Source organism: Parasphingorhabdus marina DSM 22363, assembly GCF_900128895.1.
GTDB lineage: Bacteria > Pseudomonadota > Alphaproteobacteria > Sphingomonadales > Sphingomonadaceae > Parasphingorhabdus > Parasphingorhabdus marina.
The window spans coordinates 1,124,919-1,180,707 of record NZ_FSQW01000001.1 but is presented as its reverse complement, the minus strand read 5'-3'; the positions used below and the strand labels follow the sequence as shown (position 1 = coordinate 1,180,707).

The 55,789-nt window shown below is 58.0% G+C and carries 62 protein-coding genes (2 of these 62 only partly in view); 12 read left to right on the top strand and 50 right to left on the bottom strand.

Going from position 1 to position 55,789, the window contains the following annotated elements; translation table 11 throughout:
* From gspD to BUQ90_RS06015, 5 genes are all read right to left on the bottom strand, one after another.
* Positions 1-896, bottom strand: partial view of a type II secretion system secretin GspD gene (gene gspD, locus BUQ90_RS06035; RefSeq protein ID WP_074204926.1) — the 5' portion only. It extends 1,282 nt beyond the left edge of the window; 896 of the gene's 2,178 nt are visible here — the first part of the coding sequence; its start codon is at positions 894-896; the stop codon falls past the left edge of the window.
* Positions 896-1,711: a type II secretion system protein N gene (locus tag BUQ90_RS06030; RefSeq protein WP_159437037.1), complete on the bottom strand. Its 816-nt coding sequence runs from the start codon at positions 1,709-1,711 to the stop codon at positions 896-898. The genes gspD and BUQ90_RS06030 overlap by 1 nt, the downstream gene beginning before the upstream one ends.
* A 143-nt stretch (positions 1,712-1,854) precedes the next feature.
* Entirely contained in the window at positions 1,855-2,502 is a 648-nt protein-coding gene (locus BUQ90_RS06025) for an HAD-IA family hydrolase (protein ID WP_074204156.1), read from the bottom strand.
* Positions 2,499-3,047, bottom strand: coding sequence for a hypothetical protein (locus BUQ90_RS06020; protein ID WP_159437036.1), 549 nt, complete (start codon positions 3,045-3,047; stop codon positions 2,499-2,501). The genes BUQ90_RS06025 and BUQ90_RS06020 overlap by 4 nt, the downstream gene beginning before the upstream one ends.
* Before the next feature lie 113 nt (positions 3,048-3,160).
* Positions 3,161-4,081, bottom strand: coding sequence for an SMP-30/gluconolactonase/LRE family protein (locus BUQ90_RS06015; protein ID WP_074204924.1), 921 nt, complete (start codon positions 4,079-4,081; stop codon positions 3,161-3,163).
* An 83-nt stretch (positions 4,082-4,164) separates the two neighbouring features.
* On the opposite strand from BUQ90_RS06015, the gene BUQ90_RS06010 reads away from it, so the two are divergent.
* The 3 genes from BUQ90_RS06010 (at position 4,165) to BUQ90_RS06000 (ending at position 7,978) form a co-directional block, all read left to right on the top strand.
* A complete protein-coding gene (locus tag BUQ90_RS06010) occupies positions 4,165-5,601 on the top strand; it encodes an NAD-dependent succinate-semialdehyde dehydrogenase (RefSeq protein ID WP_074204154.1) in 1,437 nt (478 codons plus the stop codon).
* A 185-nt stretch (positions 5,602-5,786) separates the two neighbouring features.
* Positions 5,787-7,433 carry a thiamine pyrophosphate-binding protein gene (locus BUQ90_RS06005; protein ID WP_074204153.1) on the top strand — a complete coding sequence of 549 codons (1,647 nt, stop codon included), beginning with the start codon at positions 5,787-5,789 and terminating at the stop codon, positions 7,431-7,433.
* 32 nt (positions 7,434-7,465) lie between these two features.
* A complete protein-coding gene (locus BUQ90_RS06000) occupies positions 7,466-7,978 on the top strand; it encodes a VOC family protein (RefSeq protein WP_239447360.1) in 513 nt (170 codons plus the stop codon).
* 5 nt (positions 7,979-7,983) lie between these two features.
* Here the strand turns inward: BUQ90_RS06000 and BUQ90_RS05995 are convergent, their stop codons facing one another.
* A complete protein-coding gene (locus tag BUQ90_RS05995; RefSeq protein ID WP_074204152.1) occupies positions 7,984-8,712 on the bottom strand; it encodes a winged helix-turn-helix domain-containing protein in 729 nt (242 codons plus the stop codon).
* A 99-nt stretch (positions 8,713-8,811) separates the two neighbouring features.
* Between BUQ90_RS05995 and BUQ90_RS05990 the strand changes: the two genes are divergently transcribed.
* Positions 8,812-9,600: a hypothetical protein gene (locus tag BUQ90_RS05990; protein WP_074204151.1), complete on the top strand. Its 789-nt coding sequence runs from the start codon at positions 8,812-8,814 to the stop codon at positions 9,598-9,600.
* Between the two features lie 93 nt (positions 9,601-9,693).
* Here BUQ90_RS05990 and BUQ90_RS05985 read toward each other — a convergent pair whose 3' ends face one another.
* From BUQ90_RS05985 to BUQ90_RS05950, 8 genes are all read right to left on the bottom strand, one after another.
* Positions 9,694-10,101 carry an EVE domain-containing protein gene (locus tag BUQ90_RS05985; protein ID WP_074204150.1) on the bottom strand — a complete coding sequence of 136 codons (408 nt, stop codon included), beginning with the start codon at positions 10,099-10,101 and terminating at the stop codon, positions 9,694-9,696.
* A gap of 111 nt (positions 10,102-10,212) precedes the next feature.
* On the bottom strand, positions 10,213-10,785 hold the full coding sequence (locus BUQ90_RS05980) for a fasciclin domain-containing protein (RefSeq protein ID WP_074204149.1): 573 nt from the start codon (positions 10,783-10,785) through the stop codon (positions 10,213-10,215).
* Positions 10,786-10,931: 146 nt separating this feature from the next.
* Complete coding sequence (locus BUQ90_RS05975; protein WP_074204148.1) at positions 10,932-11,507, bottom strand: fasciclin domain-containing protein; 576 nt, start codon at positions 11,505-11,507, stop codon at positions 10,932-10,934.
* A 114-nt stretch (positions 11,508-11,621) separates the two neighbouring features.
* Complete coding sequence (locus tag BUQ90_RS05970) at positions 11,622-12,395, bottom strand: SDR family oxidoreductase (protein ID WP_074204147.1); 774 nt, start codon at positions 12,393-12,395, stop codon at positions 11,622-11,624.
* A complete protein-coding gene (locus tag BUQ90_RS05965) occupies positions 12,392-12,763 on the bottom strand; it encodes a dihydroneopterin aldolase (RefSeq protein WP_074204146.1) in 372 nt (123 codons plus the stop codon). Before BUQ90_RS05965 ends, BUQ90_RS05970 begins: the two co-directional genes overlap by 4 nt.
* A gap of 36 nt (positions 12,764-12,799) precedes the next feature.
* Positions 12,800-13,711 carry a class I SAM-dependent methyltransferase gene (locus BUQ90_RS05960; RefSeq protein ID WP_074204145.1) on the bottom strand — a complete coding sequence of 304 codons (912 nt, stop codon included), beginning with the start codon at positions 13,709-13,711 and terminating at the stop codon, positions 12,800-12,802.
* Positions 13,704-15,107 (bottom strand): threonine synthase, encoded by a 1,404-nt coding sequence (thrC, locus tag BUQ90_RS05955; RefSeq protein ID WP_074204144.1) that lies wholly within the window; start codon positions 15,105-15,107, stop codon positions 13,704-13,706. The genes BUQ90_RS05960 and thrC overlap by 8 nt, the downstream gene beginning before the upstream one ends.
* A 42-nt stretch (positions 15,108-15,149) precedes the next feature.
* Positions 15,150-15,500 carry an ArsR/SmtB family transcription factor gene (locus BUQ90_RS05950; protein ID WP_074204143.1) on the bottom strand — a complete coding sequence of 117 codons (351 nt, stop codon included), beginning with the start codon at positions 15,498-15,500 and terminating at the stop codon, positions 15,150-15,152.
* Positions 15,501-15,546: 46 nt separating this feature from the next.
* On the opposite strand from BUQ90_RS05950, the gene BUQ90_RS05945 reads away from it, so the two are divergent.
* Positions 15,547-16,020, top strand: a complete 474-nt coding sequence (locus tag BUQ90_RS05945) for an SRPBCC family protein (RefSeq protein ID WP_074204142.1) — start codon at positions 15,547-15,549, stop codon at positions 16,018-16,020.
* A gap of 8 nt (positions 16,021-16,028) precedes the next feature.
* On the opposite strand, the gene BUQ90_RS05940 is transcribed toward BUQ90_RS05945, so the two are convergent.
* From BUQ90_RS05940 to coxB, 8 genes are all read right to left on the bottom strand, one after another.
* Positions 16,029-16,649: an SURF1 family protein gene (locus tag BUQ90_RS05940; protein ID WP_338044516.1), complete on the bottom strand. Its 621-nt coding sequence runs from the start codon at positions 16,647-16,649 to the stop codon at positions 16,029-16,031.
* On the bottom strand, positions 16,646-17,041 hold the full coding sequence (locus BUQ90_RS05935) for a DUF983 domain-containing protein (RefSeq protein WP_074204141.1): 396 nt from the start codon (positions 17,039-17,041) through the stop codon (positions 16,646-16,648). Before BUQ90_RS05935 ends, BUQ90_RS05940 begins: the two co-directional genes overlap by 4 nt.
* Positions 17,042-17,050: 9 nt before the next feature.
* The gene (locus BUQ90_RS05930) at positions 17,051-17,917 is read right to left on the bottom strand and encodes a cytochrome c oxidase subunit 3 (RefSeq protein WP_074204140.1); all 867 of its coding nucleotides are present in this window, start codon (positions 17,915-17,917) and stop codon (positions 17,051-17,053) included.
* A gap of 32 nt (positions 17,918-17,949) precedes the next feature.
* Positions 17,950-18,540, bottom strand: a complete 591-nt coding sequence (locus BUQ90_RS05925; protein ID WP_074204139.1) for a cytochrome c oxidase assembly protein — start codon at positions 18,538-18,540, stop codon at positions 17,950-17,952.
* On the bottom strand, positions 18,537-18,692 hold the full coding sequence (locus BUQ90_RS17670) for a hypothetical protein (RefSeq protein WP_159437035.1): 156 nt from the start codon (positions 18,690-18,692) through the stop codon (positions 18,537-18,539). Before BUQ90_RS17670 ends, BUQ90_RS05925 begins: the two co-directional genes overlap by 4 nt.
* A 16-nt stretch (positions 18,693-18,708) precedes the next feature.
* Entirely contained in the window at positions 18,709-19,617 is a 909-nt protein-coding gene (locus BUQ90_RS05920) for a heme o synthase (RefSeq protein ID WP_074204921.1), read from the bottom strand.
* Positions 19,618-19,701: 84 nt separating this feature from the next.
* Positions 19,702-21,363 carry a cytochrome c oxidase subunit I gene (ctaD, locus tag BUQ90_RS05915; RefSeq protein ID WP_074204138.1) on the bottom strand — a complete coding sequence of 554 codons (1,662 nt, stop codon included), beginning with the start codon at positions 21,361-21,363 and terminating at the stop codon, positions 19,702-19,704.
* 14 nt (positions 21,364-21,377) lie between these two features.
* Complete coding sequence (coxB, locus tag BUQ90_RS05910; protein WP_074204137.1) at positions 21,378-22,400, bottom strand: cytochrome c oxidase subunit II; 1,023 nt, start codon at positions 22,398-22,400, stop codon at positions 21,378-21,380.
* A 252-nt stretch (positions 22,401-22,652) separates the two neighbouring features.
* On the opposite strand from coxB, the gene pyrE reads away from it, so the two are divergent.
* The 4 genes from pyrE (at position 22,653) to lepB (ending at position 25,551) form a co-directional block, all read left to right on the top strand.
* Positions 22,653-23,246, top strand: a complete 594-nt coding sequence (pyrE, locus tag BUQ90_RS05905; RefSeq protein ID WP_074204136.1) for an orotate phosphoribosyltransferase — start codon at positions 22,653-22,655, stop codon at positions 23,244-23,246.
* Complete coding sequence (locus BUQ90_RS05900; protein WP_204244739.1) at positions 23,243-23,989, top strand: pyridoxine 5'-phosphate synthase; 747 nt, start codon at positions 23,243-23,245, stop codon at positions 23,987-23,989. Before pyrE ends, BUQ90_RS05900 begins: the two co-directional genes overlap by 4 nt.
* A gap of 247 nt (positions 23,990-24,236) precedes the next feature.
* Entirely contained in the window at positions 24,237-24,638 is a 402-nt protein-coding gene (gene acpS / locus BUQ90_RS05890; RefSeq protein ID WP_074204134.1) for a holo-ACP synthase, read from the top strand.
* A gap of 13 nt (positions 24,639-24,651) precedes the next feature.
* Complete coding sequence (gene lepB, locus BUQ90_RS05885) at positions 24,652-25,551, top strand: signal peptidase I (RefSeq protein WP_143182736.1); 900 nt, start codon at positions 24,652-24,654, stop codon at positions 25,549-25,551.
* 6 nt (positions 25,552-25,557) lie between these two features.
* Here the strand turns inward: lepB and argC are convergent, their stop codons facing one another.
* The 5 genes from argC to BUQ90_RS05860 form a co-directional block, all read right to left on the bottom strand.
* Positions 25,558-26,490, bottom strand: coding sequence for an N-acetyl-gamma-glutamyl-phosphate reductase (gene argC / locus BUQ90_RS05880; protein ID WP_074204133.1), 933 nt, complete (start codon positions 26,488-26,490; stop codon positions 25,558-25,560).
* 10 nt (positions 26,491-26,500) lie between these two features.
* Positions 26,501-27,430: a C40 family peptidase gene (locus tag BUQ90_RS05875; protein WP_074204132.1), complete on the bottom strand. Its 930-nt coding sequence runs from the start codon at positions 27,428-27,430 to the stop codon at positions 26,501-26,503.
* Between the two features lie 123 nt (positions 27,431-27,553).
* On the bottom strand, positions 27,554-28,975 hold the full coding sequence (locus BUQ90_RS05870; protein ID WP_074204131.1) for a leucyl aminopeptidase family protein: 1,422 nt from the start codon (positions 28,973-28,975) through the stop codon (positions 27,554-27,556).
* 64 nt (positions 28,976-29,039) lie between these two features.
* Positions 29,040-30,545, bottom strand: coding sequence for a flavin-containing monooxygenase (locus tag BUQ90_RS05865; RefSeq protein ID WP_074204130.1), 1,506 nt, complete (start codon positions 30,543-30,545; stop codon positions 29,040-29,042).
* Positions 30,546-30,598: 53 nt separating this feature from the next.
* Positions 30,599-32,140, bottom strand: a complete 1,542-nt coding sequence (locus BUQ90_RS05860) for a flavin-containing monooxygenase (protein WP_074204129.1) — start codon at positions 32,138-32,140, stop codon at positions 30,599-30,601.
* Between the two features lie 204 nt (positions 32,141-32,344).
* Here BUQ90_RS05860 and BUQ90_RS05855 point away from each other — a divergent pair, with 204 nt between their 5' ends.
* A complete protein-coding gene (locus tag BUQ90_RS05855) occupies positions 32,345-33,067 on the top strand; it encodes a response regulator transcription factor (RefSeq protein WP_143182735.1) in 723 nt (240 codons plus the stop codon).
* Here BUQ90_RS05855 and BUQ90_RS05850 read toward each other — a convergent pair.
* Positions 33,057-33,572: a hypothetical protein gene (locus BUQ90_RS05850; protein WP_074204127.1), complete on the bottom strand. Its 516-nt coding sequence runs from the start codon at positions 33,570-33,572 to the stop codon at positions 33,057-33,059. The genes BUQ90_RS05855 and BUQ90_RS05850 overlap by 11 nt on opposite strands.
* A 150-nt stretch (positions 33,573-33,722) precedes the next feature.
* Entirely contained in the window at positions 33,723-35,840 is a 2,118-nt protein-coding gene (locus BUQ90_RS05845) for an alpha-galactosidase (RefSeq protein WP_074204126.1), read from the bottom strand.
* A gap of 354 nt (positions 35,841-36,194) precedes the next feature.
* Between BUQ90_RS05845 and BUQ90_RS05840 the strand changes: the two genes are divergently transcribed.
* Positions 36,195-36,401, top strand: a complete 207-nt coding sequence (locus BUQ90_RS05840; protein WP_074204125.1) for a hypothetical protein — start codon at positions 36,195-36,197, stop codon at positions 36,399-36,401.
* Between the two features lie 275 nt (positions 36,402-36,676).
* Here BUQ90_RS05840 and BUQ90_RS05835 read toward each other — a convergent pair whose 3' ends face one another.
* On the bottom strand, positions 36,677-37,279 hold the full coding sequence (locus tag BUQ90_RS05835) for a hypothetical protein (RefSeq protein WP_143182733.1): 603 nt from the start codon (positions 37,277-37,279) through the stop codon (positions 36,677-36,679).
* 138 nt (positions 37,280-37,417) lie between these two features.
* Positions 37,418-37,606, bottom strand: a complete 189-nt coding sequence (locus tag BUQ90_RS05830) for a hypothetical protein (RefSeq protein WP_074204123.1) — start codon at positions 37,604-37,606, stop codon at positions 37,418-37,420.
* A gap of 992 nt (positions 37,607-38,598) precedes the next feature.
* Between BUQ90_RS05830 and BUQ90_RS05820 the strand changes: the two genes are divergently transcribed.
* Positions 38,599-39,672, top strand: a complete 1,074-nt coding sequence (locus BUQ90_RS05820; protein ID WP_074204121.1) for a sigma-54 interaction domain-containing protein — start codon at positions 38,599-38,601, stop codon at positions 39,670-39,672.
* On the opposite strand, the gene sthA is transcribed toward BUQ90_RS05820, so the two are convergent.
* The 19 genes from sthA to BUQ90_RS05725 all read right to left on the bottom strand — a co-directional run.
* Positions 39,669-41,132, bottom strand: a complete 1,464-nt coding sequence (gene sthA, locus BUQ90_RS05815) for a Si-specific NAD(P)(+) transhydrogenase (protein WP_074204120.1) — start codon at positions 41,130-41,132, stop codon at positions 39,669-39,671. The genes BUQ90_RS05820 and sthA overlap by 4 nt on opposite strands.
* A gap of 122 nt (positions 41,133-41,254) precedes the next feature.
* Positions 41,255-41,641 (bottom strand): flagellar export chaperone FliS, encoded by a 387-nt coding sequence (locus BUQ90_RS05810; protein ID WP_074204119.1) that lies wholly within the window; start codon positions 41,639-41,641, stop codon positions 41,255-41,257.
* A 24-nt stretch (positions 41,642-41,665) separates the two neighbouring features.
* Entirely contained in the window at positions 41,666-43,057 is a 1,392-nt protein-coding gene (gene fliD / locus BUQ90_RS05805; RefSeq protein ID WP_074204118.1) for a flagellar filament capping protein FliD, read from the bottom strand.
* Positions 43,058-43,136: 79 nt separating this feature from the next.
* Positions 43,137-44,294 (bottom strand): EscU/YscU/HrcU family type III secretion system export apparatus switch protein, encoded by a 1,158-nt coding sequence (locus tag BUQ90_RS05800; RefSeq protein WP_074204117.1) that lies wholly within the window; start codon positions 44,292-44,294, stop codon positions 43,137-43,139.
* Entirely contained in the window at positions 44,294-45,076 is a 783-nt protein-coding gene (fliR, locus tag BUQ90_RS05795) for a flagellar biosynthetic protein FliR (protein WP_074204116.1), read from the bottom strand. Before fliR ends, BUQ90_RS05800 begins: the two co-directional genes overlap by 1 nt.
* A complete protein-coding gene (fliQ, locus tag BUQ90_RS05790) occupies positions 45,073-45,345 on the bottom strand; it encodes a flagellar biosynthesis protein FliQ (RefSeq protein ID WP_074204115.1) in 273 nt (90 codons plus the stop codon). The genes fliR and fliQ overlap by 4 nt, the downstream gene beginning before the upstream one ends.
* 4 nt (positions 45,346-45,349) lie before the next feature.
* Positions 45,350-46,117: a flagellar type III secretion system pore protein FliP gene (fliP, locus tag BUQ90_RS05785; protein ID WP_084192506.1), complete on the bottom strand. Its 768-nt coding sequence runs from the start codon at positions 46,115-46,117 to the stop codon at positions 45,350-45,352.
* Positions 46,104-46,418: a FliO/MopB family protein gene (locus BUQ90_RS05780; protein WP_084192505.1), complete on the bottom strand. Its 315-nt coding sequence runs from the start codon at positions 46,416-46,418 to the stop codon at positions 46,104-46,106. The genes fliP and BUQ90_RS05780 overlap by 14 nt, the downstream gene beginning before the upstream one ends.
* Positions 46,418-46,771, bottom strand: coding sequence for a flagellar motor switch protein FliN (fliN, locus tag BUQ90_RS05775; protein WP_074204114.1), 354 nt, complete (start codon positions 46,769-46,771; stop codon positions 46,418-46,420). Before fliN ends, BUQ90_RS05780 begins: the two co-directional genes overlap by 1 nt.
* A 1-nt stretch (position 46,772) precedes the next feature.
* Positions 46,773-47,699, bottom strand: coding sequence for a FliM/FliN family flagellar motor switch protein (locus BUQ90_RS05770; protein WP_074204113.1), 927 nt, complete (start codon positions 47,697-47,699; stop codon positions 46,773-46,775).
* 19 nt (positions 47,700-47,718) lie between these two features.
* Positions 47,719-48,312, bottom strand: coding sequence for a flagellar basal body-associated FliL family protein (locus BUQ90_RS05765; protein ID WP_074204112.1), 594 nt, complete (start codon positions 48,310-48,312; stop codon positions 47,719-47,721).
* A 31-nt stretch (positions 48,313-48,343) separates the two neighbouring features.
* Entirely contained in the window at positions 48,344-49,882 is a 1,539-nt protein-coding gene (locus tag BUQ90_RS05760; protein ID WP_074204111.1) for a flagellar hook-length control protein FliK, read from the bottom strand.
* Positions 49,883-49,887: 5 nt separating this feature from the next.
* Complete coding sequence (locus BUQ90_RS05755; RefSeq protein ID WP_074204110.1) at positions 49,888-50,307, bottom strand: hypothetical protein; 420 nt, start codon at positions 50,305-50,307, stop codon at positions 49,888-49,890.
* Positions 50,304-51,635, bottom strand: a complete 1,332-nt coding sequence (locus BUQ90_RS05750) for a FliI/YscN family ATPase (RefSeq protein WP_074204109.1) — start codon at positions 51,633-51,635, stop codon at positions 50,304-50,306. Before BUQ90_RS05750 ends, BUQ90_RS05755 begins: the two co-directional genes overlap by 4 nt.
* Complete coding sequence (locus tag BUQ90_RS05745; protein ID WP_074204108.1) at positions 51,632-52,306, bottom strand: FliH/SctL family protein; 675 nt, start codon at positions 52,304-52,306, stop codon at positions 51,632-51,634. The genes BUQ90_RS05750 and BUQ90_RS05745 overlap by 4 nt, the downstream gene beginning before the upstream one ends.
* Entirely contained in the window at positions 52,290-53,327 is a 1,038-nt protein-coding gene (locus BUQ90_RS05740) for a flagellar motor switch protein FliG (protein ID WP_074204107.1), read from the bottom strand. Before BUQ90_RS05740 ends, BUQ90_RS05745 begins: the two co-directional genes overlap by 17 nt.
* On the bottom strand, positions 53,320-55,047 hold the full coding sequence (fliF, locus tag BUQ90_RS05735) for a flagellar basal-body MS-ring/collar protein FliF (RefSeq protein WP_074204106.1): 1,728 nt from the start codon (positions 55,045-55,047) through the stop codon (positions 53,320-53,322). Before fliF ends, BUQ90_RS05740 begins: the two co-directional genes overlap by 8 nt.
* Position 55,048: 1 nt before the next feature.
* Complete coding sequence (gene fliE, locus BUQ90_RS05730) at positions 55,049-55,387, bottom strand: flagellar hook-basal body complex protein FliE (RefSeq protein ID WP_074204105.1); 339 nt, start codon at positions 55,385-55,387, stop codon at positions 55,049-55,051.
* A 16-nt stretch (positions 55,388-55,403) separates the two neighbouring features.
* A protein-coding gene (locus tag BUQ90_RS05725) for a sigma-54 interaction domain-containing protein (RefSeq protein ID WP_074204104.1) crosses the window boundary here: on the bottom strand, positions 55,404-55,789 show its final stretch. The gene runs 886 nt beyond the window's last position; only the last 386 of its 1,272 coding nucleotides appear in the window; the start codon falls outside the window, past its right edge; it ends in the stop codon at positions 55,404-55,406.

Genomic DNA, 55,789 nt, shown 5'->3' with positions numbered 1-55,789 from the left:
GCCGCATCAGAGCCGCCTTCGGGGCTGACCGATGTGGGTACGGTGGACAGGCCCGCCTGCCCCATCAGCTGTTCAATCACCGGCAACAGCTGTTCGGCATTGGCATAGTCCAGACGGTGGACGCGGATTTCGGTGCCCAGTTCAGCCCGCTGGTCCAGCTCCCGCGCCATTTCGGCAAATCGGGCCACGGCACCGGGATCGCCCCGGAAAGCCAGCGAATTGCTGCTGTCAATCGCAACAATATTGACTGGCGAACGGGTGCCTTCTGCGCCCTGGACAAGTGACTGGAGCGAAGACGCGATCTCGCGCGCACCCGCATTGCGTAGATTGACAATGGTACTGGCGGCATTGTCCCGGTCGATTTCCCGAACCAGCGCGCGCACCCGGCGGATGTTGTCGGCATAGTCGACAATCACCAGACTATTGGCATTGCGGTTGGCCGTAATCGCGCCCTGCTTGCTGATCAGCGGACGGAGGGTCTCAATCGCGGCCGCGGCCTCGATCGATTTGAGCCTTACGACTTCCGTCACAAACTGGTTTGCCGGGGACGAACGCGTGCCCAGCCGGGTGGGTTGCGACGCCGCACCATCGGCCGGTTGGATACGATATGCGCCTCGCGTTGTCGGGATCGCGACCAGATTATTGGCGCGCAGGGTCGAAAGAAAAATCTCGAAATATTCGCTGCGGCTGAGCGGGCGGTCGGTGACCACGGACACCTTGCCCTGGACCCGGCTGTCGACGATGAATGTCCGCCCGGTCACCCGTGCAGCATCCTGCACAAAGGCACGAATATCTGCATCACGGACGTTCAGGCTGTGCTGTGCAGCCACCGGCTGCGCCGCCAGGGCACCGAACAGAAAAAGGGCTGAAACCAGCTGAGTCAAAATACGCTGCATCATGGAGATCCCAGATTTACGACGATCGGGACAACTTCTGCGCCACGTTCGACTTCGATTGATAGATTGGTGCCAGGAGCAATCTGGCGTTGAAGAGAAGAAATATCGGTTGCCGAGGTGACCGGCTGGCCGTTGACAGCGACGATAATATCTCCGTCATGCAATCCGGCAGCGCTGAACAGGGCGCCGTCCCCCTTCGGGTTGACCACGATGCCGGTAACCCGGCCATCTTCCATGCGCGGATTGAACGCCATCGCATCGGCCGCCGACAAACCGGCGGTCGCCAGCGTGTCGATTTCACTCGTGCCGATTTCATCAGCGCTGATCGTCTGCGCCGGGATCGACTGGTCAAGATAGAGGCTTTCTCTTGTGCCATTGCGATCAATCACGACATGATCAAATTTGACGGCAGCCAGGGTCACGCTGGACATGATCTCATCACCAACCGCATAACTGTCTTGTACGCCATCAGTCCCGGCGAGAATGGCAGATCCCAGCCCCGAACCTTCGTTCATGCGAATACCGAACAAGGTCAGCTGCAACGACGTCACGACATTGGCGTCATTGGCCGGACCGGTGCGGTAAAAGGGGTCAAAGCTGCGAAAAAGGGCCAGGCGGGATTGCGGCGGAATCACGCGGACTTCGGATGCCTGCCAGCCACCAACCGGGCCAATCGGCGTGACGGCCAGCCAGATCAGACGGATCAGCTGGACAAACAGCAGCAGCGCAAGCAGCACAATCGCCAGGCCATACGGCCTGTTGCCCCGGAAAACCGGGAGCAATCCGCCCGTTTCTTCTGACAGCTGAGTAACCACACATCCCCGCAACTATAACCCACAGGTCGCTATAACCGTTTCGTGACCAATCGACGACCAAAACATGTCAATATGGTTACACGTCACACGCAACCCGGCAACACTATATGCCGCAGTATCACTGGACCCTAATGGTTAATATTTCATGGAAATGATCTGTTCAGAAGCGCGCCAAGCTCGGTCAAAGCCTGTTCTCCGGCGGTCACCTTGATCGCGGCCATGCCCAGCGCTGCTGCCGGTTTGCAGTTGATGCCCAGATCATCGAGATAGATGCACTGTGCCGGTTTTACGGCCAGCGCCTCGCACATCATCTCGTAAATCCGCGGATCCGGTTTGCGAATACCGATCTTGCTGCTTTCGATGACATGATCAAAACGCTGCATGATCGCCGCCACTGCTTCGGCCTTGGCGTCATCCATCGCCATCGAGGAGCCCTTGCCGGCCGGGACATTGTTGGTGATGCAGCCAATCGCAAAACCCTCGGCTTTCAGCCGGTCGAGCGTCGCCACCATGTCCGGCCGGATATCTCCGGCGAGGCAGGCCAGCACGTCTTTTCCCCGCAATTCCACGCCGATGGCCTGCGCTTCTTCGGCAAACAGCTGGTCAAAGCCCGTTGCATCTATTTCCGAACGCTCGAATTTCGCCCAGGCATTGTCATGCGGATTGGCCGAGTTGATCCTGCGGACACTGTCTTTCGGCTGCCCCTGCTCCGCTTCAAGCCGGTTAAATGCATCAAAAGGCGAGCTGGTGATAACGCCGCCAAAGTCCCAGATTACGGTGGTATATGTCATAAAGAATTAGCCTTCTTGCGCTTGTCCAGCCCGACCTGAATCCAGCCGGCAGCACCGGAATGGTTGTCAAAATTCCAGCATTTCCGGGCTACTTGTTCAATTTTCTTCGCCATTTTGTCCGATATCCTTCCGACCGGATGAGCCAGTTTGAAATCCGCAACGTTACCATTTGCATTGACCTTGAGACATGCCGATACTTCTTCGTCTGGCCTATATGAAACAGGAATTGCATCATGTGGCATGCGCGCATCAATTGAAGAGGCTTCTACAAACTTTTCTGTAGCAGGAATCTTGCAAGCAGAAGGCCAGCGGCGGCCGTACTTAAGTGGTTCAGGAGGCATTACAATCGTCATTGCAAGCTGGAAACTACTCCCGGAATCTGCATGTTTCTCTTCACGGCCCAGGAACGAGATGGAGCTTGGATGATCTCTGAATCTCCGAATATCGACTTGCCAGGATCGCGGACGCTTACATATGTCCGGATCCAGTTCGTCTCTAATGGTAGCAGCGAGGAGGCTGTCATTCGCCTTTTCAAGCCAAAACATCGACCCTTCATTCGAAGGAGTGACCCTGTAGATCCTGTCCGGTGCCAATAGCAAACTGCTGAACGCTGACCCGGAAATCAGGGCCGCCAAGCATAAGGCAACCGGAGAGAAAGTCATTTTTGGAGATATTCCAGTTTGAGGCCCGGCCGTTGCCAGCGCATTTTCATCAGTTTGCCGGTTGCGGACAGGCAAATCCATGCATCCATCATGTCGGCGGCGCCGAAGCAGACATTTGTGGTGAAGATGTCGGGCGTCGGAACGAATTCGACCAGTTCGCCTTCAGGTGAAATGACGCTGATGCCGCATTCTCCGATGGTGGCGACGCAGATATTACCGCTTTCCTCGACCGCGAGACTGTCGAAAAACTTGTAGCCCGCCGGACGATAGACCGGAATGCCCGGACCGCCTGGCCCCGCATCCGGCGCCACCTTGCCCGGTGCGGTGATATTGAATTTCATCAGCCGGCAGGTGAAAGTTTCCGCGGCATATAGCGTCTTGCCATCGGGCGAAAGGCCAACTCCATTGGGGTTTTGGGACGGGAAGACCACCTCTTCCAGATGGCTGCCATCCGCTTTCCCGTAGAAGATTCCGACAATGTCATGGATACGGTTCTCATAGTCCGTCTTGCCATGGTCGGTGAACCAGAAGCCGCCCTGATCATCAAACACGATGTCATTCGGCCCGCGCAAGGTGCAGCCGAAATCGCCGCTGTCATAGAGCGTTTCGACCTCACCGGTTTCGGGGTCAATCCGCTCGATCCGGCCGCGATCATAGTGCTTGGCAATACCGGCCGGGGTCAGAAAGCCGTTTTTTTCCTCATATTCAAAGCCGCCATTGTTGCAGACATAGATTTTGCCATCCGGCCCGACCGCAGCCCCATTGGGACCACCGCCTGGATTGGCCACAACTTCCTTGCTGCCATCCGGCAGGATCCGGGTCAGCTGTCCGGCAGCAATTTCGACCAGAATGACGCTTCCGTCGGGCATCGCAATCGGCCCTTCCGGGAAACGCAGGCCTTCGGCAACAATTTCCATAAAATTCCACTCCTTGCTGCGGACAGTCATTGCGGGAAACGGGGGACAAGTCTAGTGCTGACAGACCGGTTACAGGAGCAACCATGTCGAACACTTATCCCCAAAACCTGCAACTCCATATTGATGGCGAATGGATCGATGCCGGGGACCGCGATGTCCATCAGGTCATCAATCCCGCCACCGGTGAGGCGATCAGCGACCTGCCCAAGGCGACAAAATCGGACCTCGACCGGGCGCTGGATGCCGCGGCGCGCGCCTTCCCGGTCTGGCGCGACACGCCGGTTGCCGAGCGCGCGGCGATTCTGCACAAAGCCGCCGACCTGATGCGGGAGCGGGCACCCGAAATCGGTCGTCTGATGACGGCGGAACAGGGCAAGCCGGTCGGGCAAGCGACCGGAGAGGTCACCGCATCCGCCGCGCATTTTGATATCATGGCGGAAGAAGCCAAGCGCTGTTACGGGCGCGTTCTCGTCCGGCCAACAGGCATGAACAGTTTTGTGAAATATCAGCCGGTTGGCCCCGTGGCCGCCTTCAGTCCGTGGAACTTTCCCGTCTTCACGCCGATCCGCAAGCTGGCCCCGGCCCTCGCTGCCGGTTGTTCGATCATCCTCAAACCCGCCGAAGAGACCCCGGCCAGCCCGATCGAAATGATGCGCTGTCTGGTTGATGCCGGTCTGCCTGCCGGAGTCGCCCAGATCGTGTTCGGCGATCCCGGAGAGGTGTCCAGTCACCTGATCGCTTCGGACGTCATTCGCAAAGTCAGCTTCACCGGCTCGGTTCCGGTGGGCAAGCATCTGATGAAACTGGCCGCCGAAGGCATGAAGCGCACGACCATGGAGCTGGGCGGTCATGCGCCGGTTCTGGTCTTTGATGATTGTGACCTGGAACAGACGCTCGATCTCACTGCCATGCAGAAATTTCGCAATGCCGGTCAGGTCTGTGTATCGCCTACGCGTTTCTACGTGCAGTCAGGCATTTATGACCGTTTTGTCGAAGCATTTTCGGAGCGCGCGGCCAAGGTCGCAGTCGGAGACGGCTTCAGCGAGGGTGTCGACATGGGTCCCCTTGCCAATCCGCGCCGCCCCGATGCCATCGGATCGATGGTCGAGGATGCGAAATCACAGGGAGCGGATGTGAAGCTGGGCGGAGAGCGCGGCGACGGAGGCGGATTCTTCTTCTCGCCCACGGTGCTCGCCAATGTCCCGTTGCAGGCGGATATCATGAACAATGAGCCCTTTGGCCCCGTCGCCGTGATGCGATCCTTTGACACGCTGGACGAAGCCATCGAACAGGCCAATCGCCTGCCGCTGGGGCTGGCGGCCTATGCCTTCACCCAGAACCTGCGCACCGCGAACATTGTCGGCGACGCCATCGAGGCCGGCATGGTCGCGATCAACAACCTCACCGTCAGTCCCGGCGACGCACCCTTTGGCGGCGTCAAGGAAAGCGGCCACGGATCGGAAGATGGTCCCGACGGTCTGAAAGCCTATATGGTCACCAAAGCCATCCATCAGACATAAGCGAGGAGGCCGATCAACCTTCCGCGCAAGCGGACCCTACATTTCTTTTTGTTTCACGCTAAGCCGCGAAGGCGCAAAGAATTTGTAGGGGACGCAGAATCTTCGTGCCTTCGCGGCTTCGCGTGATACCTAGATGGCAACTGATTTGAGTTTCCCGCTCACGCGGGAAGAAAGAGGAATGGAACATGAAAAAACGCACCGGCGCGCAGGTTCTTGTGGATCAGCTGGTCATCCAGGGGACCGACCGGATCTTCACGGTTCCGGGAGAGAGTTTTCTCGCCGTGCTCGACGCCCTGCATGACTGCGGCGACATCGAAACCGTCGCCACCCGCCAGGATGGCAGCGCAGCGTTCATGGCGGAGGCCGACGGCAAGATGACGGGTCGTCCCGGCATCGCCTTCGTCACCCGGGGGCCGGGCGCGACCAATGCCAGCATTGGTGTGCACACCGCAATGCAGGACTCGACCCCGATGATCCTGTTTGTCGGAGACGTGGCCCGTGGCGACCGGGACCGGGAGGGGTTTCAGGAAGTCGACCTGACCGCGATGTTTACCCCGCTCGCCAAGTGGGCCGCGCGGATCGACAATGCCGCCCGCATCCCGGAATATATTGCGCGCGCTTTTGATACAGCCAGTTCCGGGCGCCCGGGACCGGTGGTGCTGGCGCTGCCGGAGGACATGCTGTGCGATGTGGTCGAAACGCTCGACCGACCGAAAGTCGTCGCCCCCGCCCAGCCGCTGTGCCCCGATGCCATGACCACGCTGACCGACATGCTCCGCGATGCCACCGATCCGATCGCGATTGTCGGCGGCGCCGGCTGGGATGCGAAGGCGCGTCACTATTTTGCCGAATATGCCGAGCGGCTGGGCCTGCCCGTCGCCTGTGCCTTCCGGCGGCAGGACAATTTCCCGAACAGCAGCCCGGTCTATGCGGGCAATTTGGGATATGGCCCCAATCCCAAACTGGTCGAACGGATCAAGACGGCCGATCTCATTCTCGCGGTGGGTGCCCGGCTGGGAGAAGCGACAACCGACGGCTATACGCTGATCACGCCCGACCATCCCGACCAGATCCTCGTCCATGTCCATCCCGATCCGGACGAACTCAACCATGTCTATCGCATCGACTTGCCGATCTGCGCGGAGATGGACGAATTTGCCGAACAGGTCGCGCTGTGGGAAGATGATCTGCTCAGCTTCGATGCCGGCAAGGCCGCTCATGCCGACTATCTGGAATGGACGACGGTCACGAAAACCGAAGCGAAGCTCGATCTTGGCCCCTGTGTCTCGGCGATGCAGGAGCAGCTGCCCGCCGATACGATTATCTGCAACGGTGCAGGGAATTTTTCCGGCTGGTGGCACCGCTACTGGAACTATGGCGATTTTCCGAGCCAGCTGGCTCCGACCTCCGGGGCAATGGGCTATGGCGTGCCGGCCTCCGTCGCTGCCGCGCTGCGTTATCGCGACCGGACGGTGGCCGTCATCGCCGGAGACGGCGACTTCATGATGAACGGTCAGGAACTGGCCACCGCGGTGCAATATGGCGTTGACCTGCTGGCGCTGGTGATTGACAATGGCAGTTTCGGCACCATCCGCCTGCATCAGGAACGCGAATATCCGGCGCGTTTATCCGCCACATCTCTGGTCAATCCCGATTTCGCTGCGCTGGCCAAGGCCTATGGCGGCTGGAGCGCGACTGTGGAAACCACCGGTGCATTCGCACCGGCGCTGGCCGAAGCCATGCAGCACAAGGGCCTGCGCGTGCTGCATCTGAAAACCGATGTGGAATATCTCACCGCCGCCGGAGCAACGGTAAGCGGTTTTCGCAAATGACCGAGATCTCCCCCGTACAAAGGAACCGCCTCATGAAAATGCCGCCCTTCGTATTTCTGGCCGCACTGGCCGCCTGCTCCCCGGCGCAGGAAACAGCTGGACCGGTTGAAGCCGATCCGCCCGAAGAAGCCGTGACCCTGGGCCTCAACCATATCGGCTTCGCCGTGTCCCGACTGGACGAAAGCGTAGCCTTTTTCGTCGAGACCCTGGGCTGGGAAACGGCGGGCGGAGAACCCGACTATCCGGCGGTCTTTGTCACCAATGGCGAGATGTTTGTCACCCTCTGGCAGGTCACGGATCCCGCCAATGCTGTCGCCTTTGACCGCAAGAACAATGTCGGCCTGCATCATATGGCGATTACCGTGCGCGATCTCGATGCGCTCAATACCCTGCATGAAACATTCGTCGCACATGAGGATGTGACTGTGGAATTCGCGCCGGAATATATGGGCGACGGTCCGACCACCCACATGATGATCCGGGAGCCGTCCGGCCTGCGACTGGAATTTGTTGTTCCGGCGAGCAGAATCACGGTCTCCCAATAGTCACATCAGGTCCCGAAATCGCGCTCCAGCGACCAGCCTGAAGACGGGCAGTCTGAAAATTTGTCGATTCGGCGCGACGTCAGCTCCAGCACGACCATTTCGCACCGTTTGTCATTGATCACCTGGAAAGCGAGTCGGCTCCCGTCCTGCGAAAAACGGGGTGCACCGAAATATTTGTTGCCGGTTGGAGTGAGTATATATCGTACCGCTTGCGGTCGCTCGACAATGATGTCGCGGCCCGAGAACCAGGCGTGTCCGGAACCATTGTCCGCCACAAACCGGTTGGCCCCGGAACCGTGTATCGCCGCCTGACTGGCGGCCAGGGCCAGAAGCAGTGCACTGCCCGCTGCGAGGGAACCGGATAGCCGGAACAGTGATCCATTTTTTTGTTTCGGAATGCCAGCAATGTCCCGTCGCAGCAGGTCCGGTCCGATCCAGCGATAGCCCGCCCGGGGTACAGTTTCGACATAGGCCGGTGCCCGGGCATCATCGCCCAGTGCGTGACGGATTGCCCAGAGCGACTGGTTCAGTCCTTTCTCCCCGGTAAAATCCTGACCGTTCCAGATTTGACGGATCAGTTCCGCACGCGACACAGTCGATAATCGCGCATCCAGCAAATGACACAGTACCTGCCAGGTCTTGAATTGCAGCCTGTGCTGCCGGCCGTCTCGCCAGATCGCGCGTTTGCCAGCATCCAGCCGGACAGAGGCCGATTTCTCGCGCCGCAAAGTCATGCGAAATCTCATGAATAGACAATAATAGATTTTCCCGGCGAAGCGAAGCGCAATAGTTTTCGCCTATCTTTCAAACAGTTCAATCACAAGGAACGACACATGATTCTTTCTCTCGCCTTGCTGGCCATGGCATCCGAAAACACGATCACCCCGATCACCATGGGCGATGGCCAGATCGATGGCCGCAAAATCACCGCCTATGATCATAGCTGGCGCCAGTGCAATCTGCAGGACGGGCAATGGGTTGCAGGGCCTGCGCTGCGCGAACGGGCGACGGTCATCGGCGACAAGCTGCTCCGTATAGACCAGCACGCGACCTTGCCCGGCAATGTGATCAACAACATGCATTTCTATTTTGATCGCGCGACGCTCGCCCCGGTCCGGCTGGAACGGGAATTTCTTGGCCCCGATGGCAGAATGCTGGCCAGTCGAACCTTCGACTTTGATGAACAGGGCTATCGCGCCGAGATTTTCCAGAAGGGTGAAACCACGGTGAAGACAGGCGCACTCACGGCCAGCATGTATTCGGCTGCCACCATGGGCCTGCCGCTCTCTACTCTCGAATTTGGCGACCAGACCGTGGCCTTTACCGCCCTGATGACCAATTTTGATGCCTCCTATGCCATTCAGGCCAGCAAAACCGGCGCAGAGATGCTGGAAACCGAAACCGGCCAGATCCCGGTCGACTGGATTGACGTGACGTGGAAACATAATGAAGCGGGAGATATCTATCCCCCCGGTCCCGATGCCAGCGGTGGGCGATACTGGATCACCCGGACGCCGGTTGAAGGTGTTCCCCGTATTCTGCGCTACAAGACCGACAGCTATGTGGTCGAGTTTGAGCCCCAATATTGCCCGGCACCAGCAAAGGACACAATGAGCGAATAGAGCGATGGCAAGCTGACTCTGAAATACAACCGCTGGAAGCGATTGGTGGCGTGGCTGGAAAGATCGATCCTTACATCGCCAGCCTGCCTCCCGCTAGGCACTCATCGCCAGAATCTCGTCCCATTCCGCCGCGGTAACCGGTGCGACCGACAGCCGGGTCTGGCGGATGATCGCGAGATTTGCGAGCTTCGGATTCTGTTTCATCGCTTTCAGCGGCACCGGATTGTCCAGCTTGCGGACCGGTTTGACCTTCACCGCGATCCAGCGGCCGGTATCGTCGAACGGGTCCGGGAACTGTTCCTCAGTGACTTCCATGATGCCGACAATCTCGAGACCCTGACGGCTGTGATAGAAAAAGACCTGGTCCCCCTTTTTCATCGCTTTCATATTATTGCTCGCCTGCGCGTTTTTGACGCCGTCCCAGGTGCCCTCCTTCTCCGCCACCAGGTCGTCCCAGCCATATTCGTCAGGCTCCGACTTCATCAACCAGCAGTTGGACATGGGCTTTCTCCAGGATTGCTACAGGACTTTCTCCTGCACTAGCATGTGCCGCAGACAAAAAAAGGGGGCCACCTATCGGTCGGCCCCGCTTTTAACATTTTGTCCGGGATATCAGCTCGGCATCAGCACTGTGTCGACGATGTGCATCGTACCATTACTCGACTCAATATCGGGTTCCACAAAGTTCACCTTGTTTCCGGCCCCGTCTTCCAGCACGACCTTGTCGCCGTCCATGCTTGCCTTGATCACGCCGCCCTGAAGCGTTGTCAGTTCCGCTGTACCACCACCGTCGGTGATTGCCTTGGCAATATCGGCTGTTGTCATACTGCCGTTGAGCATTCCATATTTCGCGATTCCCGCCAGCTCATCCTTTTTTTCAGGAGTCATCAGTTCCTCGAGTCGGCCATCTTCCATTTTCTTGAAAGCTTCATTGGGAGCGATGAAGGAGGTAAACGGACCGTCGTCCTTGAGTTCCTGGGCGATGCCGGACTGACCCACGGCGAGAGCGGCTGTCGACAGGTCGGGATTGGCCTGCATCAGCGCGGTCAGATTGGTCGGTTTGGCGGCTTCTTCGGCCAGCCGGGCATCCAGAACCGCCTGCTCACTTTCGCTGAGCTCCGACGAGCAGGCAGACATGGCGGTCAGCGCAGCAGTCGCGAGCAAAATTTTGGACAGCTTCTTCATTATAATCCTTTCGAGATTGGGGAGATTGATCGTTCCATAGCGGCTAAACCCGGATTGGCAAAGTCAGAACAACAAGCCCCCCTTGTTTTTGCACAATAAAAAGGCCCCGCCCGAGAGCGGAGCCTTCTCCGGTTTGCGACCCGAAACTAACCTGGCATGATCACGGTATCGATCGCGTGGATCACGCCGTTGGACGCTTCCACATCAGTCATGATCACAGTCGACTTGCCGCCGGCTGCATCTTCCAGAATGACGCTCTCACCGTCGAGCGTGGCCTTCAGCGGCGCACCCTGTACGGTGGTCAGAGTCGCCGTGCCACCACCGTCGGTAATGGCCTGAACCACATCTGCCGCTTTCAGCTCGCCAGCAACGACGTGATAGGTCAGCAGACCCGTCAGATCATCCTTCATTTCCGGGGTCAGCAAAGCGGACAATGTGTCACCGTCAACCTTTTCAAACGCATCATTGGTGGGTGCAAATACCGTGAACGGACCATCACTGCTCAATGTCTCACCGAGATCAGCAGCGACAACGGCCGTCACCAATGTCGAAAAATTCTCATTGCCCTGGGCCACTTCGACAATGGTAGCCGCGGCCGGGGCTTCCGTCGCCGCTTCCTCGGTTGCCGTGTCATCGACAGCAGCCTCCGGCGCCTCGGAAGAACAGGCAGCCAGGGCGACAATCGCAGCAGACGCGAAAAGCACTTTGGGGGAAAAACGCATGATAGACCTCTCATCTCTTTAAACAGCCGCAATCCCACCACGGAACCGGCCTGGTATAAAGATGGCAAGGAATGCCAAAGGTGCAACGCTGTCCTTTAGGGCGTATGCCCGGGCTCAGTCCTTGCCCAGAAAGACAAAGTCCCGGTCATAGCTTTCCAGATGCGCGCCGCCGTCGACAAAAACTGTCTGACCGGTAATTGCAGGGGCTTCAGCGAGGAACCGAACGGCTTCAGCAATATCTTCAGGATCCGACAACCGGCCGAGCGGCATGGCCTCTGCCAGTCTGGTCATCTGCGCCGGGGCATAGTCTTGCGTAGGCAAGGTCAGACCCGGGGCGACGCCATTGACGCGCAATTGCGGCGCACAGGCCCGGGCCAGTGTGCGGACAGCCTCGGCTAGGGCCTGTTTGGAAATGGTGTAGCTGAGCTGGTCGCCATTGGGATTGCGGACCCGCTGATCGAGAATATGCACGACTGCGGCCCGGTCCCCGGATTTCAGCAGGCCGGACAGGCGTGAGGTGATCAGGGTCGGGACTACCGTATTGATCCGAAAATGATGCTCCATTGTCGGCTGGTTGACCGAACCCAGATCGTCATATTCAAACAGCGAGGCATTGTTGACTACCAGCGTGGGCGCATGGCCAAAATGATCTGCCACATCCTCTACCAGCTGACCGGCGGCACCCTCGGCGGCGAAATCCGCCACGAAACCCTGCCAGCGAACACCGGTTTTTTCCAGCGCCGCCATCAGCTGATCATCCGGTTGTGAATCGCTGTGCCCGTGCAGCGCCAGCTGATAGCCCGATGCCGCCAGCCGTTCCGCAATGCGGGCACCCAGTCGGCGGCAACCGCCGGTGACCAGTGCCAGTTTCGCGAGATCCGCCGTCATTTGCGGGTCCGCGACATGGTGATGCCGATCGCTTCGCCTTTTTCGGAGATGAGCAATTTCACGATCTTCACCGTCACTCGCAAAACGCCCTCGTCCTGCAGGAACAGCGTTTCGATGATGTGATCCGCGACCGCCTCGATCAGCTTGAAGTGGACGCCTTCAGGCAAGGCCTCGGTGGCCGCATGCTTGAGATCCATATAGTTTTTGGATTTCTCCAGCGGCGTGTCCGCCTCATAGCGCTCCTGCATTTTCAGTTCGGCAGCGATCGAGATGCGCAGCGGTTGCGGCAAATGGGTCTCTTCCGAATAAATACCGGTCAAAACATCCACTTCGAGGTCTTTGACCTCCAGTATCAGGCTATCTGTCATGGGAACCTTTCACCATGTTGCATGGTTGTTGACAAGTCAGGCAGAGTCGTTGCCCTGGGACCAGCGCGCATAAATGGCAGTCGGCAGCAACAGGCCGCGGGCTTCTTCCTGCACGGCCAGTTCGCCGACTTCGATCCGGCCACGCAAATGGCCGAGCTTTTCATGAAGCAGCGAACCCAGGGAAAGCGCGGACATGCGCACCGCATAGACGGTCAGGAACAGGCAGCGGCTGTCCTGGTCGAGCAGCTGGCCACAGCTTTCGATCAGCGGCGCGAGATTTTCTTCCAGACGCCAGATCTCGCCATCGGGACCGCGGCCATATTTGGGGGGATCGAGCAGGATCGCGTCATAGCGCTTCTGACGCCGAACTTCGCGCGCCGCAAATTTGGCTGCATCATCAATGATCCAGCGGATCGGACGATCGGACATGCCCGACAGTTCAGCATTGTCCCGCGCTGCACGGACGGATTTCTTCGAGGCATCGACATGGACCAGGCTGGCACCTGCAGCAGACAGGGCCAGGGTACCCACACCGGTATAGCCGAACAGGTTCATCGCCTGCGGGGCCTCGTCAGACGGCGGCTTGCCGGCCAGCTGCGTGCGGATCCAGCGCCAGACCGGGTCCATGTCGGGGAACCAGGCAAGATGGCGGAACGGCGTGCATTGTGCCGTGAAAGTCACTTCTTCCCATGTCAGCGACCAGCCTTCGCGCGGGACCGGTTGATGAAAATGCCAGCGGCCACCGCCGTCATCATCTGACGCGGGGATAAATTCCCCATGCGCCTGCCAGTCATCACGCGCCGGCGCCCACATCGCCTGCGGTTCGGGTCGAATAAACTGAAAGTCACCATAGCGTTCGAGCTTGCGCCCGTGCCCGCTGTCGAGCAACGCATAGTCCGGGCGAGGTCTGCTGACCATGACACCGGGCTGGAAAGCGGCTTCAGCCATGAGCCGGTGTCGCCCGGGCGGTGACATAGTCCTTCACGGCGTCATAGCTGCCCGGCAGTTTGTCACAGGCCTCCTCGCGATCGAACAGATCTCCGACACGCCGCGGCAGGGCTGGCCGGAAACCGGTTGCCCGTTCCACAGCTTCGCGAAATTTGCCCGGATGTGCCGTCGCCAGCGTGACGATCGGCACCGACGGGTCGATATCCGCATTGCGCGCCGCTGACAGGCCAATCGCCGTATGCGGATCGATCACTTGTGCCGATTCTTCATGGGCCCAGCGCATCGCGAGTGACATGTCATTCGCATCCACCCGATGGCTGGTGAAAATGTCGCGGGCCGCAGCCTGCATCTCGGGGGGCAGCGCCATTTTCCGGGTCTGGTCAAAAGCCGCCATCCGCGCCGCGGTTTTCGCTCCGTCCCGGCCTTCCAGATCGAACAGGAGACGCTCGAAATTGCTGCTGACCTGAATGTCCATCGACGGCGCCGCTGTCGGTGTGACGGTTCCGGCGGAATAGTCTCCGGCACTGAGCGCCCGGTGGAGAATGTCATTCACATTTGTGGCGACGATGAGCCGCTCGACTGGCAGTCCCATCTGCGCGGCGACATAGCCGGCAAAAACGTCACCGAAATTCCCTGTCGGGACAGAGAAAGCAACCTTGCGAGCGGGTGATCCAAGCTGGCTGGCGGCATAGAAATAATAGACGATTTGCGCCATCAGCCGCGCCCAGTTGATCGAATTCACAGCAGAAATGGCAAAGCGATCGGTTACTTCGGTATCCGCGAACATGCGCTTCACCATGGCCTGGGCATCATCAAAGCTTCCGTCCAGCGCGATATTGTGGACATTGGGCGCGAGGACGGTGGTCATTTGCCGGCGCTGGACATCGGAAATTCGGCCGTCGGGATGCAGCATGAAGATATCGACCTTCTCGCGACCGGCGAGCGCATCGATCGCTGCCGATCCCGTGTCACCAGATGTCGCACCGACGACCGTCAAATGCTTGTCCTGCCGCGCGAGGAATTTTTCGAACAACAGGCCCAGCAGCTGCAGGGCGACATCCTTGAACGCTAGGGTCGGGCCGTGAAAAAGCTCGAGCAGCCAGTGCTGGCCGTCGAGCTGCGCCAACGGTGTCACGGCGGCATGGGCAAACCGGCCATAGGCCTGCTGGCACAGCTCGCGCAGCTCGTCTTCAACGAGAGTATCCCCGACAAAGGGTTTCATCACCCGAAGCGCGACTTCCGCATAGGGAAGCCCGGCCAGATCGGCGATTTGATCTTGCGAAAATTTCGGCCATTCAGTCGGGACATAGAGCCCGCCATCGCCAGCCAGGCCGGCCAGAGTGACCTGTTCAAAGTTCAATGGCGCAGAACCGCCGCGGGTCGAGATATATTCCATGATGGCCAGCGGGTTAGCGGCCCCTTTTCGCCAGAGCAAGGCCTATGCTTGGACTGGGCCGGAAGCCGGGGTCTTTTCGAGCCGGTTTTTGAGCCGGTCAAGCCGTTCCACCGCCCGCGCAGCATGGGGTCCGATCCAGCGCTCGTGGATCGCGTGAATAGGCAGCGGATTAAGATGATTCCACCGCTCGCGCCCCTTTTTCTCGGGGATGATGAGGTCGGCGCCTTCCAGCACTTTCATATGCTGCATCACGGTACAGCGGTCGAGTTCGGGGAAATGCCGGCACAAGTCTCCGGTTGTCAGTGGCTGATCGCGCAGATCATCGAGAATCTGCCGTCGAACCGGCGATGCCAGGGCCTTGAATATCCGGTCATGTTGCTCGCTTATTGACATGTTATATTTTTATAACATAATAGAGTGGCATTCAAGGAGATTCGTCATGGAGCTGAAATTCAAGGTCGCCGCCCGAATCGCAAAGCCGGTCGAAGAGGTGTTCGAGGCGGTTGTGGACCCGTCCAGTCTGTCCAGTTACTTCACCACCGGGGGCGCAAAAGGAAGGTTGGAGAAGGGAGCGACCGTGACCTGGGAGTTCCACGATTTCCCCGGTCCGGTTCCAGTGGAAGTGGTCGATTTGATCCCCAATTCGAAGATCGTGCTTCGTTGGGAAGCGGTGGACGAATCCGGCGAACACGCGGAAGACGCAGGTGCCGGCTACCAAACCAGTATGACCATGCAATTCAAGGCTCTTGACGATGGCAGAACGCTGGTCACGGTGTCAGAGCAGGGTTGGCGGGACGATGCCGCCGGGCTGGAGGCCTCCTATGGTAATTGCGAAGGCTGGACCCAAATGCTCTGCTCCCTGAAAGCGTGGCTGGAGCACGGGATCAATCTGCGCACCGACTATTACAAATAGGACATGTTTCAGGCTCTGGAGCGCGCCCGAAGAGCAATGCCGTAAATGATCAGCGCGATGACCGCGAACAAAAACCATTGTACGGCATAGGCGAAATGGTTGTTGGGAATGTCATCGACCGACGGACGCGCCGGTTGCTTGAGTCCGGCCAGGGGCTGGTCGGCAACCAGCATGGGACCCCTTGCAGTCGCCCGGCCCATGATCGAATCCACCAGAGTGGATTGTCCTGGCGCCTGGGTGATCCAGCCGCTGACCGGACCGCCTTCCCATTCAACCTCCATATTGGGCCGATTACTCACGCCAACATTGATCAGGGCACCCGGCCCTTCGGCCCCGGTGACACAGCGGGCAAGATGCCGGAAACCTTTGGTCCCGTCGGCTGCCGTGCCTGAATTATCCTGCCATTCCGCAACCCGCAGGCAGGTCACTTCCGACTTGCGGAACATGGCGTCATCCGCAACCGGTCCGAGTTCGGGGAAAGCGATGGCCGGGCGGTCGAAATTGGCGGCATAGGTTGCCAGCAGACTGTTCTTTTCGTCCATCCGGTCCAGCTGCCAGACCCCCAGATAGATCATGGTTCCGACAGCCGCAGCAACGATCAGCGAGGCAATGATCGGAGGCCGCTTCACTGATCTGCCTCGTCGCGGTCAATACTGCCTTCGCCCGCCTGGTTCCGATGCTCGAGGATCAGCAGCATCGCCTTCGAAACGCGCAAGGCACCAACAACCGAAGCCACCGTCAGCGGCACCCAAAGCAGTATATGTACCCAGAGCGGCGGATCGAGATTGAGTTCAACCAGCAAAGCCAGGGCGAGAATTACGCCCCCGACAATCAGCGTCAGAAAGGCCGCCGGACCATCTCCGACATTGAACCGGTCATAATCGAGACCGCAGGCGCGGCACCTGTCGGCAAAGCGGGTCACGCTGGCGAACATTGTTTTCTGGCCACAGCGAGGGCACAGACCAAAAAGGGCAGCGGGAAACAGGTCCGGCTGCCCTTTTGTTTGTTGGGTATCGTTCAAGATCTCGTCCTAGTGGACTGGAGCGCCCCAGCCGCCCCAGACATAGACGACGATGAACAGGAACAGCCACACGACATCGACGAAATGCCAGTACCAGGCAGCGGCTTCAAAACCGAAATGCTGCTTCGGCGTGAAATGTCCCTTGTAGGCCCGGCCCAGACAGACGATCAGGAAGATCGTCCCGACCAGAACATGGAACCCGTGGAAACCGGTCGCCATGTAGAAGGCCGCGCTGTAGTTCAGACCAGCAAACGGGAAAGGAGCAATGCTGTACTCATAAACCTGGATCGCCGTGAAAATCGCACCCAGGATGATGGTCAGCCACAGGCCCTTGATCAGCCCGTCACGGTTGCCGTGAATGAGCGAGTGATGCGCCCAGGTCACCGTGGTGCCGGAGCAGAGCAGGATCAGCGTGTTGAGCAAAGGCAGTTCAAAGGCGCTCAGAACTTCCACACCCTTCGGCGGCCATTGCGCCAGCGCCGCCGCACCGTCCTGACCGATGAAATTGGTGGTGATACCGTCTACCAGCTCTAGCGGTTCGGGGAACAGGGCAAAGTCAAACCACGCCCAGAACCAGCCCACAAAGAACATCACTTCCGAAGCAATGAACAGGATCATGCCATAGCGCAGGTGCAGCTGCACCACCGGCGTGTGATCACCGGCATGGGCTTCCTTGATGACATTGGCCCACCAGGCGTAGAAGGTCAGCGCAACGGCCGAAACGCCAATGGCGAAGATCAGCGGACCGAAGGCATAAATATCACTGTGCATCCAGCGAATACCGCCAATCGCCATTGTGAATGCCGCAAAGGCACCAAAAAACGGCCAGATATCCGGCGGAAGAATGTGATAATCGTGGTTTTTGGCTCCGGCCATTAGTAGTTCCCCAACTTCCTCGTTAAATTTCTTTAGCTGCCACTCTCCGCCGGGTCCAGCGCCTTGCCGTCCTTCGAGCGATAAAATGTATAGCTGAGTGTAATCTCCTTGATGTCCCGGGTTTCCGGATCATCCATGATCGCCGGATCGACATAGTAGAGCACCGGCATCCGCATCATCTGGCCCGGCCGCAGCAATTGTTCGGTGAAGCAGAAGCACTGGACCTTGTTGAAATATTTCCCGGCCTGCACCGGCGTAACATTGAACGTCGCCGTACCGACTACCGGCTCGGTAGATTCGTTTTTGGCGATATAGATCGCCATGTCCCGCGCGCCAACGCTGACACGGTCGACAGGATTTTCCGGCTTGAAGCTCCATGGCAGCGCCGAATTAACGTTGGAGTCAAAGCGGATCGACATGGTCCTGTCGATCGCCTGGACCGTGGCAGCCTGTGCCTCGCCGACACGCTGCGTGGTACCGCCATATCCGGTAACGCGGCAGAATATCTCGTAGAGCGGCACCGCGGCATAGCCCATGCCCAGCATGCCGAGGCCCATAAAGCCTGCCATCATCGCGATGCGGCGGTTCTTTCCGGAAAGACTGGGGGATTGGGTCTGGGTCATTGGATCGATGCGTCAATCTTCACAATGGTGATCAGGTAGAACAGGACGACGAGGAAAAACAGCAGTCCGCCCATGATGGTGGCGCGCTGCCGCTGGCGGGCCTGATAGACTTTCTGCTCTTCCGGGGTCATCGGCTTGTTGTCGGGGCTCATGTCGCTCATCCTGAAATCACACCGCCAATATTGCCCGGTCCGCGACAAGCGCGGCAAACAGGGCGAAAAGATAGAAAATGGAGAATTTGAACAGCTGCTTTTCCTGGACCATGTCCGACGGCTCGGATGTCTTGCTGACCATCACCCGGAAGGACAGGGCCGAAAAGAATATGCTGAGCAGAATCGCTGCCGTTCCATAAATTGCCCCGGTGGCATTCAGGGCGAACGGGGCGATGGCGCAAATGGCGAGGATCAGGCTGTAGCCGAAAATCTGTTTGCGCGTGGACTGGCGCCCGGCGACAACCGGCATCATCGGTACGCCGGCCTTGGAATAATCGCTGTTGACGAACAGCGCCAGCGCCCAGAAATGCGGCGGGGTCCAGAAGAAGATGATCGCGAACAGCAGAATCGGCATGACAGTGATATCACCGGTCACCGCGGTCCAGCCGATCATCGGCGGAAAGGCGCCGGCCGCACCACCAATAACGATATTCTGCGGCGTGTTGCGCTTCAGCCAGATGGTGTAGACCACGGCATAGAAGAAAATGGCAAAGGCGAGGATCGCGGCACTCAGCCAGTTGACAGCCACACCCATCAGCAGAACCGAAAAGAAGGACAATCCGATGCCGAAATGCAGCGCGGTGTCCCGGTCCATCCGGCCAGCGGGCAGCGGCCGTGAACGGGTGCGCTTCATCACCGAATCAATATCATGCTCATACCATTGATTGAGCGCGGCTGATGCACCGGCCCCCAGGCTGATCGCGAGAATCGCGGTGAAGCCCAGTACCGGGTGCAGCGCGCCAGGGGCAGCGAGCAAACCGCACAGCGCAGTAAAAATGACCAGCGACATGACCCGCGGTTTGGTCAGCGCGAACAGATCCCGTGCGCTGGCCAGATTTTGCAATGATGTCGAAGCTGTCGTCATGTCCGTATCAGATTCCGGTTGGTTTTCCGTAAATGCGGCGGCCGTTACGACCGCCGCAAATTTCATTTCTGTAGCCCGGCGGGTCTATTTGACCTGGGGCAGCGTTTCGAACTGGTGGAACGGCGGCGGGCTGGACAAGGTCCATTCCAGCGTCGTTGCGCCCTCACCCCAGTAATTGCCTTCCGCCTTGCGGCCGGCCACAAAGGCATAGGCAATGTTGAGGAAGAAGATCAGTACGCCGACGCCCATGATCGCATAACCCATGGACGCGATCTCGTTCCAGTAAGTGAACTGCTCCGGATAGTCGGGATAGCGCCGCGGCATGCTCTGGTTGCCCAGAAAATGCATCGGGAAGAACAGCACGTTCACGCCAATGAAGAAGATCCAGAAGTGCAGCTGGCCGAGCAGCTCGCTATAGTGGCGCCCCGACATTTTCGGGAACCAGTAATAGAAGCCGGCGAAGATCGAGAAGACCGCACCCAGCGACAGCACATAGTGGAAATGGGCAACCACATAATAAGTATCATGCAGGTTGTCGTCGATGCCGCCATTGGCCAGAACAACACCCGTCACGCCGCCAACGGTGAACATGAAGATGAAGCCAAGCGCCCAGACCATCGGGGTCTTGAAGGTCATTGAGCCACCCCACATGGTCGCGATCCACGAGAAAATCTTGATGCCGGTCGGCACCGCGATCACCATGGTGGCCGCCGTGAAATACATTTTCACATTGACCGACATGCCGGTGGTGAACATGTGGTGCGCCCAGACGACAAAGCCGACCACACCGATTGCCACCATTGCATAAGCCATGCCGAGATAGCCGAAGACCGGCTTGCGCGAGAAGGTTGCGATAATGTGGCTGATCATGCCGAAACCGGGCAGGATCATGATGTAGACTTCGGGATGTCCGAAGAACCAGAACAGATGCTGGTACAATACCGGATCACCGCCGCCGGCTGCATCAAAGAAGGTTGTGCCGAAATTCCGGTCGGTCAGCAGCATGGTAATCGCCGCGGCCAGAACCGGCAGTGCCAGCAGAAGCAGGAAAGCGGTGACAAGCACGGACCAGACAAAGAGCGGCATTTTGTGCAGCGTCATGCCCGGTGCGCGCATGTTGAAGATCGTAGTGATGAAATTGATCGCCCCGAGGATCGAGCTCGCGCCGGCAAGGTGGAGCGACAGGATCGCCATGTCCATGGCTGGCCCGACGGCCCCGCTGGTCGACAAGGGCGCATAGACCGTCCACCCGGTCCCTGCCCCGTTACCGGTACCGCCTGGCACGAAGGCCGAACCCAGTAGCAGCAGGAAGGCCGGAACCAGCAGCCAGAAACTGATATTGTTCATTCGCGGGAAGGCCATGTCCGGTGCACCGATCATCAGCGGCACGAACCAGTTGCCAAAGCCGCCGATCATGGCGGGCATGACCATGAAAAAGACCATGATCAGTCCGTGCGCGGTAATCAGCACGTTCCAGAGGTGATAGGCCTCGTCCATCGACGCCTCGGTGCCGTTGGAGATGCTGGCCCAGGCCTGCAGATACTGGATGCCCGGCTCCGCCAGCTCCAGCCGCATCAGGCCTGACATGGCGCCGCCGATAATCCCTGCGATAATCGCAAAGATCAGATAGAGCGTCCCGATATCCTTGTGGTTGGTAGACATGAACCAGCGCTGGAAAAAGGCTGGCTTGTGATCCGCGTCATGTGCGTGATCTTCAATATGGCCATCTGCTGTAATGGTGGTCATCTGTCTGCTACCCCTTAGTTCGCAGCGGCGGCTGCATCAGCAGCTGCACCGTCTGTTGTTTCTGCTGCGGCGACTTCAGCTGTTTCCGCTGCTTCCTCGCCGCCATCATCCGTTTCGGTTTCATCGCCACTGACCGTTCCGCCGTTGGCGCGGACCCAGTCGTTAAACTTGTCTTCTGGCAGCACTTCAACCGTGATCGGCATGAAGCCATGGCGGGCGCCGCACAGTTCCGAACACTGGCCGTAATAGACACCAACCTCGTCGATCTGCATGACCTTCTCGTTGATCCGTCCGGGGACGGCGTCAAGCTTGAACCAGGCCGCAGGAAGCGCAAAGCTGTGGATCACGTCGGCGCCGGTGACGAGCATCTTGATTGGCTTGCCGACCGGAATGACCATGCGATTGTCCACGGCCAGCTGGAACGGCTCGCCGCGTGCCTTGGCTTCATCTTCGGGCAGCATGTTGGAAATGATTTCAAAGTCGCCATTGTCCGGATAGCTGTAACCCCAATACCACTGATAACCGGTGATTTTGACGGTCAGCGCATCTTCGGGCGCAGGCTCAAACTGCTTGGCAAGCAGGCTGATCGACGGCACCGCGATCACCAGCAGGATCAGTACCGGAATGACGGTCCAGACAATCTCGATAAAGGTGTTGTGCGTGGTCTTGGACGGTTCGGGATTGGCACCGCGGCGATAGCGGATCATGACCCAGAAAAGCAGTGCCAGCACGAAGAGCGAGATGACCGTGATGATCGGCAGAAGAATCGCGTTGTTGATCCATTTCGCCTGTTTTCCGGTCGCGCTCACCTGGGGCTGGAAATCGATACCGCCCTGCACCGGCATGCCGACGCCCGGCGTTGGCTTCATCGGCACGTAAAGCGCCGGGTCAAGACCCGATGGCGATGCAGCTGCATCCGTCGCTTCCGCAACCTCTTCGGTCGCCGCTGCTTCGGGCTGCGCATCCTGCGCACTCGCCGCAGCGGGTGTGAGAATCAGGCCCAATGCCAGAATCCATGCCTTCACATAATGAGTCATCTATTACCCAACCTTGTTTTAACCCCATTTTCCGGGTGTTTCAGGGCCTATATCGAAGCAGAGAGAGATGGCAATACGGCCACAAGCACATCAACGAATTAGACCGGGAACAGTCCGTGTGCTGCGGCTTATAAGCAGGGTTGCCGCAAGCCTCAAGCTACTCTACGCATATTTTTTCAGTTTTTGGGCTTCCATTGCTTTCGGGCAGAACCCATTTCGTCAGCAACCAAGAGACAGAACAGGACGGGCAGCTTGAACGAAGACCAGATATTACAGGAATTTCGCGACAGCGACGCCTTGCTGGAAGGCCATTTTGTGCTGTCTTCCGGGCGACACAGCATGCGTTATTTGCAATGCGCCCGACTATTAATGCAACCGGCTCGCGCCGCCCGGATGGCGGAAGCCCTTGCGGCCCAGATCCCGCAGAACATCCGACGGACCATTGATATTGTCGTCTCCCCGGCGATGGGCGGCGTCATTATCGGACATGAAATGGGCCGTGCGCTCGGTCTCGAGGCGCTGTTTCTCGAACGCCCTGAAGGCACGTTCGAATTGCGTCGCGGGTTCCGGCTGGAACCGGGACAGAAAGTGCTGATGATGGAAGATGTCGTCACCACCGGCCTGTCGTCGCGCGAAGCGATTCAGGCCATTCGCGAAGCGGGCGGAGATGTCGTTGCCGCCGGCGCGCTGGTCGACCGCTCCAACGGTGCCGCACAATTTGACGTGCCCTTTTACCCGCTGGTGACGCTGGACGTCCCGAGCTATGCCCCGGACCAACTGCCGCCCGAACTGGCCGCGATACCGGCAATCAAGCCGGGTAGCCGGGCCAAAGTTGCCGGCGCGTGAACACGGACAACCATCTTCAGCCCGACCTGCGTCTCGGGGTGAATATTGATCATGTCGCTACCATCCGCAACGCGCGGGGCGGGGATCATCCGGAGCCGGTACGTGCCGCCCTGATGGCCGCGAAAGCCGGGGCGGACGGCATCACGGCACATTTGCGTGAAGACCGCCGCCATATCCGCGACGATGACCTGACCGTGCTGATGGACGAGCTCGACATTCCGCTCAATCTGGAAATGGCGGCGACCGACGAGATGCTGGAAATCGCGCTGCGCCACAAACCACATGCGGCCTGCATCGTTCCGGAAAACCGCGAAGAACGTACCACCGAAGGCGGATTGGACGCCGCCGGCCTGCACAACCGTCTGACGGATTTTGTCGGACAGCTCCGAAACGCGAACATCCGCGTCAGTCTGTTCATTGAACCCGATCCACGCCAGATCGAGGCCGCCATCCACCTCGGCGCGCCGGTGGTGGAGTTCCACACTGGCCACTATGCCCATGTCACCGGAAGCGAGCGCGAAGCGGAACTGAAACGAATTGCCGATGCCGCTGCGCTGGCCGCCAAAAACGGGATCGAGCCGCATGCCGGCCATGGCCTGACCTTTGACAATGTCACCCCGATTGCTGCCATCCCGCAACTGGCGGAGCTGAATATCGGGCATTTTCTGATCGGGGAAGCGATTTTCGAGGGGCTCGACGGCAGCATCCGAAAGATGCGCGAACTGATGGATGAGGCGCGGTGAAAGACGAGCGATTCATTTTATCTCAATGGAAGTCCGTGCGTCGATTTTGGCGAATCATGCTAGTATTGGCGCCTCTAATTTTGGTGTCCAAGTTTTGGAATGCATATTCTGACGGTGAACCTTGGCCTTGGGCGGCAACAGCAATTGCAATTGCCATAATGGTGTTCAGCACAGCTGTGGTCTGGATTGTTCAACGCTGGTTCAATTTCATGCTCGGCAAAGACCTCTGTAAGTGGCGAGAGACCCCGTGATCATCGGTCTCGGCTCTGATCTCTGCAATATCGAGCGGATCCAGAATTCGCTCGACCGTTTCGGCGAGCGTTTCGAAAACCGCGTGTTCACCGAAATCGAGCGATCCAAGGCGCAGCGGCGGCCCTATACGATTGCCGGTACCTATGCGAAGCGCTTTGCCGCCAAGGAAGCCTTTTCCAAAGCGGTCGGCACCGGATTTCGTGCTGGTGTTTTCATGCGCGATATCGGCGTCGTCAATGCCAAGAGCGGAGCTCCGACGCTGGCCCTGACCGGCGGCGCGAAAAAACGGCTCGACCTGCTGACGCCAGCGGGATATGAGGCGCTCATTCATCTTACACTCACCGATGATCATCCATGGGCGCAGGCATTCGTGATCATTGAAGCCCATCCGCTTTAGGAAACGCGCGCCAATGGACCAGGAAACCAAAGACGAGAATATGGCACTAGAAGATACGGCGGAAAGCCCGTCGACAGGGAAACCCGAAAAGGAAAAGACCGACTGGGTCGGCGAAATCAAAAGCATCGCGCTGCTGCTGCTCGCGGTGCTGGCTTTTCACAGTCTGGTCGCCAAGCCCTTTTACATTCCTTCGGTCTCGATGATGCCCGGCTTGCTGGTCGGCGACCGGCTGATCGTCAGCAAATATGCCTATGGCTGGTCCTGGGTATCCCCGACATTCCACATTCTGCCGCGCATGCAGGGGCGGCTGATGGGATCGCTTCCCGAACGAGGTGACATTGTCATCCTGACGCCCAAGGATCAGAGCAGCGACTATATCAAGCGGGTCATCGGTTTGCCCGGCGACACCATCGAACTGCGTGGCGGACAGATTTTCCTGAATGGCGAAGCCGTCCCGCAAGAGATCCAGCCCGATCTGGAACTGCCGGTCGACGCCAATGCACCCTGCACGAGCAGCGAATTTCCCGGTCTGCTCCGCAACAATGCCGATGGCCAACCAGTCTGTGCGCTGCCGATCCTGAAGGAAACCCTGCCCAATGGCGTGAGCTATGACATTATCGATCTGGGTCAGCAATATGATGTGGACGAGGTCAAGCCGATCATCATCCCCGAGGGACATCTCTACCTTATGGGCGACAATCGCGACCGCTCGGCAGACAGCCGGGTGCCGAGCTCGCGGGGCGGCCTTGACGGTGTGATTCCCTGGGAAAATATCGGCGGCCGCGCGGAGTTCATCACTTTCTCGCTGGACGGCAATACCAGCCTCAATCCGGTCAGCTGGTTCACATCCTTCCGCAGCGGACGGGCAGGAACCAGCCTGCGGCCTGACAAGGCAGCGGAAGCCGCGGAGTAATCGGGCTCAGAGCCTCAGGCCGGCGGTTTCTTCCAGTCCGGCCATGATGTTGAGATCCTGCACCGTGCTACCACCGGCGCCCTTGCCGAGATTATCGAGCCGGGCGATCAGCCGGACCTGGCTGCCATCACCGCTGCCAAACACAAATAGATCGAGCCGGTCGCTGGCGGCCTCGTCTTCGCGGACCAGCAGCTCGGACATGTCCTGATCCGCGTGCACCTTCACGACCGGAGACCCGGTATAATGCTCTTGCAACGCAGACCGCAGATCATCGGCCCGTACATCCAGTCCCATCGCGCCGAGGTGCAGCGGGACTTCGACAACCATCCCGCGATAGGCGCGGATGACGGCGGGCGCAAAAATCACATCATGGGTCAGTCCGGCGTGATGCCGCATTTCCGGCATGTGCTTGTGGTCGAGCGTCAGTCCGTAGCTGCGAAAACCGATATCGGCTTCCTCGGCAAAGCGACCGATCAGTGCCTTGCCGCCGCCGGAATAGCCCGACACCGCGTTGACCGAGTAGGGCCAGTCATCCGGCAGAATTCCGCGTGCCACCAATGGCGCAACCAGCCCCAGAAATCCGGTCGGATAACAACCGGGATTGGACACCCGGCCAGCCTCGGCAATGCGCTCGCGCTGACCGTCGCGAAATTCGGCGAAGCCATAGGTCCAGCCTTGTGCCGTGCGATGTGCCGATGATGCATCGATGATCCGCGTCCGATTGTTGCCGACCAGGGCCACAGCTTCCCGCGCCGCCGCATCGGGCAGGCACAGGATCGTGAAATCGCTGTCGTTGATCGCTTCCCGGCGTGCTTCCGCATCCTTGCGCCGGTCATCATCAAGCTGGATGAGGGTGAATTCCGGCCGGTCCTTCAACCGGTCCGCGATTTCCAGACCGGTTGTACCCGCTCCGCCATCGATAAAAATGCTGTAAGTCATGATCGTCCGCTCAGTCCGGCCGCTTGCGCATCAGCACCGGCTGTTCAACCCCCTCGGATGCAAACAGCGCGACCACATCATCCAGTGGCTCAATGGTCACCTGCATCCAGTTGGCACTGGCATGAATCAACCGTTTTTCATCCGCCATGATCCCGACATGTTCGGGAAAGAAGACCAGATCACCGCGCCGCAGGGATTCGTCTTCACCGAGCGCGTTTCCGGCGGCGTGCATCTGTTGATCGGTGTCGCGGGGTACGGCCACTCCGGTCAGGCCCAGCACGGTCTGGATCAGGCCGGAGCAATCCAGACCGTCCCCGCTGCGGCCGCCCCACAGATAGGGAGCTCCGATCAACTGTTCCGCGAAATCGACATGGCCATTTTTGCCATCGAACACGACTTTCGCGCCGATTTCCTGGACATGGCGGACATGGACATAACCTTTGCCGGTTTTCAGAAAACTTCCGCATTCGCTCAGTTCATCACAGGCCAGTCGGGCGCCCATCGGCAACCGCTTGATAACACCGGATTTGATGTCCGGCTCCATGAATATCAGCGCCGCTCGCGCACAAATCAAATGAGTCGGCTGCCGGGTTTTGCGCTGGTGCTGCAGCGCATGAACCGGGAGATAGCCGACATAATGGTCATGCGCGCAATATCCCCAGGCCCAGTCGCCAGACACGTCGAGCAGATGGAAATCCTCGCCGTGGAGCAATTCGGAAACCGCCTCATGCGACTTGCCACCCAGCCGGCGCAGCATGGCCTTGGGTGCCGCACAGCGCATCGGCAGGGATTCGGCATAATGCGGCGCGAAAAGCTTCCCGGCGAGCCCGATTTCGGCCAGATCACCGCGATGGGCTGTCACCCGCGGATCAAATTCTTCCTCTGGCCCGTGCAGCGAAAATTTCGCACGCGTCACATTGTCTGCCGCCTTCATGTCCATGATGTTCTTGTATCCTGCATGACGCGTCCCCCGGGACGGCCCATAATTTGTCTGTTTTTTGCCCGTCTATTGTGTTCGGCCGGTGAAAACAAGACGAGTCCGGGCGGTCGCATCTTTTCGGGACTAGCTGCCGTAGCGTTTCCGAAGATAGCGCCAGCTGGCCCTGAGGCCGAGCGCTTCACCGCCTTTGGGTCGTCCGGCCTTGCTCGCCGGGCGCCAGGCATAGGTATCAAAATGCGCCCAGGGCAGATCGTCCGGCACAAATTTCTGCAGAAAAAGCGCCGCAGTGATGCACCCGGCAAAGGAGCCGGTGGAGACATTGTTGGTGTCGGCGATCGGACTGTTGAGCCGATATTCATAGCGGGACCAGAGCGGCATGCGCCAGAGCGGGTCATCTTCCGTTTCGCCTGCTTCCAGCAGAGCAGCAGCCATTTCATCATCATTGCAGAACATGGCCGGCAAATCCGGCCCGAGCGCCACGCGCGCCGCACCGGTCAATGTCGCAAAATCGATCATCAGTTCGGGTTCTTCTTCGCCCGCCAGCGTCATTGCATCTCCGAGCACCAGTCGCCCCTCGGCGTCGGTATTGCCGATTTCCACGGTCAGTCCCTTGCGGCTCTGCAATATGTCACCCGGGCGCAAGGCATGGCCATCAACCGAATTTTCCACCGCCGGAACCAGCAAATGCAGCTGCACAGGGAGCTTGGCATCCATGATCATCCGGGCCAGCGCGATGGCGTGCGCCGCGCCGCCCATGTCCTTTTTCATCAGCAGCATGCCCGCGGGGGATTTCATGCTGAGGCCGCCGCTGTCGAAGGTCACGCCCTTGCCGACAATCGCAATTTTCGGATGATCGGCCTTGCCCCATATCAATTCGATCAGGCGCGGCGCGTGATCCCGCATGGCCGCCTTGCCGACACCGTGGATCATCGGGAAATTCTTTTCCAGCGTATCGCCGCGCGTGACTTTCAGATCCGCATCATGTTTGTCGGCCAGCTTCTCGACAATATCTTCCAGCTTGTCAGGCCCCATGTCCGCCGCCGGCGTATTGACCATATCGCGGACCATCGCTGTTGCTTCGGCCTGGCGCACGGCCTCGTCCACCTGGGCGATCTCGTCCTTGACCAGCAGCACGCTGGGACCCTGCTTGTTGTCAATTTCCTTGTATTTTTCGAACGTGTGCTGCGGGATCAGCCAGCCGAACAGACCGTTTTTCGCGCTAGCTCCGGACAGGCGATATTTGCCGGCCGGCAACTTACCGCCCAGTTTCACCAGATCCCAGGGTTCGAGCGCCTTGTGGTTCCGGACACCGGCCACGACTGTGAAATCCCCCTCCTCTTCCTCGCTCTTGTCCGACTGGCTTCCGGACAGTGGCAGGACAAGATAGGATTCCGGATTGGCAGTGAAATTATAGGCCTGAACAATGGCCCGCACCTGGTCCGGCTGGTCTTTCAGCCAGTCTTCGAAGTTGAACACGTCGAGGATCTGAATGGTCCGGGCCTTCTGGCCCTTGTCGGCTTCAATCAGGGTCGCAAAATCAGTCATTTCAACCCTATAGCCAGACTTTTCGCCGAGTGCGAGCCTATTCAGAACCGGATCGGGAGTGGCTTCAGGCGGCGACGGCTTCGCGGCTCGCGCTGTCCGAAGGCTCTGACTTCGACTTTCGCGCCTTGCCGAAAACCAGTGCCTCGTCCTCGATCGTCCGGTGCCGCAGATTGATGATATCCTTGGGATAATTCTGGTTGAGTCGCCAAGGTTTGCGGTCACCCTGCTTGGGAAGCTGGGAAAGGGCACGCTGGACATAGCCAGAGGTAAAGTCCAGCAGTGGCTCGAGTTCGATGCCTTCCGCTGGCAGGGTCGGTGTCGCGCTGTCATATCCCTTGCGGTCCATCAGGTTGATCACCCGGCAGAGATATTCGCTCGTGAGATCCGCCTTCAGCGTCCAGCTGCTGTTGGTATAGCCCATCGTCATCCCGAGATTGGGAACACCGGAGAACATGACACCCTTGTAATTCACCGTCTCGGCGAAATTGACCGTTTCGCCATCCACGTCAAACTCTGCTGATCCGCCGGTTTGCAATTTCAGTCCGGTGGCCGTCACGATGATGTCGGCGTCCAGCTGCTTGCCCGATTTCAGAAAAATACCATCGGGCGTGAAGCGGTCGATATGATCGGTGACCACAGAAGCCTGGCCGGATTTGATGACATTGAACAGGTCACTGTCCGGCACTGCACAGAGCCGTTCGTCCCAGGGATTATAGCGCGGCGTGAAATGAGTCATGTCATAGTCCGGACCCAGCTCTTCCCGAACCATTTCCAGCAATTTGCCGCGCACCATCTTCGGTCTTTTGCGCGCCAGATTGAAGGTGAACAACTGATAGAGCACGTTGCGCCAGCGGGTGATCAGATAGGCCGCTTTCGCCGGCAGGATTTTCCGCAATGCCAAAGCGAACTTGTCCTCGCCCGGCCGTGACGCGACATAGCTGGGCGAGCGCTGCAACATGGTCACATGGCCTGCGGTCTCGGCCATCGCCGGAACCACGGTCACGGCCGTCGCGCCGCTTCCGATGACGACAACTTTCTTGCCCGCATAGTCCAGATCTTCTGGCCAGAATTGCGGATGTACAATCTGCCCTTCGAAATCCTCGCGTCCTTCGAAATGGGGATCATGCACCTCGTCGTAACTGTAATATCCCGAGCACATGAACAGAAAATTGCAGCGAATCTCGCTGCTGCTGCCATCGCCATGGGCCAGCCGGACGGTCCATTCGGCCCTATCACTCGACCAGCTCGCACCCACGACCTTGCGCTCGTAGCGAATCTTCGGGGCGACATCATATTCCGCCACCGTCTCGTGAAGATATTCCATGATGTTCGGACCATCGGCAATCGCCTGACGCGATGTCCACGGTTTGAAGTTATAGCCCAGCGTGTACATGTCGCTGTCCGAACGGATGCCGGGATAACGGAACAGATCCCATGTCCCGCCCAGCCGCTCGCGCGCCTCGACAATTGCATAGCTTTTCCCCGGGCAGCGCTTCGTCAAATGCACCGCCGCGCCAATGCCGGACAAGCCGGCACCAACAATCAACACGTCCAGTTTTTCAGTTTCCATGAAACTCTTTTACTTACATTCATGTCAATTGCAAGTTTGACAGGAGATATGTCTTATTCCGCTGCTTCCAGCGCCTCGCCTGCGTCCGCGACATTCCCCGCACTGTTCGGGCCATAGAACCGCATCACACCGTCATCGACCGGCTCGTTGAGCAGCACTTTCTTGTCGAACAGATAATCCTGATTGAGCTTCCACGGCATCGCTGTGCTGTTGCGCGGCAGTTCATTGATGGACCGCCGGATATAGCCGGAAGAAAAGTCGAACAATTCTTCCTGTTCCAGCTCGGATTCCAGTTTCGGATTGGCAATCCGGGTACTGGTAGCGTCCATGTGGTTGATCACCCGGCAGACATATTCGGATACGATGTCCGCCTTGAGCGTCCAGCTCGCATTGAGATAGCCGAATACGATTGCCATGTTCGGAATGTCGGAGAACATGCAGCCTTTGTAATAATAGTGATCCGGCCAGTGTATCGGCTTGCCATCGACTTCAAATGCCACCTTGCCCGCCACGGCCAGCTTCAGTCCGGTGGCTGTCACGATGATATCCGCCTCCAGTTCCTCGCCGGATTTCAGTTTCACCCCGGTTTCGGTCACGGTCTCGATATGGCCGGTTTTTACATCCGCCTTGCCGGAGGCGATGGCCTTGAACATGTCGCTGTCGGGCACCAGGCACAGCCTTTGCTCCCAGGGCCCGTAAGGCGGCGTGTAGTCTTCCTTGTTATATTTGTCGCCAAGCTCCCGTTTCATCGGCTTTTCGAGCTTTTTGATGACTTTCTCCGGCTTGTCCCGAGCGGTACGGAAAGTCAGATCCTGCATCCAGACATTTTTCTTGCGGATGATCTTGTAGGCCCAGCTTTCCGGCATGATCTTGCGCAATGTGTTGGCCAGCCAGTCCTTGGCCGGGCGCGCCGCATACCAGGTCGGTGTCCGCTGCAGCATCGTGACATGCTCTGCTGTCTCTGCCATGACCGGTACGATCGTCACGGCCGTCGCGCCGCTGCCGATGATGACCACTTTCTTTCCCGCATAGTCATAATCCTGTGGCCAGAATTGCGGATGCAGCACGTCTCCCTTGAATGACTGCAGTCCTTCGATCTGGGCATCATAGGGATTGTCATAGTCATAATAGCCGGCGCCCATATAAATGAAACCGGCCTGCATGACGGTGGTGCTGCCATCGGCTTTTTCCGCCGTCACCGTCCAGCGTGCATCCTCGCTTGACCAGCTGGCCGACAGTACCTTGTGTCCGAAATGGATGTGCTTCTCGAGATCATGCTTCGCCTTGATCCGATGGAGATAGTTGATGATCGAGGGACCGTCGGCAATCGCCTTCTGTTCCGTCCAGGGCTCGAAGTTGAACCCGAGCGTGTGCATGTCACTGTCGGAGCGGATACCGGGATACTGGAACAGGTTCCATGTCCCGCCGATATCGTCGCGCCGTTCCAGCAGGGCGAAGCTCTTGCCCGGACATTTGTTACGCAGATGTACCGCCATGCCGATACCGGAAATACCGGCTCCCACGATAAGGACATCCACCGATTGCGGAGCTGCTTCCAGTTCTGCACCTGCATTTTCAGCGATATGAGTCGCCATGACCGTCTCTCCCGGTTTTTCCAGACTTATGCCATCCGGAGCGGGCGCTGGCAATTGATGATTTAATCAATCAATTAACAACTGTTGATTCTTTTCCCGTCATCTCTTCGCAGCCTGTCGCGTATTCGCGTTACAGCCTGAGTCCGGAAAAAGGAGTATAAGCGAATCCGTGGTTTCACAGTGACTTGGGGGGGAAGTCTTGCCGTGAAGTTTGAATCTGGCATTCGCAAAACTGTATCCGCACGAACTCCGTTCGGCATGGTCAAGCGGATTTTGCGCAATTCGCAGGCCTTGGGAGCCATCTCCTTCACCTATCACATCGCACCCGCTATAAATTCTCCCGCAACCAATATTCCCCGGCTGTTGTTCAGCAATGCGTGGTCAGATCGCAACACGGCCCGCAATATCGGGCTCCGGAAACAGATCGAGAATATTCATGATGTCATCATTTCCCACGGTGTGCCGACCACCTATTTGTCGTTGATTGCCGGCGAGAATGTCATCAACAGGAGTTTTGCCGAACAGGTCGGCAAACGGGTCGCAGGCCATGGCATTGTCGACGAATATATCATCCCGGTTTACGGGCCCTACAAGATTGAGGGGTGCATGTGTTTCGGATTTCCGCAGGACGTGCACTCCCTGCCTCCGGGCACGTGCTGCGAACTGGAAGCGCTGGCCAGCGTTTCGCACATAAAAATCATCGCGTGCTTCGCCGACAAGCTGGAGAATATCACGCTTTCAAAACGGGAATCGGAAGTGCTGCAATGGCTGGCGTTCGGCAAAAGCATCACCGATATTGCAACCATACTCGGCGTTCAGCCCGCAACGGTCGACAGTTACACCCGCCGCATCTACGCGAAATTTGGCGTCCACAACAAGATCGGCGCCGTATTGGCCGGCGTGTCAACGGGGAAGGTCAGTCTTTAGGCTGCGCGGCATCGTTCGATGACGCTTCACCAAATCTGGCTTCAAACATGGGTGCAACTTCCCCGGAATAGAACAGCACTTCCGCCGGTTCGAAACGCCAGGCCGTTCGATGTTCGGGAAAGGCGATTGCCATCTTGTTTTCAAGACCTTGTGAATGGTAGGTTTCGCGCATGGCCGCGATGATCCGCTCCTGGTCGTCCGCATCCACGAGGATCCAGACCAGCTGGAGGCGGTCATCGGCAAAGACAAATTCGGCGAGCCGCGGTTCACCCATGAATTGAAATCCCTGACAATCGATCTGTTGATGCAGATTTTTGGCGATCGGCATCCGGGGCGGATCGAAAGTCCGCACATCCATTTTTGTACAGCGGGAGGTCAGCTGTTTTTCGATGTCGGCAACCGACGCGCCAAAAGCGATCACCTCCGGTTTGGTCACCGCACCGGGAGCGGCAGCAGCGCTCGCCAGGGTCCAGGCCGCCATCATGGCAACAGGCAATATCGGCATAATGTGTCTCCTGACAGAATCGTAGCTGTTATACTGTATTATATCACCATATCAATGATATAATTGCCTTGACCAGCCGCGGTGTCTCTTGCACGAAACACTAACCTATACGGTACTTTTTATAGTGATTTTTGTACCAGTAATTCGGCTCTATTCCTCTGCAAGATGGAAGAGCAGCACGGTTTCGGGAAAAGCAGTGGGCAGTTGCAGTCCGACAGTCATCAGCAACTCGCCACTGAACACCGCCCCCTTCCCTGTCAGATCCAGCTCTTCCACGATTGATGGCGAGGTAATCGAGCGCCAGTCTTCGGGCCACACAAGCCGAACCCGGTAAGCCTGACTGCGTTCCAGGCCTGCACAAATGAAGCGCGGTGGAAATCGTTCCGGCAGGCTGGCCATATAGGCGACGGACCACAAGGCTTCCCGCCGGTCGCGTGCCACAACCCCGATGATGTTAAGCGCTGTCACATTGTCAACGCGGTAGAAATCGCCGTCATGGATGAGCTGACGATGCTTTTTGTAGAGAGCAATTCCCCTCGCAAGCTCTTCGAGGTCTTCCCCGGGTTCGCCGAGCAGGTTCATCTCGACACCCATATGCCCCATGATCGCCGTGCCCGCCCGCATCGCCATCGACAATTTGCGTCCGGTGATGTGACATTGCGCCGGCCCAACATGAGCTCCGGTCACACATAGTGGCAGGAAATGGCTGGCACCGCGCTGGATCTCCTGTCGATCAAGCGCATCGTTGCTGTCAGATGTCCAGATCCGGTCGGTGTGCGCCAGAATACCGAAATCGGCCCGGCCACCTCCGGAAGAACAGCTTTCGATTTCCACTTCCGGATGGGCTGTGCGAACCCGGTCGATCAGATCATAAAGCGCCTGTATCTGGTCAAAGGCCCTGGACCGTCCATCCTGTCCAGCGGGATGGTTGAGATCCCGGTTCATGTCCCACTTGATGTAGCGGATATCATGGTCGGACAATATGGCATCAATCCGGTCGAACAAATGATCACATACTTCCGGCCGGGACAGGTCGAGTACCAGCTGATTGCGGAATGGCACCTGCTCGAGACCTTCAATCTGCAATACCCAGTCCGGATGCGCGCGGTACAGATCGCTGTCGGGATTGACCATTTCCGGCTCGAACCAGATACCCATCTCCATGCCGAGACCAGTGACATGGTCGACCAGCGGGGTCAGGCCATCCGGATAGACCTCGTCCGACACGACCCAGTCTCCCAGACCCGATTGATCATTGCGGCGCGAGCCAAACCATCCGTCGTCGAGCACGAAACGCTCGACACCGATCTCCGCTGCCTTGCTGGCCATCGCTTTCAACTGTTCCGGATCATGGTCGAAATAGACAGCTTCCCAGCTGTTATAATGAACTGGTCGAAGCTTGCTTCGGACACCAGCGCGCAAAAGGCTGCTGCGGACGTGATCATGTAGCCGGCGGCTGAGTCCGGACAGGCCATTGGCAGAATAGCCGACAACGGCGGGAGGACTGGAAAACTCCTCCCCCGGGGCCAGTATGGCCTCGCCAGGAAAGAGCAAAGCACCCGTGGAAAGCAGCACATCCCCGCTGTTCCCGGTATCTACCCGCAAATGGTGATTACCGCTCCAGGCCAGATGTACGGCGCAAGCTTCCCCGGACAATTCTCCCGTATTTTCCTCACACAGGATGACGCCCGGAAAACTGTCATGCGAAGTTCGGCCCCGCCGGTTTTCGCGCAGCCACGATCCGGAGAACCGCCGGAGCCGTTCAGTACGGAACTCCCCCGCCCAGCGGCCGGAAAATCCGATAATGTCGGACAGGTGCTGCGGGACCGGCAAACAGATGCTGCTGATGTGATTAACCGTGAGTGGGTCCTGCCCCTCGTTGCGCAAAACTGCTGCAATCGCCAGAATGCCATTTTCCGCATCAGCTGAAAACCGGTGCTGCAGAAAAATCTGCGTATCCGGGTCACGAGTGGTAATGACTAGCTGTCCCGCATTCTCCTTGACCGCCACCACGGTCAGCCTGACGCCCCAATCACGTCCGGCGCGATGCACCGACAAGCCCGCAGTCCCGGCGAAACCCCGCCCGGCTTCAGCCATCAGACCGGGGCGGACATTTTGCGTTTCACTGCCAAAGACATGCTGGCGGCTGCCGAGACGCACCAGATCGGCGGCATCCTGCCCCTCAGCGATGCGTCGCCCCCAATAGACGATATGTGCGGGCTGACCGGCGGCAGCGTCGACCACCAGTGTCATTTCGCCGGCATCCATGCGATAATATCCCACCCAAACCGTCTCCCTTCAATCTCGGGAAAATGGTTACCGCGTCCTGCCGGAAAAAGGAATTGACCCGGCAGGAATTTTTCGGATTTCACCAGTACAGTATACGTTCGGCCAGCTGCTCGGCGGCATCTCCGTTTGCTGATCGCCGATTTTTCGCTTACTTTTCGCAGATTCCCTGATAGATACGATTGCAACCAAACGGTGGTTGGGACACCGTTTGTACACGATTGGCATTCCAGTGGATCGGAATCAGGGTGGGATTTATGGTTAACAGCGCTTGTACGTTGCTGCTTCTTGGTAAATAGCATGCCGCTTTCGTCGACGGGAAAAGAAGGCAGCGGAATGTCAACATCGGATCAGGAAAACGACGGTCGCGATGCCTCCGACATGATGCGCGAGGCAAACGTTTTGATGGAGCGGGCGCTGAAGCTGCTGGATATGGCCAACGAGGATCTCACCGCTGCAAAGCTCGACGATGCAATCTGCTCGCTGAACCTGCGCGAAAACACCCAGGAGCTGCCGGAAAGCGAAAGCGGCGAGGACGCTTAAAGACGAGGATTGCGGAACGAACCGGCCCGGGACCAGCCAGACTCAGTTCGCTCCGCGAATGGCGCCAAACTTCCACTTGAGCCTTTTCGGAACCTGTAGTTCCCAAAAACCAGCCGGACATTCGTGGTGGGGTTAAAAGCCGACTGTAACCCAAATGCTCGTTTTGCATCATCCTCGCATATTAAGTACGGAATGCGCGGGCAAAGGTTTAACGGGCGGGGACAGTTTTTTGCCTGCCCCCCGGCAATTAGGGAAATTTCGCTGCCTTCCGACAATCAGGCGTCAATATTGTCCTGAAAATCCGCCATCGTTCGGGCCCATTGTCGGAGACTTTTGACCAGATCCACACGCGACCAGGCAACCACCTGCTCGAGACTGGTGAGCAAGCCGGCCACAAACTGTCTTAAATCGATGATGGCATATGGCGACTGCATGGTCGCCACACCCAGTTCGGAAAAAACCTCATTCATCTCGCGAATGGAGAGCAGCTTGATTTCCTGATTCCAGTTGTCCTCGGTCTTCAGCGGCAGCAAGGCCGAAAGCTCGATGCAAAGAAAGGATGGCCTATCCTCCTCTGCCACATCTCCGGCATTAAGCGACCGGGCCACCGCCAGAACCAGCATGTCGCTGAATTTGCTGACTTCCTTGATACTGCGATCCGGCGTGGATCCGATTTCGGCATATTCCAGCGCCAGACCCAGCAATATCAGCTCCCGCCAGCGATAGGATGCAGCTTTTCCTTTGCCGGTATTGATGCCTGGGGGAAATCCCTGCCGCTGAAAATGCTGTAGCCGCCCCCTGAATGCACTTTTTCGATCCGGATCAATCTCGTGCTTGACCCGAAATGTTTCAACAATGTCTCTATATGTGAAATCCATCACGTTCATCCCGGCAATTCAGATCGGACAGGCGAATACCGCGCTTTCCTTTTCCGGGACAAACCTAAAGGCGAAAAAGCAATTAATGTCCAATCTTTTGGATGGACTGAGACGAGGTAACCTGCCTCGGTCGACAATTCAGCCAGACTTGATGTCCAGCACGTTCTCGTCCGATCTGCAGATATCGTGCTCTTCGCACAAGGCGGAAATTGCTTCGTCCACCTTGATCGCTGCCAGCCTGGCATTGCTATTGTCCAGAACCGCCAGGATGTTTCCCAGCTGCATCACCAGTTCGGCAATCTGTTCGCGTGAACACTGTTCGTTCATTATTTTTCCCGCCTCCAACTGGTCGTTATTCGCTGCTGGTTCCGCTAGGGTTACACATTCCAAAAATTCCTACCGGCGTGGGTGGAGTTCGGCGAGTGTGAACAGGTAAAATCATGCCAATTCCAGATCCAGATGCCGAAATGCCCCCGCTGCCGGTTCCATTTCCCCCAAACAATACCTGACAAAATGCCAAACCAGCCAACCTTCCCCTCTTTCACCACTCAATACCAATTCAAAATCGGCATGGTCACATGCGGAACCTGCAAAACCGTATTGATGGATCGGGCCGTTGCAGAAATTCCGCATCAGGCCGACGAAATGTCAAATAATCAATGACTTGAATATAGAAAAAGCATGAACCTGCCATGAAGAGCCGGGCATGACATCAGTCGGAGGAAAAGCAATTTGGCTAAAGGAGACGGGTTTGACCCATTTTGGACCCAACTTTGGTTGGGAACAGCATAAGCTGATGATAACAGAAACGTCGGCGTCCCCACGACGCCGACACTGGTTAAGATGTTTCAAATTTCTGGTCTGACACATTCTAACCGCTATGGCGCGTAGATGAAGTTCTCAAGGCTTCGTCTGCGCGCCGCTTGCTTTAGGCGGAGCCAGACAACACGTCCACATCTAAATCGTAAAAACTTCTTTGGTTGCAGTTGTTACGAGCCAAAAGAGCGCTGACACGATTTATGCAACCGGATTAGGCATTCGCCGTTCGGAAGTTCCATCCGTTTCCTGCGTGCCTAGTGAATGGATTATCGGTTCAGATGACTGTCATTTCCTGCTCGCCCGAAAAGATACGCGGCAACTGTCACCGTGAACCTTCGGCAAACGTTTCTTCACATCACTTTGAATCCATTTAACTTTTGTTAACCATAATGGCCTAGCCAAATGGAAGACCAGAAATCGAAGCATGGCTCGTGGGGGGCCATGCTTCATTCCCCGGCCCGGAAGTTTGGGCCTGTGTTGAGATTTCTGGGTGAGAGTACATGGCGACTGCTTCATTAGGTTCCGCTGACAAACAACAGAAAATAGACGGCCTTATCGTTGGCATCAGTTCCGCAATCCGGAACACGCGCAAACTTGTCAGATTTGCGGCCGACACCTCAGCCCGCGTTTTGATTACTGGCCCGTCAGGCTGCGGCAAGGAAGTCATCGCGAATGCATTGCATCAGACATCTTCTCGAGCAGACAAACCCTTTGTTGCCGTCAATTGCGGAGCGATACCGCGCGAATTGATCGAAGCCGAACTTTTCGGACATGAGAAAGGCAGTTTCACCGGCGCTACGAGCCGCCGACTGGGGCATTTCGAAAGGGCGCAGGGCGGAACGCTGTTTCTTGACGAAATCGGTGACATGCCAATGGACATGCAGGTCCGTCTGCTGCGCGTTCTGGAAGACCAGAAAATCCGCCGGGTTGGCGGCGACCAGGAAATCGCCATCGACACCCGGATTATCGCCGCAACGCACAAGGATCTCGAGGCCGCCATTGCTGCGGGAACATTCCGCGAAGATCTCTACTACCGGCTGTCCGTTTTGCAGATCGAGGCCAGCCCGTTGCACGAACGTCCGGAAGATATCCCTTCCCTCCTGCACCATTTCCTCAAGCAGTCAGCACCGGAAGAAAGTCGGCCAGTCTTTCAGCGGGAAACCATGGATGCCCTCTGTTCCTACAATTGGCCAGGCAACGCCCGGGAATTGCGTAATGTCGTGGAACGGGCCGGTGTGTTCTTCGCCGGAACCGAGATCGAACCGTCACATCTCCCGATCCTGCTCGGGAAACCCTTCAGCGCAGTTCAGAAAACTGCGCCGAAGCCGGCGAGGATGAATGTAAGTGACTGGACGAATGCACCTGTGGAACCGTCCGAACCACTCACCGACTTGCCGGAACTCGAAGACGAAGCTTTCGATATGAAACAGTATCTGATGTCTGCGGAACAAACGCTAATCAAACAGGCGCTGAAACAGTCAGGTGGTACAGTTTCCAAGGCGGCAAAACTGCTCAGCCTTCCCCGCACCACCTTCATTGAGAAGATGCAGAAGCTGGACCTGCAAGCCGCTTAAGCGGCCTTTTTCCGGGACTTCGATTTCGGCTTTTTCAGCTTCACGACTTCACCTTTCTTGGCAGGTGCCATCCGGTTCCATGCGTCGAGCGCCGCGATCTTGTAGGCTTCTGCAAGCGTCGGATAGTTGAACGTGTTTTCCATGAAAAAATCAATTCCGCCGCCGAGGTTCAGCACAGCCTGCCCGATATGGATGAGTTCGGTTGCCCCTTCGCCTACGGCATGTACGCCCAGCAGTTTTCCGGTCTCCAGCTCGAACAGGCATTTCAATATGCCCGATTGCAGTCCCATGATGTGACCACGCGAGGTTTCGCGCAGGCGGGCGATACCGCATTCAAACACGAACCCCTTTTCCCGCGCCTGCTCTTCCGAATATCCGATGGTGGAAATTTCCGGCACGGCATAAATGCCATAGGGGAAATGATGTGGTGCGGTCGGCATCGGCGCATCAAAGGCATGGCAGGCGGCAATCCGGCCCTGCTCCATCGAAGTCGAAGCCAGGCTCGGGAAACCGATAACATCACCAGCGGCATAGATATTGTCGACACTGGTCTGCATGGTGTCGGGGTTCACGGTCAGACGCCCGCGGTGATCCGCTTCGAGCGCAATCTTGTCGAGTCCGATATTGTCGGTCGCACCTTTTCGGCCAGCGGCAAAGAGCAACATCTCCGAACGGACCACACGGCCGTCGTTCAATGTCACAACCGGGCAATCCATCTCGTCAAGGACAATGGATTCAGCCGAACAGCCAAGCCGGATCGACATCCCCCGGTCGAGCAATTGCTGGGTGAAGTTGCTGATGACTTCCCGGTCGACAAAATCGAGGAAACTGTCTCGCGGCTCGATCAGCGTAACGGGAACATCCAGCGCGCTGAAGATCGTGGCATATTCGATCCCGATCACACCGGCACCGATAACGGTCAGGCTCCGCGGAATGGTAAGATCCGCGACAATAGCATCGCTGTCCAGAACCGTCCGGTCGTTGAACGGGACATAGTCCGGCCGGAACGGCTTGGTGCCCACGGTAACCAGGATGCGATCGGCGGTGACCAGTTCTGTCGCGGTCCGGTCGGCTTCGTGACGCTCAACCTGCAGCGTATGCCGGTCGACAAACTGGGCACGCCCCTGCAACGTGTGCACATTATTGCGGGCAAATTGCTGTTCCAGAACATCGACTTCATGGTGAAGAGTCTTGCTCAGCCGGGAGTTCAGCGCGGCACAGTTGGACTGCGCCTTGTCGGTCGACCGGCGGTTGTAGAACTGGCGTTCGCGCCAGCCAGTCAGATTGAGAACCGACTCTCGCAAGGTCTTGGAGGGAATGGTACCGGTATGAACGGACACACCGCCGACGCTGCCTCGATCATCAATGACCAGCACGGATTTTTTGAGTTTGGCGGCCTGGATTGCTGCGCGACGTCCGGCGGGTCCGCTGCCGATAACTACAAAATCATAACTGCTCATGTTCAATTCCCTCATTAACCATGATTTGAGAACGGCCTGAGAGGCCATTTGTTTAGGAATTTGGCGCAGTTTTGCAAAATTTCAGGGAAAGTAGCGGTCGGTTACCGACCGCCGGGCTCAGATCAACCGATTGCTTTCCATGCCGATGCAATTTCCCCGATGATCACTTGCGCGGATTCAATCTGTTCAGGGAGCTTTTCGCTTGGTGACTGATTGATGCGGCGGGCAGCTTCGCTGTAGATCTCCATCAGTGCGGCTGCCAGTTCGCCACCATTGTCATGATCCAGACTGACCTGCAGTCCGGACAGAATGGACAGAGCCTTGGCGCGGGATTCCAGCGCCCGGCCCAATTCACCGGCATTATAGAAGCGGATGACCTGGTCGAGCTTGAGCATCAGTTCGTCAAACAAAATGTCGATCAGCTGGTGCGGAGATGCTCCGGCAACATGACTTTCGCGGCCAACATTCTGATAGAGACTGGCTTTATTTGTATAGGATAGGGCTGGCATTGTTCAGGTCTTTCTCAATCAGATTCAGTTGTTGTTGGAATTGGACCACACGGCGATCTGCTGTGTGAGGTAGCTTTGCGTGGCGTTAATGACGGCCAGCTGACGATCCATGTCGGCAAATGTCCGGGTCAGCTGCGTCCGGTAGCGTTCAATACTGTCGTTCAGTCTTTCGCGCTGGGTAACCAGCGATTCCGCCACGGCATCATAGCGCTCACGGGAGGTCACAAGCGAGCCGTTGTCGGACTGCAAATTGTCGCGAATGGTCTGCAGAGCGCCGGCTATTCCGGGATTCAGATCATCCTGCACGGCCGGCTCCAGCATTTTGGCCACGGCATCGGGATCTTCTTCAAGCACGGCGGACAGGCGCGCCTGATCAACCTCGAGGGTTCCGTCAATATTGGTTTTCACCCCGACATCCGCCAGCGTCCGGTAAGGGCCGCTGTCAGTCAGGGATGTGGAGGTCAGCCGGCTGAGAGAGCGCACCATGTCGCGCACACCGATATCACCGGCAAGCGGACCGCCAGACGCCCCTTCCACGCCGGGCGCAGTGGCGTCATTCAGGCCGGTCCGCAGCAGGTTATAGGCGTCGACAAATTCATTGACGAGATTGCCCACCGTCGTCGTGGGCTGGTCGCCGCTGATGATGATTTCCGTTCCGACTTCCGCAGAAAGCAGGTTCAACCGGACACCGGTGATCGCGCCGTCAATATCGTTGCTGCTGTTGGTCATCTGGATGCCGTCAACTGTGATCACGCTGTTGGCAGCATCGGCAACCTTTGTCATGCTGCCCGGTGCAGCATCGCTATAGGCAAAAGCCTGCAGCGAGGCGGGACCGGAAGCAGCGACGGAGAATCCGTTGTCCAGACCTTCTTCGCCTTCGAGCACGAGTCTTGCCCCGTTATTGTCGGTGATGATCGTGGCGGTCACTCCGCTGTCCGATGCGTTGATCGCGGAAGCCAGACCGGCAAGGCTGTTATTGGTATCGTCAATCACGATGTCGAACGCGCCTTCTCCGGTCGTGATCGTCACCGTGCCCTCGCCTACCGCAACCCCTGAATCCGCCGAAGCGCCAGAAACCAGGCGCTGTGGTGAGGCCAATTGGGAAACTTCCATCCGCGCGGGCAATCCCACCGGCCGGACACCGTCGATAAAACTGACCGTCGCAATGGCAGGGTCGCTCGACACCAGATCTCCGGCAAATCCCTGACCGTCGAGCAGCTCGGTGAGCGCCTGGGCAAAGGTATCCAGGGCCGAAGACGCAGAAGCAATCGCAGAAATCCGGGCGCTGTTCAGATTTTCCTTCTGCGCCAGCTGGAGTTCGCGCGGCGCGCGTGTGGCCTGAACGAGATCTTCCACGACCTGCGAGGAATTGATCCCCGAACCCGCGCCAATCAAATTTGCAATATCACCAAACATGTCAATTTCCTTGTCGGAGCTAATAACGTCCAATTCTGCGCAACATTTAGGGCTATCCGGGCGGCCGCATCAGTCCGGATCAGATATCCTGATTATCCCCTGCGACCTTGCCGTCTGCATCAAACCTCACATCTTCCGGCAGATCGATATGCGGACGATCCATTTCGCTGGCCATCTGGCTGTCCATCCGGAACAGCCAGGCCAGAACTGACGCCACCGCCATGTACAGCCGTTCATCGACCGCCATGCCTTCGCGTGAGGTGAAGTAGATGGCCCTGGTCAGCTCGGGATATTGCAATACCGGAACCGTTTCGGCCTCGGCCAGCTCGCGCATGGCAAGCGCTGCCGCGCCTTTGGCTCGTGCCAGAACCACCGGTACATTGTCATATCCGCGGCGATATCTGAGAGCCACGGTGAAATGGGTCGGGTTGGCGAGAACAACCGTGGCTTCCTTGACCGCCTGACGGGCCGATGCGCTCAGGATATCCTGCTGTTTCCGGCGTATGGCGCCTTTCACTTCCGGAGAGCCCTCGGTTTCCTTGTTCTCGTCCTTGACCTCTTGCTTGGTCATTTTCAGGCGCTTGGTACGCTGGTAGATCTGCGCCGGAACGTCAATTCCAGCAATGATCGCCAGCGAGAAGGCCATGCCCATCAAGGCCAGCATCAGCAGGTTGCCGAACTCCGCAACCGACCGGTTCACTTCCTCATTGCCGAGTTGAACAATGCCCGGCAGATTGGCCCAGATCAGCCACACACCGATAGATCCCATCAACGCGACCTTTGCCAGCGATTTGGACAGTTCGATCAGGCTGTTCATGCCGAACATGCGTTTGAGCCCGGCGAGCGGGCTGAGCTTGTTCGGCTTGGGCTTCATCGCGGACCAGCGAAAGCCCAGCGAGCCCAGTGCGGCCGGTGTCGCAATTGCCGTGACAATCAACAGGCCGAATAACAGACTGAAAGACAGGAATATTTCGGACAGCAATCCCATGGTCCGTTCCCATGGATTGAAGTCATGGAAATCCCGCGGATTGATCCGCAATCCGGTGGTCAGCATCGCCTTCAGATTATCGATCATATAGGGACCGAACATGCCAAACGCCGCCGTGCCCGCCGCCACGATCATTGCCGTTCCCAGCTCCCGGGACTGCAGGACATCACCCTTTTTGGCGCTGTCGAGAAGCCTTTTGGGAGTTGGTAATTCGGTCTTTTCACCGCCGCCTGGTGGTTCCTCCGCCATTACTGCCCTCCCGCAATCAGCGCGGACTGGCCCAAACCATCCTGCAAGGCATGCATGATGCCATTGGCCATGATCGGTGCGGATATCGCCAGCAGCAACAGGCCGCCGAGCAGCGCCACGGGAAGGCCGACCGCGAACAGGTTGAGCGACGGGGCCGAGCGCGCCAGCATCGCCATGATCACCTGCACCAGAATGATAGCGCTGCCGACCGGCAAGGCGATGACCAGTCCCATGGCAAACAGCGTTCCACCAAAATTCACCAGTCCGTGAATCGATGCCGCCGACATGAAGGCGTCACCCGGCGGCAGGATGGTGTAGCTGTTGACGAGAATGGCGATGAGCATCAGATGCCCGTCCATCGCCAGCAGCAGCAAAGTCGCCACGATCGACAGGAAGTTGCCGAGTACCGGAGTTGACCGACCCGTTTGCGGGTCAATCATCATTGCAAACCCGAGCCCCATCGCATTGCTGATGACCTCACCTGCGACAAAGGAAGCAGAATAGCCGATCTGCAGCGCGAACCCGATGGCGACGCCGACCAGCACTTCGCCGGCAACAAACAGGAATCCTTCGAGGCTGATGATATTGTCGATGGGCAGATCGAGCGTCCCGCTGCTGACACCGGCCATGCCGATGGCTAGCGAGAGGATCAGACGCAGCTGGATCGGGATGGATGTGGCGGAAAAGATCGGAGCCGCCATCATCATCGCGCCCGGCCGGATCATGGCAAACAGCCAGATCCACATCTGTTCTTCGACACCGGCGAAATCGGGAGCAATCATTGCAACAAATCAGGAATGCGGTCGAATATTTCGTGGGTAAAATCGACGATCAGATAAATGATCGAACCGCCGAACAGGGCCAGCATCACCGCGACTATGATCAGCTTGGGCACAAAGGTCAGGGTCTGCTCGTTGACCGAAGTTGCCGCCTGGACCATGCCGAGCACCAGACCGGTGATCAGCGCCGGGATCAGCAGCGGCGCCGCTGCCAGCGCGGTGATCCACAGGGTTTTCTGGGCTATGCCAATGAAGAAATCGGTATGTTCCATGGCGCTACATCACAAACGAGCCGGCGAGCGATCCCATGGTCAGGGCCCAGCCGTCGACCAGGACGAACAGCAGCAGCTTGAAGGGCATCGAGATAATTGTCGGCGACAGCATCATCATCCCCAGCGCCATCAGTGTCGAGGCGACGACCAGATCAATCACCAGGAACGGCAGGAAAATGAGAAAACCGATCTGAAACGCGGTTTTGAGTTCGCTGGTGACATAGGCGGGGAGCAAGACCGAAAACGGAACATCCTCGGGGTTTTCCACGGCCGGCTCCTTCGCGAGGTCCATGAACAGCTTGAGATCGGATTCCCGGGTCTGCTTGATCATGAAGTCATGGAATACCGTGCCCGAGACCTCGATTGCGGTTTCGATCGTAATCTCATCCTGGCCATAGGGCTCAATGGCCTTCTCGTTGATCGTGCTGATCGTCGGGGCCATCACGAAGAGGGAGAGAAACAGCGCCAGTCCCACCAGCACCTGATTGGGCGGTGTCTGTTGCAGACCCAGGGCCTGGCGGAGGATGGAGAGCACGATGATGATCCGGGTGAAGCTGGTCATCATCAGAATGAGCGACGGCAATACCGTCAGCAGGCTCATCAGTATCAGGATCTGCAGCGACAAGGAGAGCGGGCGGCCTTCGCCGGCGACTTCTTCCAGCGCCTTGGTCACTGCGCCGGACGGGGTTGCCGCGGCAAGCGCAGGCGATGCCACAAAGAACGCCGCTAGCAGAGCAATGAGAAGGGGAAGAACGCTTTTAAAGTTTTTCATTGAGCATCTCCCCAAAGCTGCGGGCATCTTGCGGAGGCGTTTTTCCTCCGTTCGCTGCAGCTGTGGCGAGATGTGTGATTTGCGATCGGGTAACCGAGATCAGGACTTTCTGACCGGCAAAGTCGATAATCGACAATTTCCCGGCCGTCCCCATTGGCAAGCTTTCGATACATTTCAGTTCCCGCTCATGTGGGGCCTGCGCGACACCGGGCTGATATTTGCGGTACAGCCAGAGCGCACCGTAAATAAGTCCGGCCATCAGCGGCAGGATGATCAAAAGTTTGACAATGTAATAGGTCACTAACTACGCCTTTCGAGCCTTGCATGCGAAACATTGTTCGTCACGACCTCGACGACACGAATGCCGAACCGGTCATTGACGGTTACAACCTCTCCCTTTGCAACAAGCGTGCCATTTACCTTGATATCGAGCAGTGCGTCGGCTTCCCGGTCGAGTTCGACGACCTGACCCTCGCTGAGTTCCATGATTTTGGCGATTTTCAGCGAAACACTGCCGACTTCCACTGACAGGCGCACGGGGATATCCGCGAGGAGGCGATAATTTGCCGCTTCTGCCGGTTCCGGAAATTCCTTGCCGGTTTCTGCTTCGACCACGGCATCTTCCATTGTCGGTGCTTCGTTCATGTCACTCATGTCAGTTTCCTCGTTCCATTTTTTCAATTTGATAGGCAGCACAGCCGTCCTGTTCCCCAAGACTGCCGCGGGCAAAGACCTTCTCTCCGATAATCAGCGGAAGATTGCGGACTGGGGGGATCGGAATGATGTCCCCGGGTTTGAGCTCGGCGACCTGCGGCAGCGTCATCGTCGTGCGCGCCAGGATCGAGCGCACCGGCAAACGGACCTCGCTCATCGCCTTTTGTATTTCATATTGCCAGATCGGATTGGCTTGTTCGCCAGTTGCACCCACCGACGGCTCCAGCAAATTTTCGAGAAAACGCACCGCATCCATCGCGTAGAGCAGATCAACAACCAGAGCTTCGGCATCAGGAAGGGTGATAGAAATCGACTGTTTCAAAATACTGTCACCCGGACCGGCAAGCGCGGCATAAGCCGGGTTTCTTTCATGGCCGGTGACGTGAGTTTCAAATTCGCCATAGAGGCCCCAGGCTCTGGCAAGGGCGGAACAAAAACTGCCCGTCACCCGCTCAAACATCTGGCCTTCCATCCGCGTAAATTCGACAAATTCGCGATCGGACTTCATGTTTCCGCCCCCGTAAAAGGCGTCCACCAGCAGCGAGATCAGCTTTGGATCCACTCCCAGCATCATGCCGCCCTTGCAGGGTGGCATATGGAATTTCGTCATACCCAGAAAATCCGGCTGCGCATCGCACCAGTCCTGATAGGCGACCAGCTGTGTTTCCACCGCGGCAACCTCGGATTTTTCGCCGATCAGCGGTTCCAGAGCATCCTGTACCTGACCGGCGAACAGCTTCGCAACCCGTTCAAAACCGGGGACCATGTTGAGCTGGTCCGGCTGATGCGTGGCAAAGCAATGTACACCCTTATCACGGGATTTCGCGGCTTCTGCGCTTTCCGCCGTTTCGGGTTCTTCTGTAGTCATGGCTTCGTTTCCTGCGCGCTTACTGGACGACAAAATTGGTGAAATAGGCGTCTTCGATACCGCCAAAACCGGCTTTTTCCTGCAGCACCTCATTGATCCGCATGGCCAGTTTCTTTTGCAGCATCTGCTTGCCGATCTGGGTCTCCAGCTCCATCCGGTCCTGTTCGGCGAGGACCATCAGTACAGCCGACCGAATGGCGATTTCGTGATCCTGGATATTCTGGACCACGCGCTCGTCATAGTAGGTCGATATGGCCAGCGAGACCTGGGCAAAGCTGTTGCTGTTGCGCAGGTTCGAGGTGAAAGGCTGTTCGATCTGGTGATAGGAGACCTTGTAGGCGCTGGTCGGCGCCGCTTTCTTTGCGCCCTTCTCGTCGGCAGACGGAACATCATCGACAGTCGAACCATCCTTCAGGACGAGCTTGGGACGGTCAGGATCGACCTTTTCCTTGCCGTCATCGCCGCCCATGGCTCCGGCTGCGAACCATCCGCCGGCAGCACCACCGCCACCAACAACCAGCACGACCAGCAGCAGCATGATGATCTTCTTCATCTTGCCACCCTTGGGCTTGCCTTCTGCTTCGCCTTCTTCGGGCTTTTCCTTGTCAGCCATTATCTGTCTCCGTTTTCAATCGCTATCCGGATCACGCGTATCGCGCGCCGTTTGAGGTCTGACCGGAAGTGTTTCCGGCATGATATTGCTGTTCGGCCGGCTCATCGTCAGAGCTGCCATTTGGGCGGTTGCGGAAATTTTCTGCCTGCAGACTTTCCCGCGCTTCCCGTTCCGGGCCCTGATTCAGACCAGCCCCGATATCGAGATCCGTCAACCGTTGTCCGTGCAGCCGGAGTTCCTGTTCCAGGCGTGATTGCGACTGGATAAGGAACTGCTTCACGGATTCGGTTTCGGCCACCAGCTTGATGTCATCGCCCCGTTCTCCGCCGCGAATTTCCACATCAATGCGTCCCAGATGCTCGGGCTTCAGGGAAAAGCGGGCAATGCCTTTGGAATTGGCGATCAGGGAGATTTCCCTGGTGAGATTCTCGATAAAGGCGGAGTCAAATTCCAGCACAGCGTCCGCGGGCATCGTGCTGGCCTGAGTCATAATATCGGCGGCTTTGGTGCCGCTTGCCGAAGCAGCCGGCGAGCGGATGGCATCGACCTGCAAGCCACTGGATGCATCCGCTGTCGGCGATTGTCGCAGGCGAAGGCCAGCCATTGGACCAACCGTCGGAGCCTGAAGGCTGCTCCCGCCGGTTTTCTGAACTTCGACCGCTTCCGGATCAGCATTTTCCGGAAGTCCAAGGGCTTCCGCCAGTTTTTCCGGCTTGCCGTTCGCGGCAGCGGCCAAAGGCATGGACTGCTTCATGTTTTCCATCTGAGAAGCGGGATTTTGGAGCTTTTTGAATTCCCCGGCCAGATCCAGCCTCTCGGCCGGGGCCGTATCGCCGGATGGCTCAGCATCGGCTACCGGATCTATGGTCTGTCGCGAACCGGTCGAGGACGGCATCCGCTGCGGAACGGCGAGCGTTTGCGGTCCCGGGACAGAAGTTTTTTCGCCGCCTGTGGCTGAATCCATCACCTGGCCACCACGCGGCGAAACTGCAGGTTCGCCATCTCCGGCCGACATGTCGCTCAGCGGACTGACGATTTTGGGATCGCGGGCATCGGGCTGTTGCATCCGAGATACTGCTTCTGCTGCATCAGGGACTCCGGCCCGAGCGATGCTGGCATCTCTGAAATCGGCCATCGTACCAGGTTCAGCTCCAGCTGCTCTGGCTGTCCGGTAAGGCATGATCGGTGTTTGCGGATCAATATCCGCCAGTTTCAGCGAGCCATCATCCGCATCAGCAGGCCCGGCCATATCTCGCTGTGGAAGATGGCCTTTGGGCATCTGATCTGCCGCAAAACCGGGATACAGGACAATATTGGGCGCGGATGGCATTGCAAATGGCGCGTCCTCGGCCATCACCGGGCGTGTTGGTGATTGCTGCGCATCCTGTTCCGTTGTCCGGACAGGAGAATTGCCGTCCGTAGCGGCTTCTTCGCTCAGACTCTGTTCACCCGTTCTGGTATCAGCATTCAACATGCCTTCCGGAAAAGCAGGAACCGTGCCAACCGCCGAGGCCGCGACAGATTTGTCTGCAGACGGCATGACCATTGTTTTCAAAAAGGATATTTCCATAGCTCTTACCTCGGTTTTCTGAATCGTCTGAATGGCAGATTTGCGGCGTTCCTGCGGTCCTGCTGCTGTTCCAGGCCCGCCGCCTTGCGTTCCACAAAGCGCTGCATCACATCGCGGTCGAGATGAGCGGCAATTCTTTGCCGGTCCTGTTCCGCAGCCGCCTGCCGCGCGTCCGTGACCGCCCGTTCCACCTGCTCACCAGCGCCCAGCAGCCGGTTCCCCAGCTCCATCCGGGCGGCGAGAGATTGCGCCGCCGAACAGTCGGCATTTTCGAACATGGTCAGGCGCAAGCTGTTCAGATTGGTCGATTGCTTTTCCAGGCTCTGCACCTGGGCATCGGCCGCCATGGCGCGGCCAATTGCCGCCTTGCGCAGCGTTTCGCGGATCTTCAGAATCCGGCGCGGTGTCGACAATTGCCGTTTCATTGGCCGAATCCGGCAATCAGGTCCGCAATGCTTTCCGGCATTGAGACATAGGCCTGTGACGGCTGGCGGATAAATTCGAGCATGTCCGGACGGCGGGCAATCGCCTGGTCGATGGCGTCGTCATTGCCGGCGCGATAGGCGCCCATCAGGATCAGGTCACGATTTTCTTCATAGGTTGACCAATGCCGCCGGAAATTGATCATCGCGGCATGATGATCGTCGTCAACAATGTCGGCAGCTACGCGGCTAAGCGAACGCGCCACATCAACGGCAGGAAAAATGCCCTGCTCCGCCATCGTTCGCGACAGGATGATATGTCCGTCAACAATCGAGCGGGCGGTATCGACTACCGGGTCATCGAGATCGTCTCCATCGGCCAGCACGGTATAGAGCGCGGTGATCGAACCGCCGCTCTGGCTGTCATTGCCAGCCCGTTCCACCAGCTTCGGAATGATCGACAAGGCAGATGGCGGATAGCCTTTCATCGTCGGCGGCTCGCCAAGAGCCAGACCAATTTCGCGCTGGGCATGGGCAATCCGGGTCAGGCTGTCGATCAGCAGCAAAACTTTCTTGCCCCGGTCCCGGTAATATTCCGCAATCGCGGTCGCGCGATAGGCGGCGCGCAATCGCAATATGGGGGAATGATCCGCTGGTACGGCCACGGTGACGGTCTTGTCCGCCATCAGGCCATTCAACTTGGTTTCGACAAAGTCGCTGACTTCGCGGCCGCGTTCGCCAATCAGGCCCACGACCACAATATCCGCATCCACTCCTGCGATGATCTGGCCCATAAGCACCGACTTACCGACACCGGATCCGGCGACAACCGCAATGCGCTGGCCATATCCGGCGGTCAGCAGAGAATTGATCGCCCGAACACCGAGATCGATTTTCTCCTTGACCCGTCCGCGCCGTAAGACATTATTCTGGCGACCGGCAAGCGGCCAGTGATCGCTGGTCAGGATCGGGCCCTTGCCATCAAGGGCTTCGCCCATCGGGCCGATGATCCGGCCGAGAAGCGCGTCTCCGACCAGCGCCTGAGTGGAGATGGTGCTGGGAATGACGCGCGTGCCGTTGCGCAGCGCGACATCTTCCGAAAGCGGCACCATCATCGTCCTGGAACCCCGAAATCCGGCCACTTCCGCCATGACGGTCTTGCCATCAGCGGTCGTCAGGCGGCCGCCATAGCCGGTGGGATAGTCAAAACCGGTGACTTCCAGCAGTCCGGCATCATGAGCGACCACTTTGCCGATCTGGCGGGCCTCGGCCTTGAGATGCGACAGGCTGTCGACAAATTTTTCGGCGGCGCGGGTCTGGGCGGCGATCATGAGGCCTGTTCCATTTCATCCAGCATCGCCTGGAGTTCATCGAGCAGCGGTTGTGACCCCTGCTCAATCCAGCCGTCTCCGTGGACCAGCCGTAATGTCCCGCGCATGAGTCCGGGATCCGCGGTCACATTGACCCCGCATTCGAATTCGCCAAACAGGTTGAGGTCTTCCGGATGTACATGCAGTGTTGCATCGCGCATTCCGTCCTGGATCAGGTTACCGAGCTTTTCGGCCTGCTCCTGGAGAAATGCGGCGTCAGGCTCGACCCGGCCAATCATTTGCCGGGTCAGCGTGCTGACACATTTCAGGAGCATTTTTGTCATGACCGCATCCGATTGCGGCTTGAGTTCCAGCAACGCATTTGTCAGCCGGTCGACCTGGAGCTGATCCGCAGCCAGAGCCGCTTCCTTCAGACGTTCGCCCTCCGCGAAACCGCGTGCGTAAGCATCTGCAAGCGCCTGATCCGGGGAAACCGGCTCCGTGCCGTTTGACGGAATATCTCCATTGCCTGTTTCGGCGTGTATGGCGCCGGCAGGCGCCGAATAAAGCGGTTGAAATCCGCCATTCCGGCTCTGGATGTTCCAGACGTTCAACCGCATGATGTCTTCAACCGTTCCCATGGCAGGATCGGTGCCATTGACCTGTTCACCCTGATCAGACGAAATCGTCATCTGCGCCTCCGATCATGATCGTGCCTTCATCCGCAAGCCGCTTGGCTTCGGCGATCACGGCTTTCTGCGCGGCGATAACTTCGGATCCCGGTATCGGCCCGCGATCTTCCATTTCGTCTTCGATCGACTGAACCGCCCGGCTGGACATACAGGAGAAGATCTTGTCCTTCAGCGCCGGCTCGGCACCTTTCAGCGCCGGAATCATGACTTCATTGTCGATACTGCGCATCAATGTGCCCAGGTTCTTCACGTCAATGTTGATCAGGTCGGCGAAGACGAACATTTCATCCTCGATCGACAGCGCCGTCTGTTTTTCCCGCTTGGTCAGCAGTTTCAGGATCCGCTTGGATTCCACCTTGCCCATGTTGTTCATGATGGCCGCGGCGTCGGAGATGCCGCCCATGCTTTTCGGCAGACTGCTGCCTGCGCAGCTGCTGTAGTTGAGCAGCAGCTGCTCGAGCGTGGCAATGGCTTCCTTGCTGACGGGACGCATGGTGGCGACCCGGTAGACGATATCGTCCTGTTCCTCCTGCGGCAGAAGCTTCAGTGTGGTAGCTGCCACCTCCGCTTCCAGAAAGGACATGACCAGCGCCTTGACCTGGGGATGTTCGTCTTCAAGCATGGAGACAATTTCGGGCGGGTTCATCCATTTGAGCGGCTCGAGGCTTTCCGTATCGACCTTGGGGGGCGCAATTTCGGTCAGCATGTTCTCGGCGCGTTTTTCTCCCAGCGCTCGCGTCAGCATGCCCTGAATCTGCTCGCCGGCCTGATAGCCAACCGTGGTCCGGCCTTTGGCGCAATCGATGAAGCGGTCGAATACCTTGTTGATATCCTCGACGCCGACATCGGCCACGCTGTACATGGTCTGCCCAAGCTGTTTGACTTCTTCCGGTTCGAGCCGCGTCAGGATATCCGATGCCTCTTCTTCGGAAATCAACATCAGCAGGATCGCCGCGGCACGGGTGCCGTCCTCGGTCAGGCTTTCGGTCGCTTCGTCAGTTTGTTCCGCCGCTTCAGGCATTGGCTTCTTCCTTCGACTTGCCGCTTTCCTTCAACAGGTCCCGCACAACCAGCGTGGCGTGTTCGGGGTTCTGGCGGACAAAATTTTGAACGAGGGTCGCGCGGCTCTGGTAGTTCTGGGCCGCCATGATCATGTCGATCGTCACCGGTTCACCGGGCTTGGCTTCCAGCTGCCGGTCGAGCGCTCCGGAAATTTCCGTGGCGATCTGGCTGTTCTTTTCCTGGCGCCGTTCTTCGGCCTTTTCGGCCAGCTCTGCGCGCTTTTTCAGCAGTGGGCGACCGATGCCGAAGATCAGGGCGAGAGCGACAAACAACGCCGATATATTGCGGACGAGGAGTGCAACCCAGGAGCTTTCATACCAGGCTTCCTCAGCCGCCGGCTCGGCGGTTGGAAAGTCCCGGGACGAAATGGCCACCTGGTCGCCACGCTCTTCATCGAACCCGATCGCGCCCTTGACCAGGGACTCAATCGCAGCGAGTTCTTCGGCACTATAGGACTTGCCTTTCTTGGGGTTGCGCAGGGCAACGGCAACCGACACGCGCTTGACCGTCCCGCTCGCTTCCTTGGTAACCGAAACTTCCCGGCCCAGCTCGAAATTGCGGGCATAACGTTCGGAGGTTTTGGTCTTTTCCTTTTCTTCCAGCACTTCCGCTTCCGTTGGTGCAGGAGGCGTTTCGGTGACTTCGGTCTCCGCTGGTGGTTCGGCCGCAATCGTTCCGGGAATGCCAAAGGCCTGTTTCTGGCCGGGTTCATTGGCCCAGCTGCCATTTTCGGAACGCAGCCGTGCGCCATCGGCAGGAAAAGATTCCCGGGTCGCCTGTTTCTCGTCAAAATCGATTTCAGCCATGACTTCGGCGGCAAAATTGCCCTGACCCAGCATCGGGGTCAGCAGGGCAGCCAGGGTCCGGCGATACCGTTCCTCAACCCGCTCCTGGACACCCAGTTGTTCGGATGTGCCTTCGCCGCTGCCCATGCCAGGCCGGGACAGCAGGCGACCATTCTGGTCCGCAACCGAAACCCGTTCTGCCGAAAGACCCGGCACCGAACTGGCAACGAGATGGATGATGGCCTGCACTTCGCTGTCACCGAGACGACTTCCGCCACCCAGTTGCAACATGATCGAGGCCGCCGGTTCACTCCGGTCGCGGACAAAAATGCTTGGCGGTTCCACCGCAAGATGGACCCGGGCAGACCGGACGCTATCGAATGACTCAATTGTGCGCGCCAGATCCAGCTCGCGAGCGGTACGAAGTTTTTCAGTTTCCACGGCCCGGCTGGCGCCCATTGGCATGCTCGAAATCAGCGTGTCGCCATCGGGGGCGCTGCGCGGAAGGCCCTGTGCAGCCAGGCTGAGCTTGGCCGAATGATAGGCGTCCTCTGAAACGGTCAGCGCGCCAGTGGCATTGTCGATCTGATAGGCAATATTTGAAGTCTGCAGGGCAGCAGCAACGGCAGCCTTGTCATCATCTGGCAAACCGCGAAACAGATCGCGCTGCGGCGGCTCGCGCAATGCCAGCCAGGCCATCGCGGCCAGGCCGACAATCGCGAGAAATCCGATGAGCGGCAGAGATTTCGCTACCGCCGGTTGCGCCATGAAATCGCTGATGCGCTGCATCACTCCCGGACTGGCATAACTGCCGGAAGGTGCAGCCGCGATCGGTTGCAGATTTTGTGTGGCCGGCTGGTCGCCGGCACTGGTGGCCAGACTGAGTTCGCTCATGTTACACCGGCATGTTCATGATGTCCTTGTAGGCGGACAACAATTTGTTCCGGACCTGCAAGGTGGCTTCAAAACCGATGGATGCCTTTTGCTTGGCAAGCATCACCTGGGCGATATCGGTGGTTCGGCCGAGTTCATAATCGGTGCGCGCCGCGGCAGATTCCTGCTGCAGGCTGTTCACCTGTTCAATCGCCTCCTTCATCTGCGTACCAAAGCTGGTCACGCCTGATTTTTCGGTCTCCGGACCCTGCCCGGGCTTGCCCGCTTTCTGCAGGGCATCATTCTGCTCGATAATGGCTTTGCGCATCGCGAGCAGGTTATTGCTTCCAATGGTCGTCATCTTGCAGTGCTCCTTCTTAAGCCGCTATCTCGCGCATGTCGGCGAGCCGGTAGCGCAGGGTGCGTTCGGAAATTCCCAAAATCTTTGCGGTTTCACGGCGATTGCCGTCGGTTTTCTCGAGGGCATCAACGATCGCTTCATGTTGAACCTCCCGAGACAGGCTGTGCAGATCCTGACCCCGCATCAGTCTGGAGGAGCGGCCAGGTTCGACCGGATCCGCCCGCGGGGTTCTGGAAACCGGAGCCACCGTGAGACCAAGGTCGCTCGCCTCAATCACAGATTCGTCGCTCAGGATCGTTGCGCGCTGCAGAACATTATGCAATTCCCGGGCATTGCCGGGCCACGCATGAGCCGACAGCGCCTTCAGGGCTTCATCGGAGGGCCAGCAGAACCGGCCGGTCT

Bases quoted from the DNA above. Each gene is read 5' to 3' on its own strand.
- BUQ90_RS06025 (WP_074204156.1), bottom strand. From the start codon at position 2,502: ATGACATATACCACCGTAATCTGGGACTTTGGCGGCGTTATCACCAGC.
- BUQ90_RS06020 (WP_159437036.1), bottom strand. From the start codon at position 3,047: ATGTTTTGGCTTGAAAAGGCGAATGACAGCCTCCTCGCTGCTACCATT.
- BUQ90_RS06015 (WP_074204924.1), bottom strand. From the start codon at position 4,081: ATGGAAATTGTTGCCGAAGGCCTGCGTTTCCCGGAAGGGCCGATTGCG.
- BUQ90_RS06010 (WP_074204154.1), top strand. From the start codon at position 4,165: ATGTCGAACACTTATCCCCAAAACCTGCAACTCCATATTGATGGCGAA.
- BUQ90_RS06005 (WP_074204153.1), top strand. From the start codon at position 5,787: ATGAAAAAACGCACCGGCGCGCAGGTTCTTGTGGATCAGCTGGTCATC.
- BUQ90_RS06000 (WP_239447360.1), top strand. From the start codon at position 7,466: ATGAAAATGCCGCCCTTCGTATTTCTGGCCGCACTGGCCGCCTGCTCC.
- BUQ90_RS05995 (WP_074204152.1), bottom strand. From the start codon at position 8,712: ATGACTTTGCGGCGCGAGAAATCGGCCTCTGTCCGGCTGGATGCTGGC.
- BUQ90_RS05990 (WP_074204151.1), top strand. From the start codon at position 8,812: ATGATTCTTTCTCTCGCCTTGCTGGCCATGGCATCCGAAAACACGATC.
- BUQ90_RS05985 (WP_074204150.1), bottom strand. From the start codon at position 10,101: ATGTCCAACTGCTGGTTGATGAAGTCGGAGCCTGACGAATATGGCTGG.
- BUQ90_RS05980 (WP_074204149.1), bottom strand. From the start codon at position 10,785: ATGAAGAAGCTGTCCAAAATTTTGCTCGCGACTGCTGCGCTGACCGCC.
- BUQ90_RS05975 (WP_074204148.1), bottom strand. From the start codon at position 11,507: ATGCGTTTTTCCCCCAAAGTGCTTTTCGCGTCTGCTGCGATTGTCGCC.
- BUQ90_RS05970 (WP_074204147.1), bottom strand. From the start codon at position 12,395: ATGACGGCGGATCTCGCGAAACTGGCACTGGTCACCGGCGGTTGCCGC.
- BUQ90_RS05965 (WP_074204146.1), bottom strand. From the start codon at position 12,763: ATGACAGATAGCCTGATACTGGAGGTCAAAGACCTCGAAGTGGATGTT.
- BUQ90_RS05960 (WP_074204145.1), bottom strand. From the start codon at position 13,711: ATGGCTGAAGCCGCTTTCCAGCCCGGTGTCATGGTCAGCAGACCTCGC.
- thrC (WP_074204144.1), bottom strand. From the start codon at position 15,107: ATGGAATATATCTCGACCCGCGGCGGTTCTGCGCCATTGAACTTTGAA.
- BUQ90_RS05950 (WP_074204143.1), bottom strand. From the start codon at position 15,500: ATGTCAATAAGCGAGCAACATGACCGGATATTCAAGGCCCTGGCATCG.
- BUQ90_RS05945 (WP_074204142.1), top strand. From the start codon at position 15,547: ATGGAGCTGAAATTCAAGGTCGCCGCCCGAATCGCAAAGCCGGTCGAA.
- BUQ90_RS05930 (WP_074204140.1), bottom strand. From the start codon at position 17,917: ATGGCCGGAGCCAAAAACCACGATTATCACATTCTTCCGCCGGATATC.
- BUQ90_RS05925 (WP_074204139.1), bottom strand. From the start codon at position 18,540: ATGACCCAGACCCAATCCCCCAGTCTTTCCGGAAAGAACCGCCGCATC.
- BUQ90_RS17670 (WP_159437035.1), bottom strand. From the start codon at position 18,692: ATGAGCCCCGACAACAAGCCGATGACCCCGGAAGAGCAGAAAGTCTAT.
- BUQ90_RS05920 (WP_074204921.1), bottom strand. From the start codon at position 19,617: ATGACGACAGCTTCGACATCATTGCAAAATCTGGCCAGCGCACGGGAT.
- ctaD (WP_074204138.1), bottom strand. From the start codon at position 21,363: ATGACCACCATTACAGCAGATGGCCATATTGAAGATCACGCACATGAC.
- coxB (WP_074204137.1), bottom strand. From the start codon at position 22,400: ATGACTCATTATGTGAAGGCATGGATTCTGGCATTGGGCCTGATTCTC.
- lepB (WP_143182736.1), top strand. From the start codon at position 24,652: ATGGACCAGGAAACCAAAGACGAGAATATGGCACTAGAAGATACGGCG.
- argC (WP_074204133.1), bottom strand. From the start codon at position 26,490: ATGACTTACAGCATTTTTATCGATGGCGGAGCGGGTACAACCGGTCTG.
- BUQ90_RS05875 (WP_074204132.1), bottom strand. From the start codon at position 27,430: ATGGACATGAAGGCGGCAGACAATGTGACGCGTGCGAAATTTTCGCTG.
- BUQ90_RS05870 (WP_074204131.1), bottom strand. From the start codon at position 28,975: ATGACTGATTTTGCGACCCTGATTGAAGCCGACAAGGGCCAGAAGGCC.
- BUQ90_RS05865 (WP_074204130.1), bottom strand. From the start codon at position 30,545: ATGGAAACTGAAAAACTGGACGTGTTGATTGTTGGTGCCGGCTTGTCC.
- BUQ90_RS05860 (WP_074204129.1), bottom strand. From the start codon at position 32,140: ATGGCGACTCATATCGCTGAAAATGCAGGTGCAGAACTGGAAGCAGCT.
- BUQ90_RS05850 (WP_074204127.1), bottom strand. From the start codon at position 33,572: ATGCCGATATTGCCTGTTGCCATGATGGCGGCCTGGACCCTGGCGAGC.
- BUQ90_RS05845 (WP_074204126.1), bottom strand. From the start codon at position 35,840: ATGGATGCCGGCGAAATGACACTGGTGGTCGACGCTGCCGCCGGTCAG.
- BUQ90_RS05840 (WP_074204125.1), top strand. From the start codon at position 36,195: ATGTCAACATCGGATCAGGAAAACGACGGTCGCGATGCCTCCGACATG.
- BUQ90_RS05835 (WP_143182733.1), bottom strand. From the start codon at position 37,279: ATGGATTTCACATATAGAGACATTGTTGAAACATTTCGGGTCAAGCAC.
- BUQ90_RS05830 (WP_074204123.1), bottom strand. From the start codon at position 37,606: ATGAACGAACAGTGTTCACGCGAACAGATTGCCGAACTGGTGATGCAG.
- BUQ90_RS05820 (WP_074204121.1), top strand. From the start codon at position 38,599: ATGGCGACTGCTTCATTAGGTTCCGCTGACAAACAACAGAAAATAGAC.
- sthA (WP_074204120.1), bottom strand. From the start codon at position 41,132: ATGAGCAGTTATGATTTTGTAGTTATCGGCAGCGGACCCGCCGGACGT.
- BUQ90_RS05810 (WP_074204119.1), bottom strand. From the start codon at position 41,641: ATGCCAGCCCTATCCTATACAAATAAAGCCAGTCTCTATCAGAATGTT.
- fliD (WP_074204118.1), bottom strand. From the start codon at position 43,057: ATGTTTGGTGATATTGCAAATTTGATTGGCGCGGGTTCGGGGATCAAT.
- BUQ90_RS05800 (WP_074204117.1), bottom strand. From the start codon at position 44,294: ATGGCGGAGGAACCACCAGGCGGCGGTGAAAAGACCGAATTACCAACT.
- fliR (WP_074204116.1), bottom strand. From the start codon at position 45,076: ATGATTGCTCCCGATTTCGCCGGTGTCGAAGAACAGATGTGGATCTGG.
- fliQ (WP_074204115.1), bottom strand. From the start codon at position 45,345: ATGGAACATACCGATTTCTTCATTGGCATAGCCCAGAAAACCCTGTGG.
- fliP (WP_084192506.1), bottom strand. From the start codon at position 46,117: ATGAAAAACTTTAAAAGCGTTCTTCCCCTTCTCATTGCTCTGCTAGCG.
- fliN (WP_074204114.1), bottom strand. From the start codon at position 46,771: ATGAGTGACATGAACGAAGCACCGACAATGGAAGATGCCGTGGTCGAA.
- BUQ90_RS05770 (WP_074204113.1), bottom strand. From the start codon at position 47,699: ATGACTACAGAAGAACCCGAAACGGCGGAAAGCGCAGAAGCCGCGAAA.
- BUQ90_RS05765 (WP_074204112.1), bottom strand. From the start codon at position 48,312: ATGGCTGACAAGGAAAAGCCCGAAGAAGGCGAAGCAGAAGGCAAGCCC.
- BUQ90_RS05760 (WP_074204111.1), bottom strand. From the start codon at position 49,882: ATGGAAATATCCTTTTTGAAAACAATGGTCATGCCGTCTGCAGACAAA.
- BUQ90_RS05755 (WP_074204110.1), bottom strand. From the start codon at position 50,307: ATGAAACGGCAATTGTCGACACCGCGCCGGATTCTGAAGATCCGCGAA.
- BUQ90_RS05750 (WP_074204109.1), bottom strand. From the start codon at position 51,635: ATGATCGCCGCCCAGACCCGCGCCGCCGAAAAATTTGTCGACAGCCTG.
- BUQ90_RS05745 (WP_074204108.1), bottom strand. From the start codon at position 52,306: ATGACGATTTCGTCTGATCAGGGTGAACAGGTCAATGGCACCGATCCT.
- BUQ90_RS05740 (WP_074204107.1), bottom strand. From the start codon at position 53,327: ATGCCTGAAGCGGCGGAACAAACTGACGAAGCGACCGAAAGCCTGACC.
- fliF (WP_074204106.1), bottom strand. From the start codon at position 55,047: ATGAGCGAACTCAGTCTGGCCACCAGTGCCGGCGACCAGCCGGCCACA.
- fliE (WP_074204105.1), bottom strand. From the start codon at position 55,387: ATGACGACCATTGGAAGCAATAACCTGCTCGCGATGCGCAAAGCCATT.